Consider the following 57,671-nt stretch of genomic DNA (forward strand, 5'->3'; position numbering starts at 1 on the left):
TGACCGAGATAATTCAAAATGGTATAAAAAGCGGTACCGAATAAAATAGCGACGTCTTCTACATAGGTCAACGGAAGGTCAACCACCCGTTCCATAATCCAAAATGCGGAACGGATGCCGACAAAATAAGCGAGAAAATAGCAAAGCGATATTACGGCGACAAAGCGGTAGATGGTATGCTGGATTGGTTGCGCGCTTCGAAATGTAAAAGATTTATTTAGTACGTAGCTTACACAGGCACCGGCAGCATTACCGCCAAATGTTGAGAGCCAATAAGAAAGGTGCGCAGCATGAAGGAGAACATACATGACGGAAAGTCCGATAAAGGTATTGATAAGGCCAACCAACAAAAAACGTAAAAAGGAGTGGCTCATATGTTTTACCTCTTTAAATAAACCTTTCTTCCATGAGCATATCGGTTTCATCATGTTGAAAATGTCCGAGCCGTTCACTGTACAAATCAATATCAATGGCGTACTTAGGTCGTCCCTTTACTTCCATAAAAATCTTTCCAATGTATTCGCCGATCATGCCGATTCCCATTAACTGCAACCCACCAATCAGCCAAATTGAAATAATGAGGGATGTCCATCCGGCATTCGTATATCCAAGCGTCTTTTGAATGAGTGCATACGCTCCAGCAATGACGCTTAAGAAAAATAAGAAAAAACCAAGGGATGTTATAAATCTGATCGGGGCGACACTAAAAGATGTTATGCCATCAAAAGCAAACGACAGCATCTTTTTAAGAGGATATTTTGTTTCCCCGGCAAAACGCTCTTTTCGATCATATATCACTTCTGTCCATTTAAATCCAATCATGGGGATGATGCCGCGCAAAAATAAGTTTGCTTCTTTAAAACGGCTGAGCTCTTCAAGTGCACGTTTGCTCATCAAACGATAATCAGCATGGTTGTACACCAAATTAATACCCAGTTTATTCATGAAACGATAAAAGCCCAGAGCGGTCGTTCTTTTAAAGAAGGTATCTGTTTTGCGGCAGCGGCGGACACCATATACAATCTCACATCCTTCGTGATAGTGAAGGATAAAATCTCGAATGACGGAAACATCGTCCTGTAAATCTGCATCAATTGAAACAACGCAATCCGATTTATCTTTTGCTTTTTCAAGGCCGGCTAAAAGGGCTTTTTGATGTCCTACATTGCGTGCTAATTTTAAGCCGGTCACATAATCGTTTTTCGTACTTTCCATGGCAATCAATGACCATGTTCGATCACGGCTTCCATCATCGACAAACAAAATTTTGCTCTCGCTGGAAATCAGCTCTTCAGCTGTTAAATCATCTAAAACGGATGTCAATTGTTTCGCCGTCTCTTCCAGCACTTCCTCCTCGTTATAACAAGGAACAACAATGGTTAATAAAGGCTGTGACTGTTTCAATTCATTACCTCCTAAACACCGTTATTTGGCTTCGTATAAATAAATTCTCCAGTGTGACTCAGGATGATTAAATTTTTTCATCAGTGTAAGACCGTTACTTTTGGCATTCGTAATGGGAACGGAAGAGAAAATGTAACGCCCTCCCATTTCTTTAAAGGCATGGATGTCGAGCTCAAGATTCTTGATTTTTTTTTTGGACTTCTTTGTAAATCCGTAATGCTTTCCAAGCTCATCCACAAAGATATAACAGCGGCTCCCCCATTCATCATAATAGGTCCTGAGTCTCCGATTTTTCTCAAGCTCTTTCGCTATTATTTTTCGAAATTGATATTTGTATGTAAGCGGATACACATTTACATATCCATCTAACGTGTAAAAGCCGTTATACTGTGCGACTGCGGGATGAAGCCCAATGCTTGCAACCCGATAAGAGTGCTGCGGGCGATCAATATACTCCTTAATCTCATTAAATTGCTTCGTTGCATAAAACTCCCGAAATGAAGGGGGATGATAGTGGACCCCATAAAGAAACTCTTCATTAAAAGGAAGAAGAACAGCAATTTGGGCTGCAAGGGCAAGCCCTACAAAAAACCGCCACCGTTTCCCCATACGCCATAAAATATAACAGGCAATTGCAAAACTTAGATAAATAACCAATGGACGCAAGAAGTGAAAGCGTGCAAAGTTGAACGTATTGAATAAATCGATTCTCTCCTTTAGCGGAATCCATACATTGTTAAACCAAAAAGCATACCATAATGACAACAAGTAGTTTAGCACGAGCAGGAAAATAAACACTTTTTCTTCTTTGACCTTTTTTCGGATGATCAACACAGCGAGCGTAAGAAATAGGAGCGGTAAAATCACGGGAGTGTGAACGGTCATGACGTGTGTATGGCCATATACAAAGTTTTTCCATGACAGACGCATCGAACGCCAAAATTCATGTCTTGATGAGATGAACTCAGTCCGGTGTGTTGGTTCACTTGAAATGATCATGGAATATATGAGGCGATACTCCACTAAAAGAAAAACCCCTGTCATAAAAGCAATGCTTCCTAGAAAAGGAAGGTTCCAATCCCGCTTTACAATGAGATCATACAACCAGAGAAATCCCATCGCCGTTAGAAAAAAGAAGAACCCGAGTACAAAACTTGAATAGAGCGGCAATAGGGCGAGCGTGAGCCATTCTTTCCATGAGAAATTCCGGGAACGAATATTTAAAAACGCCCATAATGCAAGAGGGTGCCCCAGTGTACTCAGCATCCCGGAAGGCCAAAAAGGAGTAAAAGCAAAGGCGAGCGACACGCCAATACGGATAAGATAGGCCTTTTCATCGCGAATGAAATGCGTTTTTAAAAGCAAATACATTCCAACAAAAGCAAAAAGTCTCGTAATTGTTTGACTCAATGCATAGGCAGTCATCGAAGGAAAAAGGGCATGGAGCCAAACGATTCCACTAAATTCCGTTCCGTAGGCATCGCGGGGCAGTCCGTTCATAACCTGGGGAATGACGGCATGTATCCCCCCGAGTATTTTCCCGCTTTCAGCCAGCACTTTATACCAGGCGATATTGGAATCAAGGTTATCATGTACGCGTATATGAGCGTCTTCCCCTAAAATGTAAAGCGGGGATACATATAGTAAGAGTAAGAATAATGCTATATACAGACAGATTGTTTCTTTATTTCTCTTCTGCTCGAACTTTGCCATTGATTACACATCCGTTCCTGTTATTGTAAAATTTATTTTTCATCCACGAACGGGAATAGATGGGAAATGGGGCTAATATGCAGTATTTCCTGTACTGTTTTTAAGAATGCATTTTCATGGCTCATTAAAAAAATTCCCATTATAAACGGTGAAAAGGATGACCGAAAAGAAAATCAGAAGTGACGGTTGTTGATATACCTCTGCCTCAGGATTTAGTCTATTGCCTATACTTGCGATTATTCATATTACTAGCAATATGTGCCTCTAAGTCAAATACGTTTTCCGTATACGTTCTGCAAAATTCATGGCGATTGTGTATGTTTCAAAAATGAATGTGAAAATTCCGGTCAAAGTGTGCACATGCACCTGTTCTTTATAGAAATCCTTCAATTGAACAAACTCTGGAAAAGAATAATTTGGTTCTAGTCTTTACAAGTCCTTTTCTGTTTATGATAAGCATATCTGAACGCTTCTGGAAAAAGTGAGATTGTAATTGACTAAAATGGTTTTTATTTCTCCTGTAAAATGTTCACTATCCCTGTATTACTTTGATTTCGACAAAAAAAGGATTTTATTTCTAAAAACTGCAGAAAATACTTTATACGTCACGATGTAAAGGGGATTTTGTATGTTTCGTAAAAATGCTGGAGAAGTGTTAATGGATATTTTAATTGATTGGGGAGTGGACCATATTTATGGGATGCCCGGAGACTCCATCAATTCATTGATGGAGCCATTAAGGAAAGTGCAGGATCAAATTAAATTTATTCAAGTGCGGCATGAAGAGAATGGAGCGTTGGCGGCAGCATCATACGCCAAACTCACCGGGAAGCTTGGGGTATGTACAGCGATTGCAGGCCCGGGTGCTATCCATTTGTTGAATGGATTATATGATGCCAAACTGGACAAAGTTCCTGTGCTCGCGATTGCCGGACAAGTAGAATCGGATTTAATCGGAACAGATTATTTCCAGGAAGTTAATCTTGACCGCCTATTCGATGATGTGGCCGTATATAATCAGCGCATCATGTCTGCCGAGCAATTGCCTGTCGTTTTAAACCAAGCGATACGGGCAGCTTATACCAAAAAAGGGGTTGCAGTCCTAACGATACCTGATGATATTCCAAAATTTGAAGTGGAACGGGAAGTACGTAAAACAAGTTCCTTTTTCGTCCAATCAACCATTCTTCCTGAAGATACAGATTTAGAGAAGGCGAAACAAATACTTGAAGAGGCGAAGAAACCAGTGATTTTAGCAGGAAAAGGTACGAAAGGGGCGAGGGAGGAATTATTGGCGTTCGCTGAAAGAATAAAGGCTCCTATTATTTTAACGTTGCCGGCAAAAGGAGTGATTCCTGATGAGCATCCTTATTGTCTGGGTGGACTTGGTTTGATTGGGACAAAGCCGTCTTATGAAGCGATGCAGGACGCTGATACATTAATCATGGTGGGCACTTCTTTTCCTTTTACAGGTTTTCTCCCGGACCATGCCAGGACGATTCATATCGACTATGATGCTTCACAAATCGGTAAAAGATATCCTGTGGATGTCGGTCTTGCCGGAGATACCGCTCATACACTGACTTCTCTTACTGAACTTCTAAAGGAAGAAAAAAATCCAACGTTCCTTGAGAAATGCCAGGATAATATGAAGAAATGGCAGAAAAAGATGGAGGGAGAAGAAAACGATGAGGCAGTGCCAATCAAACCTCAGAGAGTCGTAAAGGCATTGCAGAAAGCAGCAGACGATGATGCCATTTTATCGGTAGATGTTGGAAATGTCACCGTCTGGATGGCACGCCATTTTCATATGACGAACCAGCAATTTATCATTTCCAGCTGGCTGGCTACTTTAGGCTGCGGACTGCCGGGTGCAATAGCGGGGAAAATTGCTTATCCGAATAAACAGGTATTTGCCGTTTGCGGTGACGGCGGTTTTGCCATGACCATGACCGATTTTGTCACCGCAGTAAAATATAATCTTCCGATTGTGGTGATTGTCCTTAATAACCATAAAATCGGGATGATTAAATTCGAGCAAGAGGTAATGGGAAATGCCGAATTCGGGACGGATTTACACAATCCGAATTTTGCACGATACGCTGACATTTGCGGAGGAATCGGCTATCGAGTGGAGAAGCTGGAGGAATTGCATCCTGCTTTTGAGAAAGCAGTACAACAGCAAAAGCCATGTATCATCGATGTGATAGTCGATGCGAATGAAGCGCCGCTGCCTGCCAATATTTCCTTTGGTCAAGCTTCCGGTTATGCCAAACACATGATAAAGGAACTGCTTGAAAGAGGGAAAACAGATTTACCGCCCCTATGAGGCATACGTAAAGAGGCTGTCCCAAAAGGTATGTCTTTTAATACCTTTTGAGTCATCCTCTTTTGTTGTTTTACGATCTGTTTTGGGCAATACGATATGGAGATAATTGACGCTTGTTTTTCCATTCTAATGATGCAAATTAATAACGAATATGATAAAAAAGACGAAAAAATGAAAAAACAGAAACGCGCAAATAGAAGCAGGCTCGATGACAGAGGTTAAAAACTTAAATTGGATTTATATATAAATAATTCCCAAATTTCCCATTTTTATAGGAGGAAAATAGATGATGAAACATGTAATGGCCTTAATTATAAAGTTTGTTTTCATTGGGACAGTCTTGTTTTCGATATTAGGGATCTTTTATAATGCGACCATTGTTGAAATATTCACCATTGTTATATTGATGACAGGAGTTTCCTACTTGGTTGGAGATTTGTTTATATTGCCCAAGCTGGGAAATGTGGCAGCAGGGATAGGAGACTTCGCACTAACGTTTGCGGGTGTTTGGTTTTTAAGTTATTTCTTTATCGAGACAACCCTCAATATTCTGGTCGCTTCCTTTTTCGCAGCTTTTGCCATAACGGCTATTGAGATATTGTTTCATCTTTTTATGCGAAACCGAGTATTGGAAGGATCCAAGGATAAACAACCGCTCATAAATATGCGCAACAATCGATTTGCGACAGAATTCTCGGAAGAATACAGTGACCCGGAAATTGAGCGTAAACAAAATAACCGAGGAAAACAATCAGATAACTGATAAACGACGAAAATCTCTTAAAGTTCATATCACTCAAGGATGATCAACCGAGGAAGCAGAATCTGTGATTGACTGTCCCGTCTTGTGGTAACATGTGTATTAAAAAAGGGAGTAACCATATGACGCAACACGATTTCACAAAAGGGAACATATTGAAACAGCTGTTCATCGGTGCAAACAAATGGGATCGGGTCCATAAAATCGCTCCGTACGGAGTGATTTATAATTTGGTGATCATGTTTCTGATAGCCGTTTTAATGGTGTTCTTTGCTGAATTCGGAATCAAGTTATTTATTCAGGAGGAGGACTCACTTCAATTTGGCACACAATATTTACAAATGATTGCGTTTTTCTATCCGTTCCTTGGAATCAATTTTATTTTGAACGGCATTGTCCGTGCTGCAGGAGCAATGTTTCAGATTCTGGTGTTAAATATCATTTCGTTGTGGATTTTAAGGTATCCAATGACGTATGTATTTTCAGTTTTAATAGGTGAAAAGGGAATCGGCTTTGGAATGGGAACGAGCTTTGTGATTGGCAGTCTCATCGCATTCCTTTATTATCGATATGGAAAATGGAGCAAAAAACAATTGTTCAAGGAAAGAGAGCGGGAAGGAGCAAACGGCTGAATCATCAAACAAGAGTTTCCAAAAATGAAGCGTCATGGAAAATCCAGCAAAATCAAGGATTTTCCATGACGCTTCATTTGATTTATAAACAGTTTATAGTTATGAAGAGGATGTGAGTCAGCTCCTTTCGTTTTTTCAGAGACATCATGGCAAGCCTATCCTTTCCAGAAAAAGGGGAATGAAGGGTGGGAAACTCACATATTAGGCTGGGACCCGTATATTGGTAAAGAGTTCACTGAAAAAGGAGGGTTTCTTTTTATCATGTTTCATTACCCTTATTATTTTCATCTTCAGCAGCTTCCGCCGCATGGAAATTACCCTTGCAACCAGGTTATACAGCAGGCGGACTATTATTCATTCCCATATTACAACGTAACAGCTGTTCCTTCTCGAAACGGGGTAAGACAGTATCCAGATGTAGATGCAACGTTATTTACTCAATCAGCCATCTCCATGCAGCAGCTAATGAAAGAAGCGAGTATTTTGCTGAATAAGTTTGCCGAATCAAAAGATTTTGCCTATAAAGTAATGTCGGCAGCACAAAAATCCAATGTAAAAGAAGTGGAACGGTTAATTAAAACAACAGGGATTAAATCAAAGGTGATAACAACCTATAACCCTGACGGAATTACTCTTAAGCTATCATCAAAGGTAGGAACGAGCGATTGCTGTCATTTAACAATCGTATTACGGTGGCGTTAGAAGCATTCAACCTTACAAACATAAAGCAAGGAAACATAGGAGAAATCGAATGGATGGCCGGTTTAAGAGTCAATAGTAGAAAACACAGCATGAGCTCATCCATGCTGTGCTTTTCTCTTATTTTGCATTAAAAGGTACCACTTTTTGGCCGATGGCCTGGATTCATTCTTTTGGCATCGGGAAGGAAACCGCAGCGGGGCTAAGAAAGGGAATGGTCGCGGTTTAGCGGTTAGAAAAAAAATTAAACCAATTCCATTCGTTTTTCTTTCTGTCCGGATGGTTTTCTTGATTAGCCAATCTTAGCGCCCCTGCAATGTCCACGACTCCGCTGCCGTAGTAAACATCCGGACCGGGCTGTCCGGCATCACGCGTTGTTCGAATAATAATATTCATGACTTCTGTATTGGGCAGGCCCGGGTTGAGGGAGCGGATGAGACCGGCCAAAGCAGTTACGTGCGGCGCCGCCATTGATGTACCTGAAAGGGCCGCGTACTGTCCTCCTGGATAGGTACTTGCAATGCTTACTCCCGGTGCTGCCACATCCATATATGTTCCATAATTGGAAAACGGCGCGCGTCTTCCGTCCCAGCCGACAGCTCCTACGCTCAGTACCTGTGGAAAAGCGGCAGGGAAGCTTGGTTGATTTGAATTATCGTTCCCGGAAGCAGCAACCACAATGACGTTTTTCGAGTAAGCGTAGTCAATTGCTTCTTTCAATATGGAGGAAGGCTGATAATTTCCCAGGCTCAAGTTAATGACGTCAGCACCGTTATCAACTGCCCACCTGATTCCCTTGGCGATATCAAAGGAACTTCCATAGCCCTTCTCATTCATGGCTTTTACAGGCATAATCGGGTTATACCATGTAATACCTGCAACACCTTGCCCATTATTTGTCTCCGATGCGATAATACCCGCTACATGTGTACCATGGCCGTTGTCATCATCGGGCCGGTCATTATTAGCCAAGACGTTGTAACCTTTTAGTAATCGGCGGGCAAGGTCGGGATGTTCAAGATCGACACCGGTATCCACCACTGCGATTTTGACATTTTTGGCTCCCTGTGTAAGTTCCCAGCCCGTTTCGGCGTCGATTGCCGGCAAGTTCCATTGGTATCTTTGATAGAACTGGTCGTTTACCTCATTTTGCAGAAGGATGTAATGAGGCTCGGCATATACGACATTTTCGCTTTTCTCAAAATGCTGGATTAATTCGGATGTCGATTGGCTGTTTGATCTAAAAATACAAGCAGAATCGAGTCTCTTTATAAGTTTCCCGTCAATATCCCTTGTGATTTTTACTATCTCCGTGTCATTCGGACGAATTTTAAATTTCACTGTCACTTCGTTCTTATAATAATGACTTTTGTCCCGGCCATTGTGATCAATGATATGGACGGTAGGGTGGTTGTTCAACCGTTCTACGGTAGCATCATTCATCCTGATCATATTAACTTTCAAGAGCTCGGGGCTTCCCGCAGTAATGTTCTGGGCTTTCAGTCTTTGTGTTTTTACTCTGTTGTTTTGAACATGAGTGGCCTGATCTCCATCCTGTCTGTGCAGATGAGTCGTCGTTAAGATTCCAAAAGCCAAAAGGAAGGTAACAATCCCCATGATGTATCTTTTTCGCATTTTCACACCCCAAATCAATGGTATTTACCGTTAGGTTGCTTATCTTTCCGCCACTTTATCCCGTTCTGACAGACAGAATAGGAAATCATACTAGCTGGTAAATACTTAAAAAATCACCTGTATATGTGAGTGTTTAGCAAATAAATAAAATATGGGGCATTCCAAAAGCTGCCGGCCAAATACCGGCAGCTTTTTCATTACATCCTTTTTCTTTTTTGGTCCGAGCCCGTTTGACGGAGGGCTCCGCACAGGTTTCCATTCAAGAACATATCATACAACCAATAATAGGAGAGGTTGTGAAAACATGTACAGAAATAAACCTGTTATTGTTTCCCTAATAGCTTCTTTATTATTGGTTTCTATGTTTTTGGCTTTATTGTTCTACAACGGTCATACAAAATACAGCCATAATATTGCTAATGCTGATAGTGAAGCCAAACAATCTTCTAATCATACCAATCCCCAAGCAGCGACTAAAAGCCATAACAACCAAAAAGTAGACAATAACATAAACAATAATATTAGAAACAAAGGCAATGGCTCTACAACAAATAACATAGCTAACAGCATAGGGAAGAGCGGAAATACCGGTGCAACCAATGGTGCAGGGGCGAACGGAAACAACGATAGAGCCAACGGTATCACCAATAACATAACAAACAATATAACTGTAAATATCAATGCAGACGGTAATGTAGAAAATAACATAAATGTAAATATTAACGCAGATGGCAATGTAAAGAATGGTGTCAATAACAACATCAATAGTAACAATACTGTAAAAAATGGTATCAATAACAGTATCAATAGTAACAACGACGTGAACAACAGTATCAATAACAGTGTCAATAGTAACAATAACAATAACAATAACGGCAATGGCAACGGTAATAACAATCCAAACAAACCGGAAAAGCCGGCAATGGTTTGGGGAATAGATTCAGCAAGTGCTGCAACAAATGAGCAGTATGCTTGTGTACGGGAAAACTTTGGAGAACCGGCTGTGTGGGGCCGCTATTTAGGAGATAAAAACGGAGTTTCAAAGGGATTAACAAAAAATGAAGCTGATTTCATCCATTCCCAAAATGAGAAAGTGTTATTAATTTATAATCAATTTACGAATACTGCCGGTTATGAAAACGGAAAAAATGAAGCAAGTCAGGCTATAAAATATGCTCAAGATTTAGGAGTACCAGAAGGAGTGGCTTTATTTGCCGATATTGAGCCGGATTACCCCGTTGACGCTGATTTTATAAGGGGATGGTACGAGACGATTGCTTCTTCCAGTTATAAACCGGGTATTTACGGAGCATTTGATTCAAAACGAAAGCTATTTTCCGCTTACAACGATGCTGCAGCAAGTAATCGAGAAATAAAAAAGAATACAATTATATGGTCTGCGTCGCCAAGTCCAGGGGTGACCGAACAATCCGATGTTCCTGAATTTAAACCCGAAGCACCTCAGGGGGCTCTAACATTAGGCTGGCAATATGGCATTGATTCAGAAGTCTGTAACATAGATACAAACTAACCTCGTACAATAACGACTATTTGACGATGAAATTAACACGGCCGATATCGTGACAATCAATGCAGGGGGAATGATATTCTTTGTTCCGAACCCCTTACATGGATTGAGTTTTAGGAATCTGGTGAACCACCCGATACTGCAAAAGAATAACGTTATATGCTTGCGGACACTCTAAACTAGAATGAAAAGTTTCGTTATAAGGAGGCTGTCTCTAAGTAATGTCCGAAAAACAAGCATCAGCACTGACAATTGCAGCAATTGGGTCAATACCATTAATCATGACATTAGGGAATTCAATGTTAATTCCCATTTTACCTAAAATGAAATCCGAATTGGGTCTTACTCAACTTCAGACAAGTCTTACCATTACAGTATTCTCAGTAGCGGCAGCCATCTCTATCCCTATCCTTGGTTATTTATCAGACCGCTTTTCCCGTAAGGCCATCATTATCCCGGCGCTGTTCCTTTACGGTATAGGAGGACTTCTGGCCGGGTTTGCCACGTCTGCATTTTCAAATGCGTATTGGTGGGTTCTTACCGGAAGAACTTTACAGGGGATAGGGGCAGCGGGCACCGCACCGATTGCCATGGCCTTAACAGGGGACCTTTTTAAGGGGAGTGAAGAAAGCAGGGTACTGGGCCTCGTGGAGGCATCCAACGGTTTTGGAAAAGTGCTTTCACCGATTCTCGGTTCTCTTATTGCTCTGCTTGTATGGTATGGCGTATTCTTTGCATTTCCTGCATTTTGCGTTGTTTCAATCCTGCTTACGTGGATTTTTATTAAAGAAAAAGTAAAAAAGAAAGAACCGCAGCCGTTCGGAAAATATGTAAAGGGGCTTGGAAGTGTATTTAAACATGAAGGCCGATGGCTCCTTACTAGTTATTTGGCAGGCGCAACATGTTTGTTTACACTTTTTGGTATTCTTTTTTATTTATCCGATGTGCTGGAAAAGGATTATCAAATTGACGGAGTGAAAAAGGGATTAATCCTTGCTATTCCGCTGCTGGTCATGTGTATCACGTCCTATACAACAGGAAGTAAGATTGGAAAGAACCAGCAGCTTATGAAAAGGTTAATTGTCTTGGGACTGATTTTTATGACTATTTCGTATGCAACTTTATCTTTTTTTTCAAAATGGATTCCCTTTATTTCAATTCTTGCATTGAGCAGTATAGGCACCGGGCTTGTATTACCGTGTATCAATACCTTCATAACAAATGCTGTAGGTAAAGAAAGAAGAGGAATTGTTACGGCCCTTTACAGTTCTGTCCGGTTTTTAGGTGTGGCGATCGGGCCTCCAATTTTTGGACGATTGATGGATTGGTCAAAAATGGGAATGTTCATGTCGATTGCAGCACTTACCTTTGTTGTTGGAATATTGGCCCTAATAATGATCCGAGTTAATAAAGAAGATGAACCCAAGTCAGAGCGGCCAAAGAAAAAGAAAGAGAGTTATACAACTTTGCAGCCTGCCGGTGGAAGATAATGCTGGAAGATTTATGTGATACAGCAGTGTGTTGTATGACTAATAGGTCCACATTTTTACCAATAAAAAGAAAGGAGAGGGCAGTATTTTTCTTCCGCTGGAATGATACTTGGCCCATCGGATTAACTATCCCTCTCCCTATATTTGAATTCGAAAAAAAGATGAGGATGAATGGAATAAAGGATAGAAGATAGCATAGCCGCTCCTTCCTGATGATGATCATTGGCCCATTCGCATGACTTTTGGATTTCTTCCAGCATTACTTTTTCCGCCAATCCAGGGCTAAAGAAGGGGTTTTCCTAGGAATCCGAATGTTATACAGCCAATCGACGATTCTCGTAGAAATCCATTGACAGCAAAGAGCTTGAATCACAATCTGCCAGTCGATGACATAAGCAGTCACAACAAAAATGCTTCCATTAATCCAAAAAAGAGGTTTGCCCGGATTGATCCTTCTTGATTTTGAAATGATCAACGCAATAATGCCAATTCCACCATGGGAAACACCTTGCCTTAGGAGAAGAGCAACACCTACACCAAGGGTAACGGAACCCAACAAAAGCTCAAGCCACACGAACGAATGGGGCATGTATACATTTACTTCAAAAAAATTAACGGCCAATGAAGTGACCGTGATGCCTGCCAAAGTTCCGATTGCACTGGCACCTCCTAAATTTTGGACCGCGATGACCAGCATAGAAGAATTCACAAGCCATAAGGCAATGCCCATCGGAATATGAAACCAATAATTAAATAAAACGGTAAGACCTCCTGCTCCGCCGGAAGGAACAGAATTTGGAAAAAGAAATACCCCCATGGCAAATCCTTGAATCATCCCGCCCAAAATAATCATAAAGTATTTTCTGCATAACCCTCGAAATATCATAGACGAATATTGATCATTTCTTTTTTTCACAAGAAACCATTCCTAACCTAGAATTCACGACGCTTATTATTTGCTTATATTTATATGCCTATACCGCGCTGGACATGACTTGGGGCGATCACCACTCTCAAGGGGCCTGGTCAGAGGGGAAGGTCAAGTTGTGCGGGGAAAGCAACTGCCATCTTACTTCTATATTTGTTCTTAATCCCTTAAAAATGCTCAACATATTATATGTATCAAAAACATACACGGGACAGGTACAAAAGTTGATTTAAGAAAGAGGGTGAGAGGGGAATCGGCAGAAGAAAGCTAAAGAATGTGAAAAGAGATGGCACAGCCTTTAGGTAAAAGAAAAGCCTCACCATCAAGGCGAAGCTGATTATTATCTATTATCAATGAATTCATTTATTAAACTATATTGAATTCACGTTAATTTTTAATATCTGTCAGCGCTGCTTAACCCTTTCCCAGCCCTTCTGTTCTTGCATCTTGAATAGACCTGAAAAGGTCTTTAAATCATTTGACATGAATGCTTTTTATCCATGTCAAATGATTTATGTGGATTTTTAATAAACCATCGTTACATCATGATAATGTTTGAATTCCAGCAGATTATTGGCGGGATCTATTAAGAAGAAGGTGATGTGCTCTTCTTTCCTTCCGCCAAATCGAATCATCGGTTTTTGGAAGAAAGGCAACTCCCTATCTTTTGCTAGATTTAGAACAAGTTCAAATTCATTTCGATCGGCAAATGTAATTCCGTAATGACGGGGGTATATTTTTGGCGCTTTATCAATGCTTTCAGGGTCGAGATGGCAAACGACTTGATCTCCAAAAAAATTAAATGTCACTCTATCGTTATATCGTCTTGCCAGTTTACATCCCAACTTTTCGTAAAATGCTGCTGTTTCATCCAAGTCCTTGCATGGTATGGCAAGATGAAATACTTTATTGGTATCTCTCATTTCCCTCTCTCCCTATTCAAATAAATGGAACGTGTCTGAACGCAGACCCAGCCTCAATGTTTCTAGAGGGAGAGCTTGTGTAAAGGCAATATTGGCGAGATTGACTTCAGAACCAACCATTTCTATGAAGCATGTTTGCATCTTTTTGGTCGGAGCCTCGAATATAATGTCGTGTAAATCAATACTTGATGAGACAATTTCCTCAACCAATTGAAAGCGCATCTCTCCATCGGCATTGCATACTCCGCTTGTTCCGCTTTCCCTCGCCTCAGTGATGACCTTTTCGGCCCCGGCTTCAAGATCTTCCTGAATAAACTCAATCCATTGGGATGAATGCTGCCTTATAGACTTTTCGCTATCCTTGCTCCCAACCTCGCTCAATACACGAAACTCAGTTGAAAAATCGTAGATAAAGGAAGCTTTTTCTTTATTGGGTAAATCAATGGTGCCATTGGAAATTTCGATATATTTACAATCATATTTTTTGCAATATTTATAGAAATCCTCGATTTTATCTTGACTTAAAAACTTCTCAAATAATGTTCCGCCAAAAAAGAATTCAACTTCGTTTTCCTGCAGACAAGCTATTTTTTCCTCCAGGTGCTTTGTAATGATTGATGTTCCCCAGCCGAATTTCACAAAGTCGATAAAGTCGGCGGCACTGTTAATGGTATCCTTAAAAAAGTTTAAAGGTACTCCATTGTCAATTAAAATAGTGATTCCATATTTCCTTGGCTTTGCCTGCCTTAATGGCAGTTTAAGTCCAGAAGTAATCATATCTCAAGCCTCTCAATCGTTGGGATTACATTTGATTTATTCACTTTCATTACAAAACCGCCGTTTAGTTCACGAGTACAAAATGAAATATCTTTACAATCAAATTCGGGCTTGCTTGCATCAAAGAACTTTTGGGCAACTTGAGAGGCTCTAATCCTTTCCGCTACATCATTTGCTGTCAACACTTCCCTTTCTTCAATGATGCCCTTCATGTATTCAGCACATGCTAAATCGTCATCACTCGTTGGGTGGGAGGCGATGATGTTAATCTGAAGCTCTTTTCCTGGAGACTTGGCTGTATCCCTAATATGACTTGCCGTTGTTCTGGCATTTGAGAAGCCAGTAACAAATACGGCATTGGCATTTAAAGAATGTAATGTGGCCTTTACACCGTTTGTTGTTTTTTGAACGAGTGTCCGATCTTCAATCCTTTGACTTGCGATACGATTTGGAGAATTATCTAAATCAAAACCCTCAATCGCGAGGCCTTTCACCTCCCCGGCTAAAAGATAGTGCGGATGCATGTCTTTTAACTTAAAAGCTTCATCCACCGTTCCAACGAGCAAAATTTCCTTTGCACCGTTTAGAAAGGCATAGTGGGCAACGGTAAAAGCCCGGATGACATCAATAACAATATTAATATCTGAGGGCTCCAACTGATGGTCATTGCCTTGATAGATTTTGACAGTCATAAAGATCTCTCCTAAATTATGCTGGTCGTTTACCCATTTTTTTGTGGTCATGAAAAGTATATTCGCAAGTTTTGGGTAAGGTTCCTGGCTTTTTTATTCAATCATTTGCTGAAATTGTGCATTTTCAGAGAACCCTTTTAACGAAGTGTGAATAGTCTGCCTATAGGTTTTAACCTATCTTGCAAGATGATTCCTTTGTCTACCAGTCTGGAGGTGGAACATAGGGGTGCTTGCCATGTTCAATGGCATGCGTGAAATATACAGTATAGGGAAGTGAGGGGCAGTAGATGGGAAGTGTTTTGACATACGAGAGATGGGACTTCGGTCTCTCGGAACGGTTGATGAGTCAAATGAAGCATTGTATAGATGTTATTAAATGGGCTTATAGTGAGTACGGGGATAAGATTGTTTATGCTTGCAGCTTTGGCGCCGAGGGCGTAGTATTGGTCGACTTAATATCAAAAGTTAATAAGAAAGCCAAAATTGTTTTTTTGGACACTGAACTTCATTTTAAAGAAACATATGACCTTATCGATAAAATAAAGCGTAAATATCCGAGCCTGAATATCCAATTGGTTAAGCCGAGTGTAAGCCTGGAAGAACAAGCGAAGCTTTACGGCAGTGAATTGTGGAAGTACAATCCAAATTATTGTTGTTACCTGCGTAAAATTGCCCCTTTAACAGAGCAGCTTTCTGGAATGGAAGCCTGGATGACGGGACTTAGACGGGATCAATCATCTACGAGGAGTCACCTCAAGTTTATCAATAAAGATGACAGATTTAAATTGGTCAAGGTTTGTCCGATCATTGATTGGACATGGGAAGATGTATGGAATTATATCAGGATAAACGATCTTCCTTATAACGAATTGCATGATCGTCATTATCCAAGTATCGGCTGTGAAATGTGCACGCTCCCAACAACTGAAGCAGCGGGCTTAAGGGCGGGAAGATGGGCACATAGCGAAAAAACTGAATGTGGTCTGCATCAGGTACGATAGGAATTGTTAACGAACGAGAGTAAAACAAATAGTTGGAGGTAAAAAAACGTGAAAGCAAGTCAGCCCCATGGAGGGATTTTAGTTAATCGAATCGATCATGAAGGTTCAGTTGATTCGTGTAAATATGAAGTGGAATTGGATAATATAGCACTTAGTGACTTGGAGCTAATCGCAATAGGGGGATACAGCCCGTTAATCGGTTTTCTTGACAAAGAGAACTATCATACTGTTGTCAAAGAGATGAGACTTGCTAACGGTCTTCCATGGAGTATACCCATTACGTTACCTGTAAATGAGGATACAGCAAGTAAAATCGATATCGGAGATAAAGTTAAACTTGTAAGGGAGCAGGTTGTGTATGGGGTTATGACGGTTACGGACATGTATGTGCCAGACAAACAGAGAGAAGCCGCACTTGTTTACCAAACAACAGATCTTGCTCATCCAGGAGTAAAAAAACTCTTTGAGCGCCCGAATGTTTATTTAGCAGGGCCCATCACCCTCATTCGCCGTCCCCAAAAGGAAAAATTTGAACAATATTATTTAGACCCAAGCGAAACAAGGGAGAAATTTAAACAACTAGGCTGGAATACGATTGTAGGTTTTCAAACCCGCAATCCTGTCCACCGTGCCCATGAATATATCCAAAAATCCGCTCTAGAAATAGTCGACGGTTTATTTCTCAACCCGCTTGTCGGCGAGACAAAGTCTGATGATGTACCAAGCGATGTTAGAATGGAGAGCTATCAGGTTTTATTGAATCATTATTATCCGAAAGACCGTGTGTTTTTGTCCGTGTTTCCTGCGGCCATGCGCTATGCCGGTCCTCGTGAGGCCATTTTTCATGCTCTTGTCCGAAAAAATTATGGCTGCACACATTTCATTGTCGGACGTGACCATGCCGGGGTAGGAGATTATTATGGAACTTATGATTCCCAAAAAATATTCAGCAACTTTACAGAAGAAGAGATTGGAATTAAAACACTATTTTTTGAGCATAGCTTTTATTGCACAAAATGCGGGAACATGGGGTCCGCCAAAACATGCCCCCACGATAAAAAAGAGCATATCGTTTTATCAGGCACAAAGGTTAGGGAAATGCTGCGAAATGGTGAAATGCCCCCAAAAGAATTCAGTCGCCCCGAAGTGGCAAAAGTATTAATCAAAGGAATGCGCAACAATTAAGTCAATCGGGAGTGAGAGGGAAAGATGACTAAAAGCATTGTATGGCATCATTCAACGATTACAAAGGCCGACAGGCAGCGGTTGAATCAGCATAAAAGCTGTGTTCTCTGGTTTACCGGCTTATCGGGGTCGGGAAAATCGACTTTAGCTAATGAAATAGATAGGAGACTGTATCACTTGGGGATAAGGAGCTATATTTTAGACGGTGATAATGTTCGTCACGGCCTAAGTAAAGACCTTGGATTCGGCAAGAAAGACCGAATCGAAAATATTAGAAGGATAGGAGAAGTCGCAAAGCTTTTTGTGGACAGTGGACAAATTGTATCGACCGCTTTTATCTCTCCGTTTCGCAAAGATCGAGATCAAATAAGAAAATTGTTTCCAGCCGGTGAATTTATTGAAATTTACGTGAACTGTCCGCTGAATATATGTGAAAAACGCGATCCTAAAGGCTTATATCATAAAGCAAGAAGGGGGGAAATCCGCGAATTTACCGGGATTGACTCACCATATGAAATACCTGCCAATCCCGAATTAATGATTGAAACCAATAAGTATTCAATCAATAAAGCGGCAGAAATGGTGATTGATTATTTAAGAAAAAAAGAATTTATTCAATGACATAAAAGGGGACGCCCCGAAACGACAAGATACACGTGTTTTTCGATTACCCGATAAAAGAATCGTCATGAAGAATCCAGGAAAACCAAGGATTTTCTTGACGATTCTTTTTGATTTAAGAACTTATTTTATGGTGAAGGGCTTCTTTAAAAAGTAAGTATTCGGAGATGTCCAGCTCCACGAGCCAGTCCCTACGGCCATTTCGCTTCTTCCTGCGGAACCAAAAAAACGGTTCCTTCTCAGAACCTCCAATGTCCTATGGGCCTAAACGGGCTCGTTCCGCTTTTCTTATTGATGTGTATGGGGATGGTTACCTTCCTGGGCTTTTACGATGTTTCCAATTTCCTCTAATAAATAGCGAATGTCTGCCCCTTCTGTAAGGTTAATTTTTATTTCCTTTAGTGCTAGCTTCTTTACCTTGGCCATTATATCTTCTTTAGAATCGCTATCTTTATCCTCACTTTCTTTAGAATCTTTTTCTTTGTCCTCGCTTTCTTTAGAGTCATCTTCTTTCACTAATTGTTTGTTCCCGTGGCGATCTAAAATCCAAAAAATATAATTCAAATTGGGATTTTCCTCAGGAAAAGTAAAGAAGATTACAAAATGAATATCAAAATAGTCATCAAAGTACTGGAGTATTCCCCTGAGATAGTTATCTTCATTTTTGGTGGAAGATAGGGAAACACGGTAATCGTTTTTTAATCCTATTTGTTCGATTTCATCTAGAATGTACTCAATAAATAGCTTCATTTTTTCACTCCTTTCCCTTAGTCTTCCATCCTTTTTTGTTTTCATTAATTTTATTAAAAAAAGAGAATGGCAATTGTTATGTTTAACTAATGAACCTTTGGGCACTACTAATCCATATATGTACATATAAACGATGACAACAGGCCGCTTGCCGGTTTCAAGCAGTTGAACAGCTGTAAAGGTCAAGTAAGGGACAAGGAAATACATGGGAATGCTTTTCAATCAAAGCGATCCTTTCATATCCTAACAAAAAGAATATCAGAAATTGAGGTTGAAAGTATGAATTCCGTGGAAGAAACAAGACATTGGCTTGTTGAACAACTAAAGCCAACTTTTGATGTTGTTGAACAGGAATTAAAGGCAAAGGAAAAGGAATGTGTTTTTCTATTTATCAAAACTCTCACGAATAACCAGGAAATTCAGCTGAATTTCATTAAGCCGTTCTTTGAAATTCAAACGACAGAAGACTTTATTTCTTATCTCAGGTCGATGCCTAATGGCCAAGAGATAGAATCAGACGAGCAAGTGTTGAAGGACTTGACAAAAGGATCACTGGCCATTTTTACAAAGAAAGAAATTTTCCTATTTGATGTAAAAGAAGTTAAGAATAATACCATTTTAACCGCAGCAGTTGAAACGACGATCCAAGGTCCACAAATGGCTTTAAGTGAAAGCGTTCAGATAAATATGAACTTGATACGGCATCGCTACCATCAGCCTAACCTGACATTTGAAATAAGCGAAATAGGTGAGAAAAGTAAACAAAATCTTGTTCTTATATATGATAAAGATGAAGTAAACAGCGCCGTCCTTGAAAGAATCAAAAGGGAGCTGCCGCAAATTAACAGGCCCATCATTCAAGCGGCAGGGGAGTTGCACCGCTTGTTTAATGGAAGAAGGCTGGCTTTATTTCCTACGATGATGATTACGGAACGTCCGGATCGTATTATATACAATATTGCCCAGGGGAAGGTCATTATTTTACTTGATGGGAATCCATTTGCTTTAATGGCTCCAGCTGTTTTTTTCGATTTTATGAGTTCGATGGATGATGTGTATCAATCATATTGGGTTTCCAAGTTTCTTAAGGCTCTTCGCTATTTAGGCTTGTTTATTAGTTTGATTTTGCCGGGGATGTATGTAGGAATTACGTCTTTTAACCCGGAGGTCTTTGAACCCCAGCTCGCCTTATCTGTCGCGGCGAGCAGGGCAGGCGTACCTTACCCGTCTTATATGGAAGTTTTGTTCATGCTCATCGCGATGGAGCTGCTCGTAGAAGCGAGTATAAGGCTGCCTAAAACGATTAGCGGAACGGCCACGACTGTTGGAGGGCTGATTTTAGGCACAGCCGCCACAGAAGCAGCGCTCGTTTCAAATATCATGATCATCATCGTTGCAGCAGTTGCCATTTCGAACTTCGCCATCCCGATTAATGAGATGAGTTTCTCCATGAGGGTCATGAAATATGTATTATTGCTGATAGCCACACTCTCGGGTCTTGTCGGATTACTTTTAGGTTTAATCGGATTGATCTTTTATCTCGTTAACCAGAATAGTTTTGGAGAGCCTTATTTAAAGATTTTCTGGCAGAAGAAAGAAGATGAAACTAAAGGGGTATCACAATGAACCGTTATTATTACTATCTTGTGGCAGTGAACATGTTGGTCAATATCATTGTGTTTATACCGAAGATTTTATTAAATGAGAGAAAGAGCGGCGCTGTAATGGCCATCGTTTTAGCCATTTTCATTGCCCTGTTTCTTCTGTATTGCTACACAAACCTGATGAATCAATTTCCTGGAAAAGGATTACCCGAGCTGTTAAAAGAGAATACAGCAAAGTGGTTCTATACAGTTACCATTTTTCTTCACGGGATCATGTGGTTTATAGCCGGTTTGATTACGTTAATTGGATTTACTGACCTGATCAAACGGTTTATGAATCCCGATATGCCGCAGACAATGATTGTGATCGTATTTCTGGCTTTTATTACATATGCGGCTTTGTTGGACAGCAAAAAGGTTCTTTACTCGATTGAGATCATTTTGTTGCTCAGTATGCCGCTCATCGTGGTGATTTTTATAAAGGCATATACAAGTGAGAGCTTGAACTGGGACTTCGTTCGGCTGCCCTTGACGTATTATTACAAGCTTCCTGATTACACTACGATTTCTGCCTGTGCCTATACCTTTCAGGGCTTTTTAAATATAAGCATCTTTAACAGGGTGTTTACAAAGAAACAAGTGCTGAAAGGGAACATGCTAATTGGAATTGGTCTTTTCGGACTGGTCACTTTATTTACGACAATGTTTATTCCGATCGGGTTTCAAGGGTTCCAGGGAGTGGGGGATTTAGTTTTTCCATGGATTGTAACGAGCGATTCGATGCGCATGCAATTTATCTTTGTCGAACGAGTACTCTATATTTTTCTTCTGCTGTTCGTCGGCTTATCCATCATAAACATCGTCATTCATTGGCATGTTGCAGTCGAATACTTTAAATGCATTTTTACGTTCAAAAAGCTGGAATGGAAGGGGAGAAACTTGTCTGATTATGTGATTTTTTTGGCCTTTTGGGTGCTTACTCTCACCATCGCGAATTATTTGACGGAATACCAGGCATTAAAGTATACAATGATCTGGCTCAACTTTTTAATCCCTTTTAACCTGTTTGGTATCGCCATATTATGGTACTTTATGCGGAGGGCGAAAGCATGAATGATAAAGGAAGGAAAGTAAAAAAGAACATCGCTCTTTTATGTGTAATGCTTTTCATTATGGTCCTTGCCTGCAGCGCCTGCAATGGTTTTAAAGACATTGATAGGCGTATCTTTGTAGTGGGAATCGGAGTGGACAAATCAAAGGAAAAAAATAAAGCTTACAGAGTGACGTTGAAGTTGGCCAATCCAAGTGCTGATAATAAGAGTGGCGAAGGACCAAAATATACTTATTTATCGCAAGACGCGGAAAATATCTCAGAAGCTGTCCGGACCATGAAATCCAGAACCGATAAAGAATTGGATTTTGGGCATGCCAAAACGATTGTTCTCAGTGATGGGATTGTAGCAGGAAATCTAAGGAAAACGATCGACTGGTTTATCCGAAGACGAGACATCCAGCAGATTTCTTGGGTAAGTATTGGAAGAACGTCTGCAGAAAAGGTTTTAAAAGCAGAGCTTAAGTCGGAAAAACTGCCTGGTGATGCCTTGATTAATCCGTTTGATGAGACTGGGACAGAATCCCCATACATTGTGACAACCTTTTTGTTTGATTTAAGAAGGAGACTGGCGGATGACGGGATTGATCCCATCCTTCCTATCATAGAGTATAATAAAAACGAAAAGTTGTTTGAAATTAATAAATCGGCAGTCATCAATAATGGTGGACAGCCGTTGAGTTTAGGTCCGGATGAAACAAAATATTTCAATGCACTATCTAATCGCTTTACGAATATAGACATAAAGGTAAAGCAAAATGATTTAAACTTTACGATGTTTGTTATTTCATTGAAGGCGAAATACAAAATTTTCACTCCTGATAACGAACAGCCGGTTCTCAGGATGAATGTCGAAATGGATGGACTTATTGAGGAATCTCAAACTGATCTGCCGATGGAAAATATGGAGACTTATACGAGAGCAGCCAGCAAGGAAGCAAGAAAACGCATTATGGAATTTTTGCGTTTGCTCCAAATACGAGGGATTGATCCGCTGGGATTTGGCCTTAGGTACCAGGCAACAAGAGTCAGCCGTGAAGACAAGTATCAACAATGGCTGGAGATTTATCCTATTATTCGCTTTGATGTAAATGTGAAGGCAAACGTTAAGAGCACAGGAACCGTTGAGTGATGGGGTTAAATGCAGAGATGATTATATGGAGGGTGTCCCAAGTACAAAAACCGTACTTTTGGGACACCCTCCTGCGATGATCCGTCATTAACAATCCAATCATAAAATTCTAATTATTTTCAATCGTTTTTCTATTCAAATAATTGCATTTCCGCTAAGATGAAAATAAAACGCTTTCAAAGAGGGGATGTTATGATCATTCTAGGCATTGTAACAGGACGATTTGATTCCTCCAACCAGCGGCAGAGGGTAGAGGGGTTCAAGGATGCAATTAATAAGGAAAAAAGAATCAAATTGGTTGACATAAAAGAATCCCATATCACAAAAAACGGAGCTGTACAGGCGGCCTATAATTTGTTGAGAGAGAATCCTTACTTAACGGCATTTTACGGAACAAGCGCCCTTGATGGAATAGGGGTCGATCAAGCTGTCAAACAGTTTCCATACAAACCAAAACCTTATATTGTCGTGTTTGACACATTGCCTGAAACTCTAAGCTTAGTCCAGGAGGGTTCGATTGATGCAACGATTTCGCAATATCCATATGAAATGGGTTATGAGGCGGTCGAGGTTCTTCTGAAGCTGAAAAAAGGTGAACATCCGAATGTCTTGCAGCATACCGACACGATGGTAATCAGTCCCAATCAATTGCCGATAACGCCAGCGGTTGGAAAGGAGCTGTAAAATGAAGACGATTCGAAGCAAACTGCTCCTCTATTTTTTCACGTTTGTCGTTCTCTTTAATATTGTATCTGTGTCCATTTATTTTAGCAGTCGTTCTTTCCTATCAGAGTACGATGAGAGTTTCGCCAGGTTTTTACTTCTCAATCAAATCTCCCAAACATCCAACCTGCTATATGAAAAAGCAAATGAATATGTAGTGGAAAAGAACGAATCGCATATCAAGGAGTTTCATAAAATCCGCCGTGAGCTCGAGAATCAAGTAGAGCATCTGAAGGAAGATCAAAACGGCCTGGAAACTGTAAAGCTTCAAAAATACACACATATGATCGAAAACCTCGTTCAGGAATGCGAAATGGCGGTCGGCTTTGTCATAAGGGACGATATTGCCCAATATACGAGGCATTTGAATGAGGCAAGGAATATCTCATTATATTTGCAAGAGACCATTCTTTCGCTCATCGACCTGGAGCTGACAGACTATCAATCTTTCTATGCCAATATGGAACAGAGAAATGAATCATTTAAATGGTTTACGTTCTTTTTGTTTAACACTACGGTGCTGCTCGCCATCTTTTTTGCTTTATGGTTTTCAAGGGGAATCAATCGCCCCATCCAAATACTCTCAAAAGCTGCTCATGAAATTTCAACAGGCCGATTTGACGGGGCGGAATTAAAAATCGAATCCAACGATGAACTAAAGCTGCTCGGCCATACTTTCAACACCATGCGAAGCAGTATCCGTCAATATATTGCCGAAATCGAAGAGAAATCGGAGCTTGATAGACTGCTAAAGGAATTGGAATTAAGGCATCTTCAAAACCAAATCAATCCCCATTTTCTATTTAACACGCTTAATACGATTTCAAGAATGGCGTATTTAGAGGATGCAGACGAGACATCCCGTTTGATTCAATCTGTTTCAGCTCTGTTGCGGTACAGCCTGAATGATTTAAAAAAGAGTGTACGCCTAAAAGAAGAGGTCCAAGTCGTGACAGAGTATTTTTATATCCAACAAACACGTTTTGCCGATCGAATCCGTTTTTTTAGGGAAATCGATGAAGCGTGTTTAGACGTTGAAATCCCGAGTCTCACACTGCAGCCGCTTGTCGAAAATGCCTTCATCCATGGAGTGGAACATATGGAGGAAGGCGGTGAAATCTCGCTCATTATTTATAAACAAGATTTAAGTGTGATAGTTGAAATCAAGGATAACGGCAAAGGAATATCCGCCAATCAAATTCAATCACTGTTTCAACAAGTGACAGAAGAGCTGCAAAGAGAACATACAGGGCATTCGACAGGGCTGGGGGTTCCAAATGTCATCCGCCGTTTACAGCTTTTTTATCAATATGAGCATGTCGTGGAAATCGATTCTTTTCCAAATCAAGGAACGACAGTGAGACTCATCATACCGGTGAAGGAGGAATTTGCGGGATGAAAATGGTCATTGCAGACGATGAAATGATTGAAAGGAAAGCAATGAAAAAATTTTTAGAGGAGAAATTCCCTGAAATTGAGGCGGCCGGAGAAGCATCAAATGGCCGAAGAGCGATTGAACTGGCAGATGAGCTTCTTCCTGATATGATGATCATGGATATTAATATGCCGGGGATTAATGGACTTGAAGCAATTAAAACGATCCGGCGGCGTCATCCTTCTATAAAGTTTATCCTCGTGTCTGCTTATGATTCGTTTGAATATGCCAAGGAAGCCATGAAAGAGGGGGTAAAAGAATACATATTGAAGCCGAGTGCAAAGGAAGAAACAATAGAAGCCGTCACAAGGGTATGGAAGGAAATCAAGGAAGAAAAGAGTGAGAAGAAGAGGAATGATGATTCTCTTCATATCATGGCAAAGGAAAATTTTCTCCTGAAGCTGCTTCAAAATCAAGGGAACGAAGGGCTCATCCGCATGCAAAAGCAGCTCTACCCGAAGATGAAAAGCGGATATTTCATGGTCATAGAAGGGGCTTTTGTTCCGCAGCTTGAAGAAATTGAGCTTTTCTTGAAGCAGCATTCTCCTTTTTCCTTTTTAATTACGACTCAGCAACCGCATATGATTGTTTTTTTAGTAAGTGAGACGAGAAATTTGAAGCCTGCGGCACTGAATTTGGCGAGGAAACTGACGTACGCGTATGAAGGGAGAATTTGGGCAGGTATCGGCAATGCCTATCCTTCACTAAAAGACTTTTACAAATCATATCAAGAGGCGCTGCAAGCCTTACGAATTTTAAGGAAAGACAAGCAGGCCCATTACGGGTTTCTTTCTGCCGAAAAGGACTCCAAGGTGATGGATGAAGATGAATTGCGGCAGCATCTGCTAATGGGGGACTTTGCATCTAGTTGGCAAATCATCCAACAATATTTATATGAGATGAATAAAATCCATCAACTAGAATTGTCGATCAAAATAAGAGGATGGCTTGAGACCGAAGGGATAGAGATGGGGGATTTGCATGTACCGACAAATCTTTCTGAATGGAAGCATTTCATTCAATATTCATGCCTATGCATCCAGCAGGTTTTAGAAGCATATGCACCAATCAAGAGGGCCCAAGGATATATTCAATCCCATTATCATGAAGGAATCACTCTTGAACAGGTGGCTGACTATGTCGAACTCAGTCCAACCTATTTCACTAAGCTGTTTAAGGAAATGACCGGAAAAACGTTTATTGATTACGTTACGGATATAAGGCTTTCAAGAGCGAAAACTCTTTTGCGGCGAAATCGATATAGCTTAAAGGAGATTAGCTTTATGGTTGGCTACAAGGATCCCAATTATTTTAGTAGAGTTTTCAAGAAGCAATTTAAATTATCACCAAGGCAGTTTCAAAAAGAAATCCTAAAAAAATGAAGAAATACTATCTCTTTTCCAAGTAATACAACAGTTGAATCATAAAAGATTAAATCGAAAGCAGGTTCATTGTAAATAACGTTACGATTGATCGAAAAAATATAGGCTAAACCCAAAACAGGGCTTTAAGAATGGAAGGGGACTTCATCCTTTTTCTATGGAACAACAAAAAAGTGAAGAAATTCCTAAAAAAGTACAGAAAATTATTCCTTTTTACATGTCATTCCTTCTTTATAATAAAAATTGTAAGCGTTATCGATAAGGGGGATGAAAAGTTGAAAAGGGGTCTATGGCTGTCAATTTTACTGGTATTTTCATTCATGCTTTCCGCTTGCAGCGGCTCGCAGTCGAGTTCAGGGGGAGAGGGAGAGAAAAAAGGGGAGGGAAAACTTGAAATTTTCAGCTGGTGGACGGGTGCCGGTGAAGAGGATGGATTAAAAGCGCTGATTAAGCTTTTTGAAGAAAAGCATCCTGATGTGCCGATTGAGAATGCGGCAGTAGCCGGCGGTGCAGGGACGAATGCTAAAGCGGTCCTGGCAAGCCGTATGCAGGGGGATGATCCGCCGGCAACATTCCAGGTTCACGGCGGTGCTGAATTGAATGAGGGCTGGGTAGCAGCCGGGAAAATGGAGCCGCTAAATGATTTATATAAGCAAGAGGGATGGAACGACAAGTTTCCGCAAGACTTGATCGACATGGTCAGCAAGGATGGAAACATTTATTCCGTACCTGTGAACATCCATCGCGGGAACGTCTTATGGTACAACAAAAAAGTATTTGAAGAAAACGGGGTGAAGCCTCCCGCTACTTTTGAAGAGTTTTTTGAAGTTGCAGAACAGCTAAAAGAAAAAGGGATTACGCCATTGGCTTTGGGGGATAAAGAGCCTTGGACAGCCACGCATCTATTCGAGACAGTATTACTGGGGAAACTTGGTGCTGAAGATTACACAAAACTTTGGAAAGGCGAGCTTCCGCTTGATGATGCAAGAGTGGTAGATGCAGTTGAAACATTTAAGAAAATGTTAGGCTATATCAATGAAGATCACAGCTCACGCAACTGGCAGGATGCTTCCCAATTAGTGGCAGATGGAAAAGCGGCCATGAATGTAATGGGTGACTGGGCAAAAGGTTATTTTGTAAATGACCTGAAATTAAAAGTAAATGAAGACTTTGGCTATATTACAACACCTGGAACGGAAGGACAGTTCATGGTCATTACTGACACATTTGGCCTTCCAAAAGGTGTGGAAAATTCTGAAGATGTGAAGAAATTCCTTTCTGTATTGGGATCAGTGGAAGGTCAAGATGCATTTAACCCGTTAAAAGGATCCATTCCTGCCCGTATTGATGCAGACGTTTCCAAATACGACCAGTACGGAAAAGATACGATTGAAGATTTTAAAGAAGCGAAATTGGCGGCAAGTTTAGCGCATGGTTCAGCAGCCCCCGAAGGATTTGTAACGAAAGTCAACCAGGCCATCAATATCTTTGTTACGCAGAAGGATGCTAAGCAATTTGTCGATACCTTAAAATCAGCTTCTTCAGAATTAAAATAACATACATCATTTGACATGGATAAAGAGCATCCATATCAAGTGATTGACGCACAAGCGCCGGCGCTAAGGGTTCTTGTCAGCCACTTATGCGAGAACCTTTGAAAACTTCTTCAAGATGAGAGAACAGAGGGTCCATAGCATAAAAATCAAAAGGCGATGTAAAAAACTAAGCGGGATTCATAAAGAAAAGAGGTTGAGGATAGTCTCTTCCTCTTTTTTATTAATCAAAAGGGGTGAAAAAGATGGAACGTGTCTTAGCAACGGAATCGGAAACAGCCAGAGCTCCGGTCGGCTTATCCAGAAAGAAGCGAAAATTAACGAGTGACCATATGCTTGCCATTGCCTTTATTTTACCTTCTATTCTTTTAATGGCGATTTTCGTATATGGGTTTATCAGCTGGACGGGATACGTGTCATTAAGCAACTGGAATTCGCTTGTCCCTGATTTTTCATTTGCTGGATTAAAAAATTATCTCTTCTTATTTGGAGATTTCCGTTTTCAAGCTGATTTACGAAACACCCTCGTATTTACTGCTTTATTTATAGTGACTGTCATTGTCATAGGACAATTTATCGCCATTTTATTAGATCAGAAAATCAAGGCAGAATCGCTTTTTCGAAATATTTTCTTTTTCCCGATGGCTTTATCTTTCGTTGTGACAGGGGTTGTTTGGCAATGGCTGTTGAACCCGTCGACCGGAGTGAATCTTTTTTTGGGAAAAATAGGGCTTGAATCAATGTGGTACACGGATACGAATATTTGGGCCGGGTTTAAATGGGGGGAAATCGAATTTGGTGTTCCAATTGCCATCATCGCGGTAGTGATTGCGGCAGTATGGCAGATGACAGGTTTTGCAGTTGCCATGTATTTGGCGGGACTTAGAGGGATTCCGGATGAAATCAGAGAAGCTGCACGCATGGATGGGGCAACAGAGTTTCAAGTTTATCGTAAAATTATTCTCCCCTTGCTTCGACCGATTACAGTAAGTGTCGTCATTATTATGGCTCATATCTCACTGAAAATTTTTGATTTGATATATGCGATGACCGGACCGGGCGCGAATTTCGTAACAGATGTTCCGGGGGTTTACATGTTCGAGACGACCTTCCGCGGGAACTATTATGGGAATGGTGCGGCAATCGCCATTATCATGCTTTTATCTGTTGCCATTTTCATTGTTCCTTATCTCATTTCTAGTCGAAAGGGTGAATCATAATGGCGATCAGGACCTTAACGAAGCCCCTCTTATATGTTCTCTTAATTGCACTAAGCCTATTCTTCCTTATGCCGGTTTACGTCATCATTGCGACAAGCTTGAAGCCGTTAGATCAAGTAACCTTAAGTGAAATGTGGAAGCTTCCGGCAACACTGGATTTCAGCAGCTATTCAACTGCTTTTACGAAGCTTGCTCCAAATTTGATGAATTCACTTTATCTCGTGATTCCTGCAACCCTTTTATCCGCGTTATTAGGGGCATTAAATGGTTATGTATTATCGAAATGGAAGTTTAAAGGGGCAGATACGGTTTTTACGTTGATTTTGTTTGGGATGTTTATCCCCTATCAAAGTATTTTAATACCAATGATTCAATTTTTGCGTGAAATTGGTTTATATAACACGATTGCCGGTCTTGTATTTGTCCATGTTGTCTATGGAATTCCGATTACGACATTAATGTTCCGAAACTTTTATTCTAGTATCCCCGATGAAATGATTGAATCAGCCAGGATTGATGGGGCAGGATTTTTACGGATTTTCCGGTATATTATGATTCCGCTTTCCATTACGGGATTTGTAGTGGTGGCAATTTGGCAATTCACAAACATTTGGAATGAATTTTTATTTGCGGTTACCATCACAACTTCGGACCAGCAGCCGATCATGGTCGCTCTCCAAAATTTGTCCGGAAGTCAGATTGTCCAATGGAACGTCCAAATGGCAGGGGCTCTTCTTGCAGCACTCCCTACATTGCTCGTTTATATCTTTTTAGGAAAATTCTTCGTGAAAGGATTGTTGGCAGGATCGGTGAAAGGCTGAAAATATAAATCATTTGACATAGGCAAAAACCGCCCATGTCAAATGATTTACGCATAAGCCTGATGTAGCAAAGAGTCATAACATGATGAGAAGGTCGTCTGCGGTTAAGCAAGGAGTCTTCCGCTATTTAAAAAGAAGTACTCATGTTGTGATTCCAAACCAGGAAGAAGAGCGAGGTTCAGTCAGGGGAGTATTCGATGCCTTGACAGCCGACAGTACAGCGGCAGGCGAGACGGCACCTGTTCCTTGTATATCATCGTTAAACGTGCAAATCTTTATCCTTTTAAATCAAAACGGCTAATCGTTCACCTTTTTTCGGCGCATCTTCTCCGTTGGTGACAATTGATGTATTCATGAGTAATTCATCTCATTCCATTCATTAAATTTCCGCTCAACCATTTTTTTCATGATATTGTTCTCCATGAAATGATGGAAGATAACATGTATGAGATTACACGGCATGGACCATAATGGAGTGTATTGGAAATATATATCAAAACTTCTCTTTTTTGTTTGGAAAAGGAGTGACAAAAGATGGAAGCATTACCATGTCGTGTGTCCCGTATCATTACAACAGAGCATGTGTTTCCCAACAATCTAAATAATCATCAGACGTTGTTTGGCGGTCATATTGTAGCACAGATGGATATGGCAGCCTCTATTTCTGCAACAAGACATGCACGAAAATTGTGTGTGACAGCCTCAATTGATCACGTAGATTTTTTAGGTCCGGTTACCGAGGTGGATTACATTTCATATGAATCGTTTGTGGTGTTAACAGGGAAAACATCCTTGATTGTGTTTGTAAAAGCCGTGGCAGAAAACTTATTTTCCGGTGACAGGAGAATTGCAGCCACTTCATTTCTTACATTTGTGGCACTTGAAAACGGGAAACCGGTACCTGTTCCTGCCGTGCTTCCCGAAACAGAGGAGGAGCTGGCGTTACATCATCTTGCTAAAAAACGAAAAGAGAAAATAGGGGATAAAATTGAACAAAGTAAGGTTTTAGCGCGTATTTTGACTTCAGAACGAAAAGCGCCCACAGATTTAATATAAAGCCAAAAAAGAAGACTGTGCCGGTCTTCTTTTTTGGCTTTATTTAAGAACCGCTTTTTTTGCAAAGTTTCTTATAACAAGGAAGTAATATAAGTTTAGTATTCGCCATAAATTGGTTTTAAAAGCCAAACGTCAAGAAGGTGAGACTAAATGCCCGTTCACGTTGTTCAAGCAGGAGAATCATTATGGGGAATTTCGCGTAGGTATGGTACTTCCATTGAGAACATTGTCAGGATCAATGGATTAGAGTCTGCCGGTCTAATAGTGCCCGGGCTGGCACTATACATTCCAGACCAAGGGCTCCCGGTCCGTTATTACCAGGTGCGTCCCGGCGATACACTATGGGGTTTAGCACAACGTTTTAACACAAGTCTTCAAAGCATTTTGACAGCCAATCCAGGAATGGACCCTAATCGGCTATATGTCGGTCAACGAATTCGAATTCCCTCCCCTACTAAATTGAGAATGGAGACACTCGGATTCATCATCCCTTATTCGGCTGAAAGTTTTCTTCCCATATTGAATGAAATTGCAGGGAATCTTACCTACCTAGCAATCGTAGCGTATTCCTTTACAACAGAAGGCAATGTAGTTGCCGAATTAAATGACACCACGATCATATCCCGCAGTAAACAGTTAAACGTCATTCCGCTATTAACTGTTCGCAATTTTACAGCAGAAGGTTTCAGTGCAGAATTGGCGGGACAAGTACTTGGGAATGCAACATTTCGCCGAAATTTGGTACAAAGCATTACGAATACCGTAAAACAAAAAGGCTATGGAGGGGTCAGCATTGATTTTGAATTTGTTCCGCCGCCAAGACGGAATGATTTCAATACTTTTCTCCGGGAATTAAAAAATGCCCTCGGGCAATTAATCCTTCATGTGAATGTACACGCGAAAACCAAGGACATCCCTACAAATCCGATCATAGGTGCTTATGACTATAGAATGATAGGGGAAATTGCCGATATTGTGGCGGTTATGACCATCGATTACGGATATCCAACCGGCCCTCCTAATCCCATATCGCCTGCTGATTGGATGGAACAGGTCATCCAGTATTCCGTCAGCTTGATCAATCCTAGAAAACTCCAAGCCGCTTTTCCTTTATATGGGTATGATTGGACAACGACTGATACATCACAATATGTAACAAGGGCTCTCACGGTTTTGGCTGCTCAAAATCTTGCAATCTCAACCGGAGCGACCATCCGATACAACACGACTTTCCAATCCCCATGGTACCTGTATTGGAGAGGAAGCGAAAAGCATACCGTATGGTTTGAAGATATCAGGAGCTATATTGCAAAATATAGGTTGATCGACCTTTATCAGTTGCTGGGGGTAACTTATTGGCAGCTTAGTTTTCCATCACCCCAGAATTGGGCTTATGTGGAGAGAAATTTTACGGTTGTTTAAGCAAGTATATATAAAGGTAATTTGGAAGGGAAAAGGGAGATTTCACCTCTTAAGAAGAAAATAGGACGACTTTTAGAAACTGATATAGCTGAAGGTTTAGTGTCTGTATTTGGTGTGAACAATAAAAGAAGAGGTGATTAACATGTGTGGAAGGTTTTCGTTAATAGTGGATTTACCAACTTTGCAGCATACATTCAATTTTGAAATGAATGAGGAGCTTTCTCCCCGCTACAATATCGCACCAGGCCAAAACATCTTAACCGTTTTATCGAGAGGTGAGAAGCGAGCAGGGATTCCGATGCGTTGGGGATTGGTTCCATTTTGGGCGGATGACCCGAAAATCGGGTACAAAATGATCAATGCCAGAGCCGAAACGGTTGATGAGAAGGCGAGCTTTAAAATGCCGTTTCAGCGCCAGCGCTGTTTGATTTTGGCTGATGGATTTTACGAGTGGAAGAAGGAAGGGAAAGAAAAACAGCCGTACCGGTTTCACCTAAGGAATGGAAAACCATTTGCGTTTGCGGGTCTTTGGTCCAAGTGGACAAAACAAGGGGAGCCGCTGTATACATGCACCATCATTACGACGAAACCAAATGAAGTAACCCGTGAGGTGCATGAGCGGATGCCGGTCATTCTTCCAGACGACACTTATAACATGTGGCTGAATCTTGAGGTGTCGGATACAGAGTTTCTTAAGTCTTTATTGCTGCCGTATCCGGCGGAGGAGATGGAGGTGTATCCTGTTTCCACTCTGGTCAATTCACCAAAAAACGATATGGCGGAGATATTGTCGCCTTTAAATAGTTTGTAGCAAAACCTTCTTATTCATTGGGGAGGTTTTTGTATGTTCCAAAAAATCAATGTGTCATTTTAAGCGGCAAACCAGTTATGAAACAAAATTCCTAAAATCCCAAAAAATATTAATTGAATAATCTGAAATTTCTGTTATAATAGAAAAAAGGACAAGGAGTTGGTTTCAGATGGAAAAGAAATTGCTTAATGGACCACAACAACCTGAAGTAAACATCATGGATTCTCTATTTGCAGAAATGGTATTAGATAAGGCCATTTATGATTTCCAAAAAAATCAAATCCAAAAAGAAATCGACCAGTCGTTACGAGATGGAAACAAGAAAGAATTTTTACGATTAACAGAGAAATTAAAGAATATTTCTTAAATCGGTTTAATGTACATCGAGATGATTTTAAGATAGAATGGATGAACCTATATGATGAAAGGGAGGAGGTAAATACTTCTTCCTTTTTTATTTTATATAAGTTCCGATTAATAAATCGACATTTGAAGATTATTAATTCGTTGTCGTACTTTCTGGGGAGCCGCTTGAACCCACTCGACAAATATATGTTTCTAAAAATGCTCATTTAAAGATATTATCTATAATTTGCAAAAGAGGAATAAGATTAAAAGATGTACCTGTTGATTTGTTTAAGTAATCGGCAATAATCTCTGTATTTAGATTGCCGCCTTCTCTTCCCATTCCATACAATGAAGAATCTAACATAAGTCCTCTGTCATTCCCAATATTTAGGAATTCCACAGAATTAGAGTAAGCTAGTTGGTTGTTATTATGCGTGTGCAAACCTAATTTAATGGATTTGTTTAAGTTCTGGTCTACAAGATGATATAAGCGTTCTACGTCCTCATTATTCATTGTCCCCAAAGTATCTACAATGTAAAAAGCGAAAGGATTTAATTGATTTGTTAAGTTAATAAGATCTAATAACTCCTGATCTTTGTACGAACTAGTAACCATTGGCTGAATACAAACCTTATACCCTTTTTCCATTAAATCGCTGGCACATTTTATCGCTTGTTTATAATGCTTTTTGGAAAAAGCCAATCTAATACCGTCGAGACAGCCTTTAGTGTTATTTTTATGTGGAATTTCTTCAAAAGGCAATTCAGGTTTATAATCTATCATCAAAAACAATTGACTATTTACTATCTCTGGGGAGACATCACTCATTATATCTTCGAAGGAGTTTATTGAAGAAAAGCGCGTTGAATGTTCATTTCTGATTCCATTTAATTCGAGATAACCACATTCGATAATATCGATTTTGGCCTTTTCTAAAGATTTAATGATCTCTAAAATTTGATCCCTTCCAAAAAGCCAGTTATTCATATAACCTCCATCTCGCAACGTACAATCTAATAACTTAATGTTCGTTATCATGTAAAGAGACTCTCCCTTTTCATTCCGGATTAAAAATATATATAAATCCATTTTCATTTTTCGACATCAGCTTTGGCTCTTTAAGCTACTTATAGTTAGTTTTTCTGTCTTTGCATCTTGAATAGGATTTTCAATGTAGATCTATATATAAATTTTAGAACGATTTCTAATATAATACAACAAACGTGTTAGATAAGTTCCACATAACATACCGACGTGTTTAAAAAGGGCTCTTTATGGTAAAATAAAAGACTGATATAAACATTCTAAACATGATGGAAAGAGGGAAGAAAAATGGGGAAACCATTGGCGGGGAAGCGTATTGTGATTGCCGGCTCGCGTAAAACCGATGAAATGAGCACACTCATTGAAAAACAAGGAGGGATTTCGGTTGTCCGTCCTCTGCAAGGAACCGTATTTTTGGCGGATAAGCAAGTCGAGCCGGACTTACGGCGATTTGTTCAAGAGGGAGCGGACTGGGTTATTTTTACCACCGGAATCGGAACGGAAACTCTTTTGGATTTAGCGGGGAAACTGGGGATCCGGGATCGCTTTTTAAGTGTAATCCGTCAGGCGAAGGTAGCTTCACGAGGGTATAAAACTTATTCTGCTCTGAAGAAGCTGGACATTAAACCAGTCGCGGTAGATGAGGATGGGACAACCCGCGGATTAGTTCGTTCCTTGGAGGATCAGGATTTCTCAGGAAAGCGTGTAATGGTACAGCTTCATGGTGAGACAGCGCCAACATTGATTAAATTTCTTGAAGACAGGGGAGCGTCCATCTTACAGCTTCTTCCTTACCAGCATATTGCTCCTGAACGACAGACGGTTGAAACATTATGCCAAGAACTGCTGGGCCACAAGGTGGATGCCGTATGTTTTACAACAGCCATTCAAGTTCGTTCCCTTTTTGATTTTGCAAAGGAACAGGGATACATAAATGACCTTTTACATTGTTTTAAAGAAAAGACGCTAGCTGCAGCGGTTGGAAAAGTTACCGCGGAGGCTTTAACAGAAGAAGGAGTCGAGCGGTTGGTCGTTCCTGAAAATGAACGAATGGGAGCGATGATCATAGAGATTTCCCGTTATTATGAAAACCATCTTGAGAGCAAATAATTTCAACCATTGTACTTCTTAAAAGTTTAGGCTTCAGGGGAATAGAATGTTATTCATTTATGTGTGAATGAATAAACAGACAAAGAAAACAAATACCCATTCTAGAGATTGGATAGAATGGGGTGTTTGTTTTTTAATAACCTTTTACATAATCAACTAGGTTAATCACAGGTTCTGCTCCTTGAATGTAGTGTTTCAGGTTTGGGATGAAAATATCTTGGATGATTCTTTTGTCATAATATTCTGTCGAGCCGGCTGTATGAGGAGTGATGATGACATTTTCTAAATTCCACCATGGACTGTCTTTGGATAATGGTTCCTTTTCAAATACATCTAATCCAGCCCCGGCAATTTGTTGTTCATTCAAAGCTTTCATCAATTCCTCTTCTGCAACAATTTCGCCGCGGCCAATATTAATAAGGAATGACGATGACTTCATGAGATTGAACTGTTGTGTACCAAACAGATGATAAGTTTCTTTGGTGAGGGGCAAGGTAATCACCACATAGTCACATAGCGGAAGAATGGTATTTAATTGTTCAGGTTTGTACATTTCATCTATGTATTCTTCCGGATTTCCAGAACGGCGCAATCCGATTACTTTCATTCCAAAGGCTTTCGCGATTTTAGCTGTTTCTTTCCCGATTGCCCCTACACCGATGATGCCAACCGTTTTTCCGTGTATTTCAAGCTTTAAATTGCCATGATTCCACGTTTTACTAAGCTGGTTTCTGACATATGTGTGGATGTTTCTCGTTAATGCAAGCATTAAAGCAAAAATGGTTTCGGAGATTGGATAAGCATGAACACCGCTGGCATTTGTTAAGAAAATCTTTTGTGCCGCCATTTCATCCAACGGTAAACCATTCACGCCAGAACTCCAGCTTTGCACCCAGCGAAGATTGGACTCTTTATCGATGCAATGATGAGTGATTTCTTTTTTCCAGCCGACAATAATCTCAGCCTCTTTTAAATGATTTAGCCATACGGAACGTTTCTTGCCTGCGATTATCTCCCAATCAGGTATGATGTCGTTAATTTCTTGGCGATAGGCTTGATCAATATTATAGGTAATAATGAGTTTTCTTTTTGGCATCATGTAACCTCCATTTCAATTTTATTTTATCACAACATACAGAAAAATTAGATTATTATACATTGATGGGCAGTAGGCCCCCCACTGATGGCAGTTTCCTTTATTATGCATGCATAGCCGAAAGGAATAGGAAAACGGGTCTGCTGCCGAAAGCTGATCAAACATGGATATACCAACATTGCCGCTCTAAAGCAAAGAGAAAAAAACCCCTTTCTCATTTAAGAGAACAGGGGCATGTTTTTAATATATGTTAATTAAAAAGACTCCACTTTGTATGAATAGGTACCAATTCTTGCTCTTCCTCATCTTCTTCATAAAAACCGCGTTCCTTTAAATATTCTACAAAATATAAGTCTGCCTCTTTACGTTCGTCATATGGTTTCACGGATAGAACAAACCCCAACTTATTTTGCTCCAAACATTCAACACCTGATATGTATGCTTTTACATTGTGCTGTAAGAACAATTCTTTAGCAGGGATAATCAATTCTTTTACGAATTTAGAGATTAATTTCATTTCAAATTCGAATGTAAACCGCTCGATTTTTTCAAGATCCGCAAAAACGACTCCGATAAAACCTGTATTATGTATTTCATATTCTTTCGTTTTTTCTTCCCAGTCAATATGTCCGATTTCCTTTAGATAATTGATGAAATATCCGATTCCTTCACGTCTTCCAAACGACTTCGTTGATAATACCAAACCAATTTTTTTGTATTTCGGCAGGTACACACAAGAGAGATAAGCAGGAGTCCCATGTTCTTCAAACACACAGTTGACACCTTGCAGCAGCCCGTCAAGCACACGATGGGTAAGTTGCATACTCTTTCGAGAGAAGTAATATTCATATTTCATGAGCTCTTCCTTATCTGCAAAGGTTGCACCGATAAATCCTGTATTTGAAATGGTTGTAGGTAGTTTTGCTTTCCCTTTTCTCTGTCTCGCAGTCACCCAAAACACTCCTTAAAGTCCGGTTTTGCATCGTTCACCAACAACACGAACGTTTGTTCCTTTGTTTATATCATACAAAAAATGACACGAAAAGTAAATAGTAAATATATAAATCCACATAAATCAGTTAACATGAGCAAAAAGCGTTCTCATGTCAACCGATTTACGTATAAGGGGCTGCCAATCTCCCTTTCGGGTTCTTGTCAGTCCCTTTGTTTCTAGGATATATGCTTTTAAGAAAAGGATAAAGACAAGAATAAATGTTTAATTTTAAGGATAATCTAAAATTTGTAATAAGCAAGGAATAAATAAGAATTGATCTTTTCCTAAAAACACATTAACCCGGACTAAAAAAACAGTTGGTGTTAATTTATTTTGGAGTGGTAAACAAATATGCCATCAATCAAGATAAACGACAATAAATATTTGCATTATGAGGAGTACGGTCAGGGAATGCCAATAATATTTATTCATCCGCCGGGGATGGGAAGTAAAGTGTTTTATTACCAACATTATTTGTCTAACCGTATAAGGGTTCTCCTTCCTGATTTAAGCGGACATGGAGAAAGTGATAAAGCTGAACAAGAAGTATCTATCTCTTATTACGCAAATGAACTATTGTGTTTTATGGATGCATTAAACATTAATAAAGCAGTTATATGCGGTTATTCTGCTGGTTGTCTAATTGCTCAACATATTGGAATTTATCATCCAAAAAGAGTGGAATTAATGATCCTATCAGGAGCTTATCCTATAGTTGATAACTTTTCCGCTAAAACATTACATAAAATAGGAATGTATATGGTGAAACACCAACTAAATTTGTTAATAAAAGCCATCGCTAGAAGTCACACTGAAGATAACGCGCTAAGAGAGACGCTGATAAATCATATGGAGAAGGCAAATAAAAAAGTTTGGTATGAGTATTATCAGGCTTCGTTACAATATAATTGTTTAGAAAAATTAGATACTTTAACAATGCCTTTGTTGCTTATGTATGGCGCAAAAGGAGATTGGACCAGCCGATATTTAACCTATTATAAAAGTAAATGTAAACATGCCGAACTCTTTTTATTTGAAAAGCAAAGCCATCAATTGCCTACAAAACAATGGAAACCTTTTAATGAACTAATCACAAGATTCATATTAAACAAAGCCAATTTAAAAATGGAGTAGTTCTGCCTCATAACATATCGAAATGTTGCTTTTCCATCCCAATCACACACTTCGAGTAATAGTATCAATATGTCCAAGATTTAGAGATTAATTGTGAATGTCTTGAAGTTTTTGCATCAGAACCTCCCGTTTATTGGTGTGAATCATTTTTCGAACTTTTAACATAAGGTCGGGGAGAATTCATCGTGGTAGTCGGGCCGTCAGGCTGCGGTAAATCGACTACATTAAGAATGATTGCAGGATTTGAAAAGGCCACTGATGGACAGATTATCGCGAACGGTAATGTCGTCAATGACCTGGAGTTTTCTTTTACATTTAGAACCTCATTTATGAATATAGACACGTGTTCCAATAGGAACCATTGATGATAATTCTATAACATCATGGTTATACATCCTAATACATCCATGTGACACATTCTTGCCAATAGAAGCAGGGTTGTTTGTTCCATGTATTCCATAATGAGGTTTGGATAACCCCATCCACAATACCCCGAAAACACGTCCGGGAGGATTACGTTGTTTATTGATAATGGTATATCTTCCTGTAGGTGTTGGAGTTAACATTTTGCCAACAGCAATGGGATATACTTTTATTAACCTATTACCATCATAAAGTTTTAATTGATGTTTGGCTGTTGATACGTCGATCCAGCGTGCCATAAGACCATCTCCAGACAAAACCATTTAACATTTGTATTATTGTATGGAGTTTTTTTGTTTTTGACATAACAATTAAAATACTCGTTTTAAATGGCATGGTTTTAATGGCAAATCAGATTATTTATATTCTCATTTTGGTGTGCAATATTTAATAGAATAAAGGTGAACCGGTTCTATTCCGTAACGTAAGGGTGGTGGCTTTCCATGAAAAAATTTGCGTTACTTTCACTTATTTTTCATCAAGGAGGGCACTACCCCAAGAAACTAAATGGGTAAACACATATTCTTTATTGAATAAAGAATGAAATGAGGATTGGTTTAATGAATTCAGTTGAAAGATTTTTTGGAGGAGACCCTTTCTTTCGTGGGGCTGGAAGACCATTGTTGGGAAGGCCCTTTCCCAGAGGGCTTTTTCTTGGAGGCGTAGTAGGTGGAGTGGGAGGAGGGGTAATAGGAGGCCTAGGAGGGATATTGGTAGGTAATAAGTTATGTAACCGATATAGATATCCGTCTTATCCATACTCCCTATACAGAGGCTATTATTAGTCGTTTTTGAGGCTGATCCATAAGTTCAAAAAATGATGGGTTTTATGTTTTATGCAACATGGACCGTCAATCAAAACCCTTGGTATTACTGGATTTATATAACGGACCATGTTGCGCGGGTGACTCAAAAGGGGCGATTTTTCCCCTTTTGGGTCACCCCCTAGTTTAATTGACATACAAAAGACTCCTTGGTGCTCAAGGAGTCTCTTCATAGGAAGAATTCTGGATCATACAAGATTTTATACAACGTGGATATATATAAATCCACGTAAAGAATTGGACATGAGCCAAAAACGCCCATGCCAAATTCTTTACGCATAAGCGGTCGGCAATCTCCCTTGCGGGTTCTTCCCGACCGCTTATACGAAGACCTTTGTGAGCTTATTCAAGATGAGAGAACAGAAAGGCGCGAATAGAAGAAAGCCCAGTGACGGAGGTTAAAAAATTAAGTTGGATTTATGTACTAAGGTTTTTGTTCAATCTGGATAAGATGGGGCATAAAGTTACTTTTGCCCGTTTAACGCAGATGTACCAACCAAATGATTGTCATGAACTTTTATGGTAAAATCGTCCGTTTGAAAGCCAATAGATGTATTTAAATCTAAAACGTCAACACTTGCTTTAATGTAACCATTGAAAGGGACAGAAGCAACCTCATTTATCGAATCCTCTAATGGAAATACAATTTCATTCCCCTCATGATCAGATGTAATAACTGTCATTTCATAGTAGCCCTCCTCAGAATAAGAATCTTCTTGTTGTTCGTAAAAAGAAAGATTTAACCTGTAGGCAACATCGGTTTTTGGTGTTACCGAAAATGAGAGTGTGTCGTCCCGCACCTTTTTAACTATCGGCGTTTTGAGTAAGCGGTCTTTGTCGATTTTTAATCCGCTAACTTTCTCTAAATATTGATGAAGTTCTTTATTTTCTAATACATTAGGGATATCTTGATTTTCATGCTCCGTTCTTAAATAAAAAGCTTCGTTGCTATAAACATCTTTTAGATCCACTTTTTCTGTGGGGCCATACAGCAAAACATAATCATCAGCGATGATTTCTTCTGGAAACCATTTATGGTGATCACCCGAATAATTCCAAAACGCATCCCAGCGAACCGGTTCATTTCTTAGACCTCTGAGATTTGCCCATTTTGAAAACGGGAAATGATGAGATTTAAAATAATAGTAGGCAAAATGGTGGCCATATTCATGGGAAAGAGTTTCCCTGAAAGAGGAGGGCTCTGTATAAGAGTCACCGTGATACAAAGTAATCGTATTCGTTAAGGCTTGATAACGACCTCGTATATCATAATCAGAATATCCGCCTCTTACTCTGACCTCCTGTAAAAGAGAGATTTCTTGTCCATGTTTATTTTTGATAAGTTCACCATACAACTCTTTTAACTTCTGTTCATCCCATTCTTTTGTATAGCTCAAAAATAAGATGCCTTCAGGTGATCTATATTTTGCATAATAGTTGGAATCATAAGCAATAGAATCCAAGCTTAATAGAATTGGTAAAACAATCAATATACAAATAACGACTCGAATTTTTTTCATTTTCCTCATCATGCTCACTTCCTCATAGCCATTTTATCATGGACATGGCGAAAGGTAATTGGTTTCATTTTTCCAGAAATGTTGGTAAAGCAGTGAATAGAGAGAGGAAAAGATACTTCATAGTTTTTATCATTTTCCGAAAGAATACTCCCGCTTCAAGGAATGTGCAGGGCGTAGCCCAATGAGTAAGTGGGAGTAGTTCAAATAGGCAGGAAAAATAAAAAAAGACGCCTAAAAAGGTGTCTTTTTTGCGTATTGAGGCGATAAACTGCACGCCACATTCGTGCATTTAGCCTCCCGGCATGTCTATCGACTTACACAATTTAGCTCATCGCTCAATAAATATACCATCAATGATTAATAAACACAAGCTATAATAAATGGAAGATCCATATCCATTTCATTCATGTAAAAGTTTAAGGACTCAATGTGCACTCCCGCAAATTTAGTTGCGGGAGTGTTCTTTTTTAACCATACATTATTCTGTGTATTAGAGATGCGGATTGCCATTAATAGTCAAAGAAAATCAAGCATCGCGGTAACGGTCCATCACAGAAAAAATGGATGATGATCGTCATCTGAGGCTTTTGAATCAGCCTCGCTTTTTGTTCGGGGAGCTACTCGCCTATAATTTCTTTCACCCTGCCGACCTGCCCGTCCTGCAGCCTTACCTTGATGCCGTGGGGATGAAAGCTTGATTTTGTTAGAATGTCTTTTACGATTCCGCTTGTCAGTTTTCCCGTTTTTTGGTCTTGCTTCAAAACGATATTCACATGAAGACCCGAAGAAATATTTGTCCGATATTGTCCGTCCATTTAAACACCCGTCCGTTTCCGTTGATTATTTCGTTTTTTCGTTTGCTGGCTTTTCATAGTTTGAGTCGTTTTTACAGGGGAAGCTGCACATCTTCCAGTTGATTGATTCTGCTTTTTGCTTGCGAGTTTTTGCCTGATGGCTTCTTCTAAACTCACTTTTTTTCTCTCTGAAGCTTTTGTGCCTTGCTCTTTAATTTTTAAATTAGACATACAAATAAATCTCCCTTTTAATGATGGACATAAATATCCTTTCTGATCATTATTATAATCGAACAACAACCGATAAGAACATTTTTGGAAACCCATCAAATGATGTTCGGGAATCAAGAAAATGAAAGTACACAGAGAATACGATAAAACCTTTATCCCGAATATAAGGAAATCGTGTTCACATTCAATTGTTGGATGACTTCTTCTAACGGCATTCTCTTTAATGATGCAATCTTTTTTGTCACCTCTTGTAACAGCAAAGGGGACGTTTTTACGTGTTGAAATAGTCCGGAAAAAGGCCAGGGACCGTCTGTTTCGACCAATAGTTTGTCCAGCGGAACATGATGAACAAGCGTTTCATCCCGCTCCCGGTAGCAAACAAACATAGAAAATCTCCTTATCATTGTGTTTATTTTATTACCTTCCCCAAAAAAGTTGTAAACTGTTTCTACTCTTCATTGTTGAAAATCTTGCTTGCACTTGAGTGGTGGCATTTCCGCCGCCTTTACCGATAAAGGAAGAATGAACTTATATTAATATAATTTTTACATTTAAATGAAAATCAGTTTACAATTCTTCTTTATAGTTGATGATATCAAAATTAAAGGAGGAAGATTTACAAGTGCGTCAATATAATCCAAAAAAATTCAAAGCATTGTTTGCATTACCCGCCATGGCTGCTGTGGCGTTAACAGCTGCAGTTACTCCCCCGATTATGGCACATCCAAGTGTTGTACAAGCCTCGGAAACAGCAGAAAAGTCTCTTCCGCTTGGAAATCCTAGCTTAGCAGAATCGAGAGAAGAAACGAAGATTGCGCCAGGTCTTACTCATACTCACATAACTCGTGGTTATCAATCAGAGAAAGATGTTTTTATAGTTGACGTTGGTTTTTTTGAGGAAAAGCAAGAAGCCCAGCTGCTCATGAAGAAATTGGAAGCCGATGGATATGATCCCCGCATGGAAATCATCCACGAGCGTGCATCCGATGATAATGAGAAAGGTCCGCTTGGATATCTTGTGCGTATTGGGTCATTTAAAGAGGAGAAGGATGCCGCAACTCAAAAAGATGAGCTTAAAGGAAAGGGTTACGATAAATCCCGTGTTGTCTATTCAGGTGGAGATGGTGGAAAAACGACAGGACCATGGGCTATAAATGTCCTTGAAATTGATCCAACTAAATTTACGGGAAAAATCACTCCTGAACTAGGGACGGAAGCAGTGCCCGGTAAAGAGAAACTGACAAGTATTGCCGCCCGCACTAAAGCCTTGGCGGCTGTAAATGGAGGATACTTCGTTATGGGACCGAATGACGGTACCGAAGGAGATCTTGCCGGTGTTTCAATGATGAACGGCCATTTGATTAGCGAGGCTGTAAATGGAAGAACGAGCCTTATCTTATCTAATCAGAACGCAAAAATTGCTGCCGTCGAGACTCATCTCCAGGCAATTGTCTCAGATGGAGCAAAACGAGAGATAGACGGATATAACCGCAAGCCTGGTCTTATCCGCGGATGCGGCGGCATTGGCGATACAACGGATACACCTAAACATGATTTCACTTGTACCGATCCAGGAGAACTAATTGTGTTCACACCAGCTTTTGGTCAGACAACAGAGCCTGGAGAGGGAGTTGAAGTTGTCCTCAATTCTGCAAAAGAGGTAATGGAAGTGCGCGATCATCGCGGCGGAAAGATTCCGAATGACGGTATGGTCTTATCAGGTAAAGAAGATGCTGCTGATTGGCTGCTTTCACATGCCAAGCCGGGAACAAAAATGGACATAGATAATCGTATCTTGGCTGATGGAAAACCATTGCCGGTCGACAAGACGGTAGGCATTGTAAACGGCGGCCCGCGTTTATTGCAGCATGGCAGAGTAAATATTGATGCTGCAAATGAAGGATTTCACTGGAACGATAATCCCGAGTTTTATTACAGATTTGGCGAGCGCCGCAATCCACGGACACTGGCGGGGGTAACCAATGATGGAAAAATCCTTTTAGTTACGATAGATGGTCACCAGCCGGGATACAGTGTAGGTGCAAACTTTGAAGAAAGTGCTCGAATCATGCAGGCACTTGGTGCTAAAGACGCGGTAAATCTGGATGGCGGTGGGTCAACAACGATGACGATTGGTTCTGAACTTATTAATCGGCCATCCGATTCAACCGGCGAACGTCCGATTGGAGATGCAATTGTTCTTTTACCTTAAGGGACAGTACAGCGGTGGTTGCTTCCTGCTTTAACAAAGAAAGAAGAAGCACCATATAATGAGCTAAAGCAAAGCCCTGGATTAAACGGAATCCAGGGCTTATTAATGTGCCAATATAAATAAGTCCGCGCCTGAACAGTTCCCTGTACCAGGACTTTTAGTTTGCAGGGGATTTTTTCATCAATTTATACGAAGGATGCCGTTTTCAACACAAACTTCTCCACCACTTTCGCTACTCCGTCATTCATGTTTGTGTCTGTTACGTAATCAGCCTTTGCTTTAATATCGTCCGGTGCATTGCCCATTGCAACACCAAGACCGGCAAACTCAATCATGGCAAGGTCGTTGTAGCTGTCGCCCATGGCAATGACTTCCTCGCGTTTAATGCCAAGCGTTTGAGTTAAATAATCGAGGCTTGTTCCTTTCGTCACACCTACTTCTGTGAATTCCAAGAAGAACGGTTTCGAGCGCATGACGCTTAGCTTGCCCGCTAATTCTTGTTGCAGTTTTTTTTCCACCTCTGCTAGCTTTTCAGCTTCTTTAAGCATCAACACTTTGACAACGGGTTCAGAAACGGCTTCGATAAAGCTACCCACTTCCATAACCGGCATGCCGGTAAGATTACTTTCGATAGATGCATACGGTTCAGCTGTTTCTGTCACAATATGATCGTCTGTATACGTAAGAATCCCGACACCTTCCCGACGGCTGATGTCATATAAGCGATGAGCGGTTTCCGGAGACAAAGTGCTGCTGAAGAGCTCTTCGTTTGTTTGGCAATTGATAATTTTGGCACCGTTAAAAGACAAAATGTAGCTCCCATATTCTTCTAGACGCAAGTCTTTGGCAATGCTGCGCATTCCATAAGTAGGGCGGCCGGACGCCAATACCACTTTAACCCCTAACTCTTGTGCATCCATCAATGCTTGTTTTGTACGCGAAGAAATCGTCAGATCGTCGCGAAGCAATGTATCATCCAAGTCTAGTACAATCATTTTATATGTCATGGTTACTTTTCCCTTCTATATGAACTTACAACTTCTTATCCTACTATAAATGAGTAAAAATGGGTACCACTATTGGTTAGAGAAAAGGAAATCTATCAAAGATATGGGATGTTCCTATTTACTTATCATCAAATTCCTTGTAATCTGTTGTTTGAATAGTAAAATTTTTAAGATAACAACTAGGAAAAGAAATGAGGGACATGCTACTATGATTAAAGCGATCTTTTTTGACCTTGATGATACGCTGCTCTGGGATCAAAAGAGTGTAAAGGAAGCTTTTGCAGCAACTTGCCGAATAGCAGGACAAAAATATGACATTGATCCTGAAGTGCTTGAAGAAGCAGTTCGCAGGGAAGCGAGAGAACTATATTCCTCCTATGAAACATATGCTTTTACACAAATGATTGGCATTAATCCATTCGAAGGATTGTGGGGAAATTTTTTAGACGATGATGACAATTTCCGAAAAATGAAAGAGATTGTTCCTGTATATCGTAAGGAAGCATGGACAAGAGGGTTGAAAGCATTAGGAATCGATGATCCTGAATTTGGCTATGAATTAGCGGAGCGCTTCCCTGTCGAGCGCCGCAATAACCCATTTGTATATGAAGAAACGTTTAAAGTGCTAGACCGCTTAAAAGGGAAGTACCAGCTCTTGCTTTTAACAAACGGATCACCAGATTTGCAAAATACGAAACTAGATATAACTCCTGAGCTCGTTCCTTATTTTGATCACATTGTTATTTCCGGGGCATTCGGCAAAGGGAAGCCAGACCCTTCCATTTTCGAGCATGCCTTGACACGGATGTCGCTCCATAAAGATGAAGCCATCATGGTAGGCGATAACTTAATGACAGATATTCTTGGTGCATCTCGTGTTGGTATGAAATCCGTTTGGATTAATCGCCATAACAAGGAACGAAATGAAGTAGTTCCTGATTACGAAATCAAGCATTTGGAGGAGCTTTACCCAATTCTTGACGCCCTTAATAAGAAATAGGGATGGTTATAGATATAAATAGGTCAGCCCGGCTATAATACTGGATATTTTTTCTGAGCAAAGCTATTTTCGTATGAAAGGCATAATCTCTTTGAAACATAAAAAATCCCTTCTCCAAAGGAGATGGGATTTTTTATATATATATTCCACTTAATAACTCGACACATCTTCATTCAATCAAGAGGCATCACAATCGGTGATCCAGACAACTTGAATTCGCCCTCAAGGGTTCACCTAAGCGGTTGGCGCCAACCCCTCAAGGGGGGGTGCCAGCCGCTTAGGTCTAGAAAATTTGGCATGGCCGTTCTTTGGTCAGGTCGAATTTTCTAAATCGATCTATATACAAGGGAAATGATGGCATCCAATCAAATAGTGTTTTAAAATAGTTGTTTCTTCAAGAGAAAAATAACCTGCCATAAGAAAACATACGGCAGGTTATTACAAGATGATAAAGCGGCCTTTATTCACCCACTATTTTGGCATTTTTCATCATTTCTTCGGTTAAGGTTATGCCTTCTTGCTCAGCCGCTTTCTTGTTGATGACGAGCTCCAGGTTTTCAGGAAAGCCGACTGGAATATCGCTCGGCTTCTTGCCTTCTAGAATTTCAACCGCCATCTTTCCGGTTGCATATCCGAGGTCATGGTATTCAAAACCATATGAAGCAAATGTTCCGCGTTTTACCGAATCGCCCTCTCCGACAAACGTCGGGATCTTTTTCTCATTCGCTACTTTTATGACCGATTCAAGAGCAGCAACTACAGTGTTGTCCTTTGGTATGTAGAAAACGTCGGCCCGCCCTACTAATGATTCAGCTGCTTGTTTCACTTCTGAACTCGTTGACACTGTTGTTTCCACCGCTTCTAAGCCGATTTCTTTTATTACTTTCTTTGCGTTTTCTACGTTGACAACAGAGTTTGGTTCCCCGGAGTTATAGATAATCCCCACTTTTTTGGCGTCTGGAATAAATTCTTTAATAGAGCTGATGGTTTTCTTAATGGCCTCCGGGTGAGTGTCAGAAGTGCCGGTAACATTTCCGCCCGGCTGCTCGATGCTGTTGACAAGCTTAGCTCCAACCGGATCGGTAATGGCTGTAAACAAGATCGGAATATCCTTTGTTGATTTGACAGCAGCCTGGGCGCTCGATGTAGTGATGGCCAGAATTAAATCATTTTGGTCAGCGACCAGGTTTTGCGCAATCATCATGTTATTGTTCATGTCACCCTGGGCATTCTGGTAATCGATCTTTAAGTTCTTTCCTTCTTCATAGCCGGCATCTTTCAATGCAGCAATAAAGCCTTCTCTCGAAGCATCTAAAGAAGGATGCTCAACCAATTGTGTGATACCTATTTTCACGGTTTTCTTTTCTTCCTTGTTACCGCTTACTTTACTCCCCGAACCGCAGGCAGTGAGCATGAATAATGCTCCACACAGTAACGCTAGTAAAATCTTTTTCATTCGGTTTCCTCCTCGGCCAGTTTGACTGTTTTTTTAGGACCGTTTTATCTCGAGCATTTGCAAATAAGTATACGAAGCCAAATGATATTATGATAGCTTCAAGAACGATCCCAATCCGTTTTATTTAGATAATTTGTAATATTTCGATAATATCATACCTAATAACCTAGAAACAATAGTAAATTGTCGATCATTCGGATTTCTTGGGTAATCATGTAGGTATTGATTGACTTTAATTTGTTTTAAGATGAAACTTTATCCAAAATGCTGCGTTTCATAAGGTGATAACCATGTTTTCACTTTTACAAATGGAGGTCAAAAATGAAGAAAATTAGTTTAGTAGTGTTATCCTTTATTTTGTTGTTAAGTCTCATTATTCCGACTTTCAATCATGTGCAAGCAGCGGTCTCATTTAAAGATGTACCAAGCCATCATTGGGCGAAAAAAGAAATTGATTATCTTGTCGATAACGGAATTATTACGGGCTATAAAGATGGCACATTTAAGCCTAATAATAACGTGACCAATGCCCAAGTTGCATTGATGCTGGTAAGAGCTTTAAAGTTAAACACTAACGGTCGTCCTAACCCTAATCTGACAGATGTACCCTCTACTTATCATGCATACAAAGAAATTGCTGCTGTCATTGAGGAAGGCATTTTCCCTAAAGAGAAGAAATTTAATCCTAATAGCCCAATCACCAGGGAAGCAATGGCGAGGGTATTGGCGAAGGCATTTAAACTTCAAGGAAACAGCGGCATTTATTTCACTGATGTCCCAACTTCTTATTGGGCTTATCAATACATTGTAAAGATTGCGTTAAATAATATTACGACCGGTTATAGCGACAGTACATTCAAACCGAAAAATACTGTAACCCGTGCCCAATTTTCCGCCTTTATCGCTCGCTCATTAAATGAGGCATTTAAACCCTGTCCAGAAAATAGATCGATTACAAGCGGTTTGAAGCTTAATCCTGCTAAAACATATGTATACAATTCTTTTGATGCTTGGGGAAGCACGAAAAAGGCAACCTGGTCTTACAGCGGTACAGACAACGGGCAAGACATTTGGAATGCTGTATACGAAAGCGAACAAGGGCAATTTTCTCAAAAATATAGTTATATTGAGAACAAAGAGGGAATGACAGTTGGATTTTACAATGCCGATTCCGGGCTGCACATTCCTTATCCTTTAACTCTTAACAAAAAGTGGAGTGTAAATCGTGAGGGTATGACAATGAACTATGCCGCTACGAGTCTAACAAAAACAATCACAACACCAGCCGGCACGTTTCATAACGTCATAGAAATTAAGAATGACGATGGATACTATTATTATTACGTTCAAGGAGCAGGCCACATCCTGACGGTGGATGCCACGAAAAAACCAGCTAAAAAGATCCTTGAATTGGTTAAGCTTCATTAATCATAAAGACAGAGGGTGACTCAAATGGTATGCTTTTTCTACCTTTTAAGTCATCCTTTTTTAATGTATAAATCCAACTTAATTTTTTAACCTCTGTCATCCAGCCTTCTTCAATTTGCGCTTTTCTGTTCTCTCACCCTGAGCAGGCTTACAAAGGTCTTATGTGGATTCATATATACGATCAGTCAAAAACAATCGATGAAAAATCCGGCGCTTTGGTAACGTTTTCTCCTACAGTTGAAATTCATGAATGGAGAAAGTGAAGAAATCATTTTTTATAAAAATATTCAAAAAAATAGAATAATTGATTGTGAAAAAGTTTCAATGCTGGTAGAATGGAAAAAATCAAGAAAGTTTCTTAACCACTAATATGGACGTGATACGTTTAGATGGAACCTCGTATGTCCATATCGATTTTTATGGAATTTATTTTCCTGTTGGAATCTAGAAAAATACTAGCCAAAAGGCACATGTATTTTCTTAATAATCTTTGGAACTCTAAAATATTCTTGAAAGGCTGGGGGTACATTGACAGCGAAGTTATCAGAAAAGAAGCAAAGTTATAACAATCCATTACAACAAGATGTAACATTTCTCGGACAATTGCTGAATAACGTCCTCATCCATGAAGGAGGACAAACTTTAGCTGATAAGATAGAGAAAATCCATAGAATGGCAAAATCCTTGCGTGATGATAATAATCCTTCTACTTATGAAGAATTAAAAGAAGAAATGATCAATTTAAAACCGCCATTAAGACAAAATGTCATTCGTTTTTTTTCTATTTATCTACAACTTGTCAATATTGCCGAGCAAAATCACCGTATTCGACGTCGCCGTGAATATCAACATCAGGAGGAGGCATTGATTCAACCCGGTTCTCTGGAAGCCGGTGTTGCATCTTTAATTGAGAATCAAATCTCACCTGAGACGGTTACGGACTTGCTGCAGACGTTATCTCTCGAACTCATTATCACAGCACATCCGACAGAAGCGACAAGAAGGACTGTATTGCAAATTCACCAACGCATCGCCAATTTGTTAAAGCAATTGGATCAACCATGTACAAAACGTGAAAGAAAAGCGATTGAAGAGAGTTTGTTTAATGAGATTACAGCTTTATGGCAAACGGATGAATTAAGGGACAAGAAGCTTACTGTCATGAATGAAGTTTCAAATGGTTTATATTATTTTGATGAAACTTTATTTGACGTTTTGCCTCAAATTCATCAAGATTTAGAAGAGGTGCTCTTTGAACAATACGATCAAAAATGGAAGGTACCCACTTTTCTGCGGTTTGGTTCATGGATTGGCGGCGATCGTGACGGAAATCCGAATGTAACCGCTGAAATGACGTGGAAAACGTTAAAACGACAACGTCATTTAGCCATAACAAAATACAAAGAGTCACTTGAAGAATTAAGGAAGCGATTAAGTCACTCCACAAAAAGAGTGCAAGTAAGCGATGAGCTGGCTGCCTCAGTCGAGAAGGAAATGAGCTTGCTGGAAGAAGGGAAAAAATGGAGAAACGAAGATGAAGTATATCGCTGTAAAGTAACCATTATGCTTGGGAAACTGCAGTACGTGGGTCCAAACAAGAGCGGATATCGTTCATCTGACGAATTGCTTCATGATTTAGACATGATTCAAAAAAGTATAGAAACCCATCACCCAAATGGCTACACCTTAAAACTGCTTCAAAAATTAAAACGTCAAGTGGAGCTGTTCGGGTTTCATTTGGCTTCTCTTGATATCCGAAACCATAGCGGTGAACATGAATCCGCCATTACAGAAATCTTTCATGCAGTAAATATTGCTCCTGACTATAAGGCATTGACGGAAGAGGAAAAAGTAGATGTTTTAACAAAGGTTCTCCGGGATCCAAGGCCTTTAATTTCTATCTTTGATACTCATTCGCCAGAAACCCAAGAGATCATTGAAGTATTTCGAATGATTAAAAAAGCCCATGAGGAGTTTGGAGAACGGGCAATTGAGGTCTATTTGATCAGCATGACACAATCAGTAAGCGACTTATTAGAGGTGCTGGTACTAGCGAAAGAAGTTGGGTTATATCGCGTTTATCCAGATGGCCGGATTGTGAGCAAGCTTCATATTGCGCCGTTACTGGAAACGATTGATGATTTAACATTCGGGCCAAAAATGATGGAGCAATTATTCCAAATAGATTTGTACCGCAAGCATTTATCCGCTCGTAACGATTTACAAGAAATTATGCTTGGTTATTCTGACAGCAGTAAAGATGGAGGGACCCTTACAGCCAACTGGAAACTTTATAAAGCGCAGCAAGAAATTCATGATATTGCCAAAAAGTATGATGTTCGTTTAAAGTTTTTCCATGGTCGCGGCGGTTCATTAGGCCGCGGGGGCGGCCCTCTTACTCGAAGTCTTTTATCACAGCCTTCTGAAACATTAGGTGATGGAGTAAAAATCACGGAACAAGGCGAAGTCCTTTCCTCCCGTTACTTGCTTTCCGAAATTGCCTATCGCAGTCTCGAACAAGCGACGACTACATTGTTGACAGCGATCGCTCACATTTCAAATGAAGCGGAACAAAATCATTCGCGTTCTGTAGAATGGGAGCAAGCGATGGATGAAATTTCAGCCTATGCTTTAGAAAAATATCAATCACTTGTTTTTAAAGATCCTGACTTTTTAGCATACTTTAAACAAGCTACACCTTTACTTGAACTAGGTGCTCTTAATATCGGTTCAAGACCAATGAGCCGAAAAGGAAGTGAGCGCTTCGAGGATCTAAGGGCCATTCCATGGGTATTTGCTTGGACACAAAGCCGCCAATTACTGCCTGCCTGGTTTGCCGCGGGCACCGGATTGCAGCGTTTTGTGCAGAAACAAGGAAACTTGGATTTGTTGCGGCACATGTACCGCACCTGGCCGTTCTTCCGTTCCACGATTGACAATCTGCAAATGGCTTTAACAAAGGCAGATTTGACAACGGCAAAAGAGTATGCCGGCATGCTCAAAAATGAAACGGTCGGGCAAAGAATTTTTGGCGAAATTACGAGAGAGTATAACCGAACGAAGGAAATGGTCCTGCAAATTACAGAACAAACCGATTTGCTTGATCATATTCCAAATATTAAGGAGTCTGTTCGACTTCGCAATCCATATGTTGATCCATTAAACTTTCTTCAAGTTCAACTTATTTCAGAGCTTCGTCAAAAGACAGAGAAGGACGAGGATGCTAATCAGTTGTTACGTGAAGTACTGCTTACGATCAATGGTGTTGCTGCGGGTTTGAGAAATACAGGCTGAAATATAAAAGGGGGTGACCCAAAAGGGGAAAAATCGCCCCTTTTGAGTCACCCCACGCAATATCTTTATCTTTTCTTATTAGCTAAAAAAGATGGGCACTTATGCGTAAAGAATTTGACACGGGCGTTTTTGGCTCATGTCAAATTCTTTACGTGGATTTATATAGTTTGGGGAGCACACCAAAAATGTTATAGTTCATTCTTATACTTTTCGAGCTCTTCCCTTAGCTCTTTTCTCATTTTTAAAAACTCTTCCTCTTCCATAGGGCTTGGAAGGTCTTCAGGTTTAAAGCCTAAGGCATCAAAAAATTTTTCTTTCACTTTGGTAAAGATATAAAGGGCATCCTCAGATGGGACACTGAGCTTGTCACCTATATCCTGTATAGCTTTTTCTTCAATGAGCCAATAGGGCAGCTTTTGCCTTGAATTTCGATAACGCGAAATTAAATAAAGCAAAAGATCCTGTTCTTTTTGCCGGGAATCCGCAACGGCCGCTTCAAGAACACCATCAGCGGACTCGCGTAGCATATATGTTATGTATCCGATCGGGTTTTTAATATTTTTCTTGCGTGTCGTTTCCTCTATTACATGGATAACTCGTTTTTCCCCGTATTTTTCCACCCACTTATGATAGATCTCTTCGGTTAAATGCACCCCCAGCGAAAGAGCCAGGCCCTTTAAGCGTTCATAAGAAGAAGGAACGGGCTGAAGAGATTCAAATGTATCTTCAAAAAGATTTAGTTGTTTAGGCGTTTTTTTCCTCGATTTTATCACAAACTTCACTTTTTCTACTCGCCGGCCGCTTTTCATCTCTTCCAGCTCGAACGTAATATCAGTCTTCTTTCCTAGTTCCTTTTGGGCCGGAACTAAAACACGTTGTTTAAAGTTTCCATATGCCGGATATAAGTCTTCAACACCCAACAACCGTCGTAAGTGTTCAAGGCTAAAGGTTCTTTCCTGCACTCTTTCATATTGCTTGAGCAGCTCATAAATGCGGATGGCATACGAGCTTTTTAATTTCACCACATTGTCCAATTTATAACTAGTGAACTCTTTCTTTAACTGCAATAGATAAGGACGAAGGAAAGGGTCAAAACGAATATCAATCGTCCCCTCGGTTTCATTGTAAGCTACATATGAAAGCCAAGCGACCTGGATGACTTTATTCTCAATCCGGACTTCAAACACTTTTTGCATAAGATCTTTCGTAATTTTTCGCAACTCGGTATATTTAGGTGTTCCTTTTAATCCAAGCAATTTATTAAACTCTTTGATCGGCAAAGTATATGTCTTAAAATCCGAATCATCAGGTTGAATTTTGCTTGCAATACAAAGAATGATTTTCTGCTCAGTCACACCTAGTTTATAATTCGCTTCAATTAAAAGGTTTGATTTCGTGACCAAGTTATTTGTGTTAGCTTCAACGATCTCTGACTTATACAACAGGGATTCCTCCTTAAACGCTAACATCATTATGACAAAATTCGAATTATAACGAAAGAAATTTGTTGTGATGATTAAATAGTTGAAATAATACGAATCTTCTTATTTTTTATATGTTTTTTAGGTGGAGTACGCACCAAAAATGTTATAGTTCGCACCAAAAATGTTATAGTTTAGACACCAAAAATGTTATGTTCGCACCATTTTTGTTATAGTAGCACCAAAAATGTTATCATTCGCACCATTTTTGTTATCATTCAAGCACCAAAAACGTTATCATTCGCACCATTTTTGTTATAGCAGCACCAAAAACGTTATTATTCGCACCATTTTTGTTATTATTCAAGCACCAAAAACGTTATCATTCGCACCATTTTTGTTATCATTCACACCAAAAATGTTATCATTCACACCATTTTTGTTATAGTTGGAGGTCCGAACACTAATATTATCAAGGCTCAGCAAGGACTGAAAACAATAAAAACAGTTAAAACAATGAAAACAAATTTGTAAAACACATAAAACAAAGAGGAGTGTCGAATTTTGCGCCCCAATTGAAAAAGTCATACCCCATTGACGGATTAATGGTGCTACCATCAATCTATGATTTTGAGAAACGCAAAAGATCCTATGAATTATTAAAAGAAGCAGCAGGTGAATCATTTATTTTTTTTTTTTTTTTTTTTTTTTTGATTTTTTTATAAATTCCAAAAATTCATTGAAAAACCCTCATATAAGTGGTTTAATAAACGTAAATATATAACATATCAGATATGTGATGTCTGAAAAGTAAGGAGGGGGATTTGTGAATGTAAAGAAAATATCGACAAAGAAAGTGTCTGAATCAGTTGCAGAAGAAATTGAAAAGATGATAGAGTCTGGAACGTTTCGGGCAGGTGAAAAACTTCCGTCCGTCCGTGAGCTCTGTGATTTGTTCGATGTCGGACGTTCTTCAGTCCGTGATGCCATCACAACACTGAAGGGGAAAGGCACCGTTTATGTGAAGCAAGGGGAAGGAACCTTTGTTTGTAAATTTGATTCAACGAAACTATTTAACCCTCATTTATTACTCCCCAGTTCTAGAGACATCCGTGAATTGTTTCAAGCAAGAAAAATAGTGGAGGCCGGTATAGCGGAAATGGCCGCATTAAATCGGTCAGAGAAAGATTTGCAGCTTATAAAAGAAAGCGTTTCCAATCAATTGGTCAATGGGTGGGAATCCGATTACCATTTTCACATGGCAATTGCGAAAGCGACAGGCAACCAAATTATGATTCAGTTCATGCAATTTATCTCAACTACGACTAAAAAAGCCATGATCGATTTTCATCATTATATCCAAAAAAATGAGAGCACTGTTAAAACCATTGTAAAACAACATGCTCAAATCTATGAGTCAATTAAACGAAGAGAACCCAAAAAAGCTAATCAGATGATGATTGAACACTTAAATTTTGTGGAAGAACTTTTGCAAAATAGTGTATGGCAGCAATGATCAAATACGTAATATAAACTATATTTTTACACATTTATAGAAACGATGTTTCTTATTGTGAAACATCTGGAGGTGTTGGTATTGATCGCAGCAGAACTTTTGACAGAATTAAAGTCTATTTTGCCTGAAAACCAAATGAAAGAGGGAGAAAGCGAAAGCCATCCGCTAGGAAATAGCGGCCAAGTAACTGTTTATCCAGAATCAGAAGAAGAAATCGCAAACATTATAAAGTACGCAAACAATCATGAAAAAAAAATATCGGTGATTGGAGGCGGAACGAAAAGAGGGTTTGGAGGTCTCCTTGAAAAAGCTGATATCCTACTCTCCTTAGCGAACTACAAAGGGATTGTGGAACATACGGTTGGAGACATGACATTAACCGTTAAACCAGGTACTCCGTTTAAAGAATTGCAAGAGTATTTAGCGGAACATAACCAAAAGATTTCACTGGATCCTGCTTGGCCGGAATATGCAACGATTGGGGGGATCATCGCATCAAATGAAAGCGGTCCCAAACGTCTTGGCTATGGATCTGCCAGAGACGTGGTGATTGGATTGAAAATGGTTTATCCAGATGGGACCATTATCCGCTCAGGTGGAAAAGTCGTAAAAAATGTGGCCGGTTATGATATGAATAAACTGTTTATCGGCTCAATGGGTACATTGGGAGTGGTATCTGAAGTGACGCTGAAGCTTCGTCCGCTGCCAAAGTATGAAAGTCTTGTTCTCTTATCCTTCCCCGAAGGAAATCTTGAGGAAATCCGATCATTTGTCATCAACCTTTTAGATTCCATGATGGAACCCATCTCTGTTGAAGTGTTAAGCCCATCTTTATCAGAAAAGCTGACGGGTCAAAGTTTTTATACATTAGCGATTGGCTTTGAAGACGTCGAAAGTTCCGTCCATTACCAAGAGGATTTTGTCAAGAACATTCAGCCTGCCAAAACGAACATGATGATTCTTCAACAAAAAGAAGCACAAGGTTTTTGGAATACATTTTATACAATCGGACCGAATGGCGCAGAACGCCCTGCCGGTAAAGAAACAGAGGCAGCCTTGAAAATCGGTGTGACCAATCTGGATGTTCTCCATGTCATAAAAGAAAGTCAACTCTTACAAGACGGCCATAACTTAGTGATTGAAGCACATGGCGGATTAGGGCATGGATTATGCCAAGTTCATTTAAAAGGTGCCAGTGAAGATATCGTATCAGCCATCCACCAACTAAGACATTCTGTTACACAACTAGGCGGGTACGCCATTGTGAAACATTTGCCTTTTGCGCTCCGTCAGAAAGTAAATGTTTGGGGTGACAAACCGTCATATTTCTTCCTATTAGAAGGAATTAAATCAAAGGTGGACCCAAACAGAGTTCTTAATCATAAACGATTCGTGGGAGGGATATAACTGTGAGTCTAAGAGAAGGCGATATAAAGCAAGACCCGGCATGTACGACAGGTAGCTTAAGCAATTATCTTTGG

General features: G+C 39.9%; 52 protein-coding genes and 2 pseudogenes (2 of these 54 running past the window's edge). 32 read left to right on the forward strand and 22 right to left on the reverse strand.

All coding sequences use genetic code 11. From position 1 onward, the window contains the following. The 3 genes in view from ACFOU2_RS08510 to ACFOU2_RS08520 are tightly spaced (at most 21 nt apart) and all read right to left on the reverse strand, a layout consistent with a single transcriptional unit that may run on beyond the window. Positions 1–374: the 5' portion of a GtrA family protein gene (locus ACFOU2_RS08510; protein ID WP_377914142.1), read on the reverse strand. The gene continues 25 nt to the left of window position 1, outside the view; 374 of the gene's 399 nt are visible here — the first part of the coding sequence; the start codon lies at positions 372–374; the stop codon falls past the left edge of the window. Between the two features lie 13 nt (positions 375–387). Beyond that, positions 388–1,404, reverse strand: a complete 1,017-nt coding sequence (locus tag ACFOU2_RS08515) for a glycosyltransferase family 2 protein (protein ID WP_377914144.1) — start codon at positions 1,402–1,404, stop codon at positions 388–390. A gap of 21 nt (positions 1,405–1,425) precedes the next feature. Further along, positions 1,426–3,117, reverse strand: coding sequence for a DUF6044 family protein (locus ACFOU2_RS08520; RefSeq protein WP_377914146.1), 1,692 nt, complete (start codon positions 3,115–3,117; stop codon positions 1,426–1,428). 628 nt (positions 3,118–3,745) lie between these two features. Between ACFOU2_RS08520 and ACFOU2_RS08525 the strand changes: the two genes are divergently transcribed. From ACFOU2_RS08525 to ACFOU2_RS08540, 4 genes are all read left to right on the forward strand, one after another. Next, positions 3,746–5,446 (forward strand): pyruvate oxidase, encoded by a 1,701-nt coding sequence (locus ACFOU2_RS08525; RefSeq protein ID WP_377914148.1) that lies wholly within the window; start codon positions 3,746–3,748, stop codon positions 5,444–5,446. Between the two features lie 286 nt (positions 5,447–5,732). Then, complete coding sequence (locus ACFOU2_RS08530; protein WP_377914150.1) at positions 5,733–6,209, forward strand: YndM family protein; 477 nt, start codon at positions 5,733–5,735, stop codon at positions 6,207–6,209. Between the two features lie 119 nt (positions 6,210–6,328). After that, the gene (locus tag ACFOU2_RS08535; RefSeq protein WP_377914151.1) at positions 6,329–6,838 is read left to right on the forward strand and encodes an MATE family efflux transporter; all 510 of its coding nucleotides are present in this window, start codon (positions 6,329–6,331) and stop codon (positions 6,836–6,838) included. A 261-nt stretch (positions 6,839–7,099) separates the two neighbouring features. Next, a complete protein-coding gene (locus ACFOU2_RS08540; RefSeq protein ID WP_377914153.1) occupies positions 7,100–7,540 on the forward strand; it encodes a hypothetical protein in 441 nt (146 codons plus the stop codon). 222 nt (positions 7,541–7,762) lie between these two features. Here the strand turns inward: ACFOU2_RS08540 and ACFOU2_RS08545 are convergent, their stop codons facing one another. Then, on the reverse strand, positions 7,763–9,172 hold the full coding sequence (locus ACFOU2_RS08545) for a S8 family peptidase (RefSeq protein ID WP_377914155.1): 1,410 nt from the start codon (positions 9,170–9,172) through the stop codon (positions 7,763–7,765). A gap of 304 nt (positions 9,173–9,476) precedes the next feature. Between ACFOU2_RS08545 and ACFOU2_RS08550 the strand changes: the two genes are divergently transcribed. Both ACFOU2_RS08550 and ACFOU2_RS08555 read left to right on the forward strand, forming a co-directional pair. Next, entirely contained in the window at positions 9,477–10,703 is a 1,227-nt protein-coding gene (locus ACFOU2_RS08550; RefSeq protein WP_377914157.1) for a glycoside hydrolase domain-containing protein, read from the forward strand. A gap of 218 nt (positions 10,704–10,921) precedes the next feature. Further along, positions 10,922–12,190 (forward strand): MFS transporter, encoded by a 1,269-nt coding sequence (locus ACFOU2_RS08555; protein WP_377914159.1) that lies wholly within the window; start codon positions 10,922–10,924, stop codon positions 12,188–12,190. A 259-nt stretch (positions 12,191–12,449) separates the two neighbouring features. On the opposite strand, the gene ACFOU2_RS08560 is transcribed toward ACFOU2_RS08555, so the two are convergent. The 4 genes from ACFOU2_RS08560 to ACFOU2_RS08575 form a co-directional block, all read right to left on the reverse strand. Then, positions 12,450–13,076, reverse strand: coding sequence for a YitT family protein (locus ACFOU2_RS08560; protein ID WP_377914288.1), 627 nt, complete (start codon positions 13,074–13,076; stop codon positions 12,450–12,452). Positions 13,077–13,642: 566 nt separating this feature from the next. Next, on the reverse strand, positions 13,643–14,041 hold the full coding sequence (locus ACFOU2_RS08565) for a VOC family protein (protein ID WP_377914161.1): 399 nt from the start codon (positions 14,039–14,041) through the stop codon (positions 13,643–13,645). Between the two features lie 12 nt (positions 14,042–14,053). Next, entirely contained in the window at positions 14,054–14,818 is a 765-nt protein-coding gene (locus ACFOU2_RS08570) for a phosphosulfolactate synthase (RefSeq protein WP_377914163.1), read from the reverse strand. Next, positions 14,815–15,510, reverse strand: coding sequence for a 2-phosphosulfolactate phosphatase (locus ACFOU2_RS08575; protein ID WP_377914165.1), 696 nt, complete (start codon positions 15,508–15,510; stop codon positions 14,815–14,817). The genes ACFOU2_RS08570 and ACFOU2_RS08575 overlap by 4 nt, the downstream gene beginning before the upstream one ends. A gap of 287 nt (positions 15,511–15,797) precedes the next feature. Here ACFOU2_RS08575 and ACFOU2_RS08580 point away from each other — a divergent pair, with 287 nt between their 5' ends. From ACFOU2_RS08580 to cysC, 3 genes are read left to right on the forward strand one after another with little or no spacing between them, the layout of a single operon-like run. Next, positions 15,798–16,511, forward strand: a complete 714-nt coding sequence (locus tag ACFOU2_RS08580) for a phosphoadenylyl-sulfate reductase (RefSeq protein ID WP_377914167.1) — start codon at positions 15,798–15,800, stop codon at positions 16,509–16,511. Positions 16,512–16,559: 48 nt separating this feature from the next. Continuing rightward, a complete protein-coding gene (gene sat, locus ACFOU2_RS08585; protein WP_377914170.1) occupies positions 16,560–17,696 on the forward strand; it encodes a sulfate adenylyltransferase in 1,137 nt (378 codons plus the stop codon). Between the two features lie 24 nt (positions 17,697–17,720). Beyond that, a complete protein-coding gene (gene cysC, locus ACFOU2_RS08590) occupies positions 17,721–18,317 on the forward strand; it encodes an adenylyl-sulfate kinase (RefSeq protein WP_377914172.1) in 597 nt (198 codons plus the stop codon). Positions 18,318–18,605: 288 nt separating this feature from the next. Here cysC and ACFOU2_RS08595 read toward each other — a convergent pair whose 3' ends face one another. Next, positions 18,606–19,067, reverse strand: coding sequence for a hypothetical protein (locus tag ACFOU2_RS08595; protein WP_377914174.1), 462 nt, complete (start codon positions 19,065–19,067; stop codon positions 18,606–18,608). 279 nt (positions 19,068–19,346) lie between these two features. Here ACFOU2_RS08595 and ACFOU2_RS08600 point away from each other — a divergent pair, with 279 nt between their 5' ends. From ACFOU2_RS08600 to ACFOU2_RS08640, 9 genes are all read left to right on the forward strand, one after another. Beyond that, on the forward strand, positions 19,347–20,693 hold the full coding sequence (locus tag ACFOU2_RS08600) for a spore germination protein (protein WP_377914176.1): 1,347 nt from the start codon (positions 19,347–19,349) through the stop codon (positions 20,691–20,693). Next, positions 20,690–21,784, forward strand: coding sequence for a GerAB/ArcD/ProY family transporter (locus tag ACFOU2_RS08605; protein WP_377914178.1), 1,095 nt, complete (start codon positions 20,690–20,692; stop codon positions 21,782–21,784). Before ACFOU2_RS08600 ends, ACFOU2_RS08605 begins: the two co-directional genes overlap by 4 nt. Beyond that, entirely contained in the window at positions 21,781–22,914 is a 1,134-nt protein-coding gene (locus ACFOU2_RS08610; protein ID WP_377914180.1) for a Ger(x)C family spore germination protein, read from the forward strand. Before ACFOU2_RS08605 ends, ACFOU2_RS08610 begins: the two co-directional genes overlap by 4 nt. A gap of 192 nt (positions 22,915–23,106) precedes the next feature. Continuing rightward, on the forward strand, positions 23,107–23,598 hold the full coding sequence (locus ACFOU2_RS08615) for a substrate-binding domain-containing protein (protein WP_377914182.1): 492 nt from the start codon (positions 23,107–23,109) through the stop codon (positions 23,596–23,598). Between the two features lies 1 nt (position 23,599). Next, positions 23,600–25,036: a sensor histidine kinase gene (locus ACFOU2_RS08620; RefSeq protein WP_377914184.1), complete on the forward strand. Its 1,437-nt coding sequence runs from the start codon at positions 23,600–23,602 to the stop codon at positions 25,034–25,036. Then, positions 25,033–26,454 (forward strand): response regulator, encoded by a 1,422-nt coding sequence (locus ACFOU2_RS08625; protein ID WP_377914186.1) that lies wholly within the window; start codon positions 25,033–25,035, stop codon positions 26,452–26,454. Before ACFOU2_RS08620 ends, ACFOU2_RS08625 begins: the two co-directional genes overlap by 4 nt. Before the next feature lie 320 nt (positions 26,455–26,774). Further along, a complete protein-coding gene (locus ACFOU2_RS08630; RefSeq protein WP_377914290.1) occupies positions 26,775–28,010 on the forward strand; it encodes an ABC transporter substrate-binding protein in 1,236 nt (411 codons plus the stop codon). Positions 28,011–28,252: 242 nt separating this feature from the next. Beyond that, complete coding sequence (locus tag ACFOU2_RS08635) at positions 28,253–29,227, forward strand: carbohydrate ABC transporter permease (protein WP_377914188.1); 975 nt, start codon at positions 28,253–28,255, stop codon at positions 29,225–29,227. Continuing rightward, positions 29,227–30,048 carry a carbohydrate ABC transporter permease gene (locus ACFOU2_RS08640; RefSeq protein WP_377914190.1) on the forward strand — a complete coding sequence of 274 codons (822 nt, stop codon included), beginning with the start codon at positions 29,227–29,229 and terminating at the stop codon, positions 30,046–30,048. The genes ACFOU2_RS08635 and ACFOU2_RS08640 overlap by 1 nt, the downstream gene beginning before the upstream one ends. 171 nt (positions 30,049–30,219) lie before the next feature. Here the strand turns inward: ACFOU2_RS08640 and ACFOU2_RS08645 are convergent. Next, a pseudogene (locus ACFOU2_RS08645) lies at positions 30,220–30,330 on the reverse strand (hypothetical protein); the annotation flags it as partial. A gap of 252 nt (positions 30,331–30,582) precedes the next feature. On the opposite strand from ACFOU2_RS08645, the gene ACFOU2_RS08650 reads away from it, so the two are divergent. From ACFOU2_RS08650 to ACFOU2_RS08665, 4 genes are all read left to right on the forward strand, one after another. Then, positions 30,583–31,104 carry an acyl-CoA thioesterase gene (locus ACFOU2_RS08650; protein ID WP_377914192.1) on the forward strand — a complete coding sequence of 174 codons (522 nt, stop codon included), beginning with the start codon at positions 30,583–30,585 and terminating at the stop codon, positions 31,102–31,104. Between the two features lie 150 nt (positions 31,105–31,254). Further along, positions 31,255–32,526, forward strand: a complete 1,272-nt coding sequence (locus ACFOU2_RS08655) for a LysM peptidoglycan-binding domain-containing protein (protein ID WP_377914194.1) — start codon at positions 31,255–31,257, stop codon at positions 32,524–32,526. A gap of 142 nt (positions 32,527–32,668) precedes the next feature. Continuing rightward, complete coding sequence (locus ACFOU2_RS08660) at positions 32,669–33,337, forward strand: SOS response-associated peptidase (RefSeq protein WP_377914196.1); 669 nt, start codon at positions 32,669–32,671, stop codon at positions 33,335–33,337. A gap of 169 nt (positions 33,338–33,506) precedes the next feature. Then, positions 33,507–33,704, forward strand: a complete 198-nt coding sequence (locus ACFOU2_RS08665) for an IDEAL domain-containing protein (RefSeq protein WP_377914198.1) — start codon at positions 33,507–33,509, stop codon at positions 33,702–33,704. 201 nt (positions 33,705–33,905) lie between these two features. On the opposite strand, the gene ACFOU2_RS08670 is transcribed toward ACFOU2_RS08665, so the two are convergent. After that, on the reverse strand, positions 33,906–34,673 hold the full coding sequence (locus ACFOU2_RS08670) for a hypothetical protein (protein ID WP_377914200.1): 768 nt from the start codon (positions 34,671–34,673) through the stop codon (positions 33,906–33,908). A 345-nt stretch (positions 34,674–35,018) separates the two neighbouring features. Here ACFOU2_RS08670 and ACFOU2_RS08675 point away from each other — a divergent pair, with 345 nt between their 5' ends. Continuing rightward, positions 35,019–35,840: a uroporphyrinogen-III synthase gene (locus ACFOU2_RS08675; protein WP_377914202.1), complete on the forward strand. Its 822-nt coding sequence runs from the start codon at positions 35,019–35,021 to the stop codon at positions 35,838–35,840. Positions 35,841–35,973: 133 nt separating this feature from the next. On the opposite strand, the gene ACFOU2_RS08680 is transcribed toward ACFOU2_RS08675, so the two are convergent. Next, positions 35,974–36,936: a D-2-hydroxyacid dehydrogenase gene (locus ACFOU2_RS08680; RefSeq protein ID WP_377914204.1), complete on the reverse strand. Its 963-nt coding sequence runs from the start codon at positions 36,934–36,936 to the stop codon at positions 35,974–35,976. A gap of 250 nt (positions 36,937–37,186) precedes the next feature. Next, a complete protein-coding gene (locus tag ACFOU2_RS08685; RefSeq protein WP_377914206.1) occupies positions 37,187–37,888 on the reverse strand; it encodes a hypothetical protein in 702 nt (233 codons plus the stop codon). Between the two features lie 393 nt (positions 37,889–38,281). Between ACFOU2_RS08685 and ACFOU2_RS08690 the strand changes: the two genes are divergently transcribed. Together ACFOU2_RS08690 and ACFOU2_RS08695 are read left to right on the forward strand one after the other, a co-directional pair. Continuing rightward, the gene (locus tag ACFOU2_RS08690) at positions 38,282–39,064 is read left to right on the forward strand and encodes an alpha/beta fold hydrolase (RefSeq protein WP_377914208.1); all 783 of its coding nucleotides are present in this window, start codon (positions 38,282–38,284) and stop codon (positions 39,062–39,064) included. A 170-nt stretch (positions 39,065–39,234) separates the two neighbouring features. Further along, a pseudogene (locus tag ACFOU2_RS08695) lies at positions 39,235–39,366 on the forward strand (ATP-binding cassette domain-containing protein); the annotation flags it as partial. 21 nt (positions 39,367–39,387) lie between these two features. Here the strand turns inward: ACFOU2_RS08695 and ACFOU2_RS08700 are convergent. From ACFOU2_RS08700 to ACFOU2_RS08725, 6 genes are all read right to left on the reverse strand, one after another. Then, positions 39,388–39,726, reverse strand: coding sequence for a L,D-transpeptidase (locus ACFOU2_RS08700; RefSeq protein ID WP_377914210.1), 339 nt, complete (start codon positions 39,724–39,726; stop codon positions 39,388–39,390). 229 nt (positions 39,727–39,955) lie between these two features. Further along, positions 39,956–40,246 (reverse strand): hypothetical protein, encoded by a 291-nt coding sequence (locus ACFOU2_RS08705; RefSeq protein WP_377914212.1) that lies wholly within the window; start codon positions 40,244–40,246, stop codon positions 39,956–39,958. Between the two features lie 529 nt (positions 40,247–40,775). Then, positions 40,776–41,840, reverse strand: coding sequence for a hypothetical protein (locus ACFOU2_RS08710; RefSeq protein WP_377914214.1), 1,065 nt, complete (start codon positions 41,838–41,840; stop codon positions 40,776–40,778). Between the two features lie 608 nt (positions 41,841–42,448). Continuing rightward, a complete protein-coding gene (locus ACFOU2_RS08715) occupies positions 42,449–42,646 on the reverse strand; it encodes a YwbE family protein (protein ID WP_377914216.1) in 198 nt (65 codons plus the stop codon). Continuing rightward, positions 42,647–42,856: a hypothetical protein gene (locus ACFOU2_RS08720; protein ID WP_377914218.1), complete on the reverse strand. Its 210-nt coding sequence runs from the start codon at positions 42,854–42,856 to the stop codon at positions 42,647–42,649. A 152-nt stretch (positions 42,857–43,008) separates the two neighbouring features. Continuing rightward, positions 43,009–43,242 carry a TatD family hydrolase gene (locus ACFOU2_RS08725; RefSeq protein WP_377914220.1) on the reverse strand — a complete coding sequence of 78 codons (234 nt, stop codon included), beginning with the start codon at positions 43,240–43,242 and terminating at the stop codon, positions 43,009–43,011. Between the two features lie 236 nt (positions 43,243–43,478). On the opposite strand from ACFOU2_RS08725, the gene ACFOU2_RS08730 reads away from it, so the two are divergent. Further along, positions 43,479–45,068: a phosphodiester glycosidase family protein gene (locus ACFOU2_RS08730; RefSeq protein WP_377914222.1), complete on the forward strand. Its 1,590-nt coding sequence runs from the start codon at positions 43,479–43,481 to the stop codon at positions 45,066–45,068. A gap of 185 nt (positions 45,069–45,253) precedes the next feature. Here the strand turns inward: ACFOU2_RS08730 and ACFOU2_RS08735 are convergent, their stop codons facing one another. Then, positions 45,254–46,075 (reverse strand): Cof-type HAD-IIB family hydrolase, encoded by an 822-nt coding sequence (locus ACFOU2_RS08735; protein ID WP_377914225.1) that lies wholly within the window; start codon positions 46,073–46,075, stop codon positions 45,254–45,256. A 208-nt stretch (positions 46,076–46,283) separates the two neighbouring features. On the opposite strand from ACFOU2_RS08735, the gene ACFOU2_RS08740 reads away from it, so the two are divergent. Further along, complete coding sequence (locus ACFOU2_RS08740; RefSeq protein ID WP_377914227.1) at positions 46,284–47,075, forward strand: HAD family hydrolase; 792 nt, start codon at positions 46,284–46,286, stop codon at positions 47,073–47,075. A gap of 460 nt (positions 47,076–47,535) precedes the next feature. Here ACFOU2_RS08740 and ACFOU2_RS08745 read toward each other — a convergent pair whose 3' ends face one another. Next, entirely contained in the window at positions 47,536–48,531 is a 996-nt protein-coding gene (locus tag ACFOU2_RS08745) for an ABC transporter substrate-binding protein (RefSeq protein ID WP_377914229.1), read from the reverse strand. 321 nt (positions 48,532–48,852) lie between these two features. Here ACFOU2_RS08745 and ACFOU2_RS08750 point away from each other — a divergent pair, with 321 nt between their 5' ends. Then, positions 48,853–49,959 carry an S-layer homology domain-containing protein gene (locus tag ACFOU2_RS08750; protein ID WP_377914231.1) on the forward strand — a complete coding sequence of 369 codons (1,107 nt, stop codon included), beginning with the start codon at positions 48,853–48,855 and terminating at the stop codon, positions 49,957–49,959. A 528-nt stretch (positions 49,960–50,487) separates the two neighbouring features. Beyond that, entirely contained in the window at positions 50,488–53,253 is a 2,766-nt protein-coding gene (gene ppc / locus ACFOU2_RS08755; protein ID WP_377914233.1) for a phosphoenolpyruvate carboxylase, read from the forward strand. 188 nt (positions 53,254–53,441) lie between these two features. Here ppc and ACFOU2_RS08760 read toward each other — a convergent pair whose 3' ends face one another. Then, complete coding sequence (locus ACFOU2_RS08760; RefSeq protein WP_377914235.1) at positions 53,442–54,695, reverse strand: replication initiation protein; 1,254 nt, start codon at positions 54,693–54,695, stop codon at positions 53,442–53,444. Positions 54,696–55,500: 805 nt separating this feature from the next. Here ACFOU2_RS08760 and ACFOU2_RS08765 point away from each other — a divergent pair. The 3 genes from ACFOU2_RS08765 to ACFOU2_RS08775 all read left to right on the forward strand — a co-directional run. Further along, positions 55,501–56,190, forward strand: a complete 690-nt coding sequence (locus tag ACFOU2_RS08765) for a FadR/GntR family transcriptional regulator (protein WP_377914237.1) — start codon at positions 55,501–55,503, stop codon at positions 56,188–56,190. A gap of 81 nt (positions 56,191–56,271) precedes the next feature. Then, positions 56,272–57,597, forward strand: a complete 1,326-nt coding sequence (locus ACFOU2_RS08770; protein WP_377914239.1) for an FAD-binding oxidoreductase — start codon at positions 56,272–56,274, stop codon at positions 57,595–57,597. A 2-nt stretch (positions 57,598–57,599) separates the two neighbouring features. Continuing rightward, positions 57,600–57,671 carry the start of a (Fe-S)-binding protein gene (locus tag ACFOU2_RS08775; protein WP_377914242.1) on the forward strand. Its footprint extends 1,287 nt past the window's final position, so the window shows 72 of its 1,359 coding nt (coding positions 1–72); it begins with the start codon at positions 57,600–57,602; its stop codon lies beyond the right edge, outside the window.

Origin of the sequence: Bacillus songklensis (assembly GCF_042649685.1) — a bacterium.
GTDB classification, from domain to species: domain Bacteria; phylum Bacillota; class Bacilli; order Bacillales; family Bacillaceae_H; genus Bacillus_BA; species Bacillus_BA songklensis.

Bases quoted from the DNA above. Each gene is read 5' to 3' on its own strand.
- ACFOU2_RS08520 (WP_377914146.1), bottom strand. From the start codon at position 3,117: ATGGCAAAGTTCGAGCAGAAGAGAAATAAAGAAACAATCTGTCTGTAT.
- ACFOU2_RS08525 (WP_377914148.1), top strand. From the start codon at position 3,746: ATGTTTCGTAAAAATGCTGGAGAAGTGTTAATGGATATTTTAATTGAT.
- ACFOU2_RS08530 (WP_377914150.1), top strand. From the start codon at position 5,733: ATGATGAAACATGTAATGGCCTTAATTATAAAGTTTGTTTTCATTGGG.
- ACFOU2_RS08535 (WP_377914151.1), top strand. From the start codon at position 6,329: ATGACGCAACACGATTTCACAAAAGGGAACATATTGAAACAGCTGTTC.
- ACFOU2_RS08540 (WP_377914153.1), top strand. From the start codon at position 7,100: ATGTTTCATTACCCTTATTATTTTCATCTTCAGCAGCTTCCGCCGCAT.
- ACFOU2_RS08545 (WP_377914155.1), bottom strand. From the start codon at position 9,172: ATGCGAAAAAGATACATCATGGGGATTGTTACCTTCCTTTTGGCTTTT.
- ACFOU2_RS08550 (WP_377914157.1), top strand. From the start codon at position 9,477: ATGTACAGAAATAAACCTGTTATTGTTTCCCTAATAGCTTCTTTATTA.
- ACFOU2_RS08555 (WP_377914159.1), top strand. From the start codon at position 10,922: ATGTCCGAAAAACAAGCATCAGCACTGACAATTGCAGCAATTGGGTCA.
- ACFOU2_RS08560 (WP_377914288.1), bottom strand. From the start codon at position 13,076: ATGATATTTCGAGGGTTATGCAGAAAATACTTTATGATTATTTTGGGC.
- ACFOU2_RS08565 (WP_377914161.1), bottom strand. From the start codon at position 14,041: ATGAGAGATACCAATAAAGTATTTCATCTTGCCATACCATGCAAGGAC.
- ACFOU2_RS08570 (WP_377914163.1), bottom strand. From the start codon at position 14,818: ATGATTACTTCTGGACTTAAACTGCCATTAAGGCAGGCAAAGCCAAGG.
- ACFOU2_RS08575 (WP_377914165.1), bottom strand. From the start codon at position 15,510: ATGACTGTCAAAATCTATCAAGGCAATGACCATCAGTTGGAGCCCTCA.
- ACFOU2_RS08580 (WP_377914167.1), top strand. From the start codon at position 15,798: ATGGGAAGTGTTTTGACATACGAGAGATGGGACTTCGGTCTCTCGGAA.
- cysC (WP_377914172.1), top strand. From the start codon at position 17,721: ATGACTAAAAGCATTGTATGGCATCATTCAACGATTACAAAGGCCGAC.
- ACFOU2_RS08595 (WP_377914174.1), bottom strand. From the start codon at position 19,067: ATGAAGCTATTTATTGAGTACATTCTAGATGAAATCGAACAAATAGGA.
- ACFOU2_RS08600 (WP_377914176.1), top strand. From the start codon at position 19,347: ATGAATTCCGTGGAAGAAACAAGACATTGGCTTGTTGAACAACTAAAG.
- ACFOU2_RS08605 (WP_377914178.1), top strand. From the start codon at position 20,690: ATGAACCGTTATTATTACTATCTTGTGGCAGTGAACATGTTGGTCAAT.
- ACFOU2_RS08610 (WP_377914180.1), top strand. From the start codon at position 21,781: ATGAATGATAAAGGAAGGAAAGTAAAAAAGAACATCGCTCTTTTATGT.
- ACFOU2_RS08615 (WP_377914182.1), top strand. From the start codon at position 23,107: ATGATCATTCTAGGCATTGTAACAGGACGATTTGATTCCTCCAACCAG.
- ACFOU2_RS08620 (WP_377914184.1), top strand. From the start codon at position 23,600: ATGAAGACGATTCGAAGCAAACTGCTCCTCTATTTTTTCACGTTTGTC.
- ACFOU2_RS08625 (WP_377914186.1), top strand. From the start codon at position 25,033: ATGAAAATGGTCATTGCAGACGATGAAATGATTGAAAGGAAAGCAATG.
- ACFOU2_RS08630 (WP_377914290.1), top strand. From the start codon at position 26,775: ATGCTTTCCGCTTGCAGCGGCTCGCAGTCGAGTTCAGGGGGAGAGGGA.
- ACFOU2_RS08635 (WP_377914188.1), top strand. From the start codon at position 28,253: ATGGAACGTGTCTTAGCAACGGAATCGGAAACAGCCAGAGCTCCGGTC.
- ACFOU2_RS08640 (WP_377914190.1), top strand. From the start codon at position 29,227: ATGGCGATCAGGACCTTAACGAAGCCCCTCTTATATGTTCTCTTAATT.
- ACFOU2_RS08650 (WP_377914192.1), top strand. From the start codon at position 30,583: ATGGAAGCATTACCATGTCGTGTGTCCCGTATCATTACAACAGAGCAT.
- ACFOU2_RS08655 (WP_377914194.1), top strand. From the start codon at position 31,255: ATGCCCGTTCACGTTGTTCAAGCAGGAGAATCATTATGGGGAATTTCG.
- ACFOU2_RS08660 (WP_377914196.1), top strand. From the start codon at position 32,669: ATGTGTGGAAGGTTTTCGTTAATAGTGGATTTACCAACTTTGCAGCAT.
- ACFOU2_RS08665 (WP_377914198.1), top strand. From the start codon at position 33,507: ATGGAAAAGAAATTGCTTAATGGACCACAACAACCTGAAGTAAACATC.
- ACFOU2_RS08670 (WP_377914200.1), bottom strand. From the start codon at position 34,673: ATGAATAACTGGCTTTTTGGAAGGGATCAAATTTTAGAGATCATTAAA.
- ACFOU2_RS08675 (WP_377914202.1), top strand. From the start codon at position 35,019: ATGGGGAAACCATTGGCGGGGAAGCGTATTGTGATTGCCGGCTCGCGT.
- ACFOU2_RS08680 (WP_377914204.1), bottom strand. From the start codon at position 36,936: ATGCCAAAAAGAAAACTCATTATTACCTATAATATTGATCAAGCCTAT.
- ACFOU2_RS08690 (WP_377914208.1), top strand. From the start codon at position 38,282: ATGCCATCAATCAAGATAAACGACAATAAATATTTGCATTATGAGGAG.
- ACFOU2_RS08700 (WP_377914210.1), bottom strand. From the start codon at position 39,726: ATGGCACGCTGGATCGACGTATCAACAGCCAAACATCAATTAAAACTT.
- ACFOU2_RS08705 (WP_377914212.1), bottom strand. From the start codon at position 40,246: ATGGATAAGACGGATATCTATATCGGTTACATAACTTATTACCTACCA.
- ACFOU2_RS08710 (WP_377914214.1), bottom strand. From the start codon at position 41,840: ATGAGGAAAATGAAAAAAATTCGAGTCGTTATTTGTATATTGATTGTT.
- ACFOU2_RS08715 (WP_377914216.1), bottom strand. From the start codon at position 42,646: ATGGACGGACAATATCGGACAAATATTTCTTCGGGTCTTCATGTGAAT.
- ACFOU2_RS08720 (WP_377914218.1), bottom strand. From the start codon at position 42,856: ATGTCTAATTTAAAAATTAAAGAGCAAGGCACAAAAGCTTCAGAGAGA.
- ACFOU2_RS08725 (WP_377914220.1), bottom strand. From the start codon at position 43,242: ATGTTTGTTTGCTACCGGGAGCGGGATGAAACGCTTGTTCATCATGTT.
- ACFOU2_RS08735 (WP_377914225.1), bottom strand. From the start codon at position 46,075: ATGACATATAAAATGATTGTACTAGACTTGGATGATACATTGCTTCGC.
- ACFOU2_RS08740 (WP_377914227.1), top strand. From the start codon at position 46,284: ATGATTAAAGCGATCTTTTTTGACCTTGATGATACGCTGCTCTGGGAT.
- ACFOU2_RS08745 (WP_377914229.1), bottom strand. From the start codon at position 48,531: ATGAAAAAGATTTTACTAGCGTTACTGTGTGGAGCATTATTCATGCTC.
- ACFOU2_RS08750 (WP_377914231.1), top strand. From the start codon at position 48,853: ATGAAGAAAATTAGTTTAGTAGTGTTATCCTTTATTTTGTTGTTAAGT.